Here is a 57,671-nt window from a genome sequence, read left to right on the forward strand (position 1 = left end):
TTAGCAATTAGCAATTAGCAATTAGCAATTAGCAATTAGCAATTAGCAATTAGCAATTAGCAATTAGCAATTAGCAAAAATTAAAAAACTAAATATCTCATAAACTTTTAAACACCTAAACTTATAAACAAAACTACATTGCTACTTTGGAACTTTGCTACTTTGAAACTTTGAAACTTTGAAACTAGAATATAGATTATGGATTATGGATTATGGACGGAACGCTAATGAAACAAATTAACTCCACAACAATAAACAATAAACAATACTAAAAACTGTAAACTGCTACTGAGCACTGCTCACTTAAAAGGTAGCATCCTTACGTAACTGCGCCATTTTAATTGCAGCAATAGCTGCCTCAGTGCCTTTGTTACCATGGGCGCCTCCACTTCTATCGATAGCTTGCTGCATGTTATTGTCTGTCAATACACAAAAGATAACAGGAATATCACCTTGTATGTTTAAGTCTTTAATTCCTTGAGCAACGCCTTCACACACAAAATCGAAATGTTTTGTTTCTCCTTGAATCACACTTCCAATGGCGATGACAGCATCTAGCATGTCATAACTTTGGGTCATTTTTTTGCACCCGTAAATAAGTTCGTAACTACCAGGTACATTCCAACGCACAATGTTTTCTTTAATACCTCCGCAATCTAAAATAGCGTCGAAAGCACCTTGAAACATTCCATTCGTGATGTCTGGATTCCATTCTGAAACAACAATCCCAAACCGAAAATCTTTCGCGTTTGGGATTGTAGCTTTATCGTATGCCGATAAATTTGTATTTTTTGTAGCCATACTTCGATTACACTCAGTAATCTTACTAAGTGACTTTTTTAGTTTAGTTCATAGCTTCTGCCTGACTCAAATAAGCTTTCGCTTTTGAAGCCTCGGCAGCACTTCCGTACTTTTCTGTTAGTGTTTTGAAGTGTGTAGCTGCCTTTGTAGCATTTCCTAACTTCATAGCAACGATACCCGCTTTTAATAAAAAACGTGGTGTTGTAAATTCGTTGTCTTGCATTGCAACCGCAGCCTCATAATACTCTAGCGCTTTGTCGTTTTGATCTAACTGAACAAATGCATCACCAATAGCTCCTTTAGCTAAAGGACCTAACATAGCGTCATCACTCTTAAAGTTATCTAAGTAGCTAATTGCATTTTTGTAGTCATTGATATTTAAATATGCCATACCAGCGTAATAGTTCGACAAATTAGCTGCCTTTGTACTACCATACGTATCAATAATGTCTAAGAAACCATACTTACTGTTTCCACCGTTTAAAGCAAGATTGTATAATGAATCCTTAGCCGTTACGTTGGTTAAAGCCTCATCGAAATATTGTTGCGCTTGAAACATTTCGCTCATCGCTTCTTTCTCTTTTGGCTCTTGAATAAAGTTTACAAATGCCAAATATGCCAAAACACCAATCGCAATAGCTCCTACTGCAATAAGGATTGCTTTTTGGTTTTTCTCAACCCATTCTTCTGTTTTGTTAGCAGTTTCATCTAAGGTATTAAATACCTCAGCTGTTGTACTGTCACCTTCCAAAACTTCAAGATCTTTCTCTACTTCTGGTTTCGATTTTATTTTTCCGCCTCGTTTCTTGTACGTTGCCATAGTTCTATTTTGTTGAACCGCAAAAATAAAATTTTTATCAGAATATAAAAGCGAAAAGATTTGTTATTTTTCAATAATTTGCAAGAGGAAAAATATGCCAAAATGAGCGCCCTTTTTTCTTCGGAAATATGAGCCAAACTACTGACGTTAATGCAACTAGAACAACTTTCTTTACTCAACTACAAAAACTTCGAATCGGAAACATTTAGCTTCGATGCAAAGATTAACTGCTTTGTGGGTCATAATGGGGTAGGAAAAACCAACGTTTTAGACGCTATTTATCACTTATCGTTTGGAAAGAGCTATTTTAATCCTATTACAGGACAAAATATGCGGCATGGCACCGACTTTTTTGTGGTCGAAGGCACCTACAAAAAACAAGACAAACCCGAAAAAATTATTGTAAGTGCCAAGCGCGGAAATAAAAAAGTATTAAAGCGCAACGGAAAAGTCTACGAGAAATTTAGTGAACACATTGGCTTCTTGCCGCTAGTCATGATTTCTCCAGCAGATAGAGATTTAATTATTGAAGGAAGTGATACCCGTAGAAAGTTTATTGACGGTGTCATTTCTCAGGGAGACACAGAGTATTTACAGAACCTCATCAATTACAATAAAGTGTTATCACAACGTAATTCTCTATTAAAATACTTTGCTGCCAACCAAACGAACAATCAAGACACGCTTGATATTTATGACGAGCAACTAACACAATACGGAACGCTCATATTTCAGAAGAGAGCAGCCTTTTTAGAAGCCTTTCTTCCTATCTTTTTGGAGCGTCACAAAGCCATAAGCAATGGTGCCGAAGCAGTTTCATTGGTGTATAAAAGTCAGTTAGAAGATGCCACACTATTAAGCTTGTTGAAGAATAATATTTCTAAAGATAAAATGATGCAATACACCGGCTTTGGGATTCATAAAGACGACTTAGTGTTTGAAATTGACGGACACCCAATTAAAAAGTTTGGCTCGCAAGGACAGCAAAAATCATTTTTAATAGCTCTTAAATTGGCGCAATTCGATTTTATCAAGCAATTAAAAGGCGTCACTCCTATTTTATTATTAGATGATATTTTTGATAAACTGGATGAGCAACGCGTATCACAAATTATCAAGTTGGTACACGATGATGCCTTCGGACAAATATTTATCAGCGACACCCACGCAGACAGGACCGAAGCCGTGGTGAAGGAGATTCATAAGAGTTATACGTTGTTTAAATTGTAATAAATATATTCCCTTCGACTCCCGAAATTTCGGGACAGGGTGACAATAGCACTTTTAATTGTCATGCTGAGCCTGTCGAATCACAGTTCCGAAATTATAAATTTTGACCCTTTTGAACCAGGAACCAAGAGACAAGACTCAATTAACAATTAACAATTAACAATTAACAATTAACAATTAACAAAAATAGAAACCTTCTAACTAAACAACTCAACACATCGACTTATTAACTTATCAACACAAAAAACTATTAACGGCACCAAACTTTTAAACCCATAAACACCTAAACTCATAAACTACTTTTTTAACTTTGCTTCTTTGCTTCTTTGCTTCTTTGCTTCTTTGCTTCTTTGCTCCTCTGTAACTTTGTAACTTTGCTACTTTACATTCACTACTATGAAAAAATATATCTTTCTAATCGTAACAACGACACTATTTATAAGCTGCCGCCAAAACCCAACAGAACTAAAACAAAACCTTTCTGGTTATTGGGAGATTGAAAAAGTAGTTAATCTTGAAGGTGACGTAAAAGAGTTTAAGATTAGCACTATTGTAGATTATATTCACATAGAAGGCGATACTGGAACCCGCACCAAGGTGAGTCCGCAACTTGATGGAACCTTTAAAAATAATGGTAGTGTAGAAACATTTACTATAGATGTAAGTTCTGGTGAGCTTGTGTTGCGTTACAAAACCCCACAACACACCTGGAACGAAAAAGTAAAAAAGGCCACCCAAGAAAAATTACTAGTAGTAAATAACGAAGGAAAAGAATATTACTACAAACGTTTTAGTAAATTTACCATAGAATAAAATTATAGAAGCAACCCAATCACTATTCACCAATCACAGTTCACCAAAAAATGGCAAAAAGAAACACAGAAGAATCCAGCATAGGTGATGTTTTAAAAGCATTTATCGGCAATGGCAAATTAGCCAAAGGCCTAGATAAAGTGGACGCTAAAAATGCCTGGTTAAAAGTCATGGGAACTGGAGTAGCAAACTACACGAACGAGGTGATTTTAGAAAGAGATGTGCTCTATGTGCAATTGAGTTCGTCGGTACTAAGAGAAGAGTTAAGTTATGGAAAAGAAAAGATTGTTCGTTTATTAAACGAAGAGCTGGGTAAGGCACTTATAGATAAAGTGGTATTGCGGTAACTTAGATGACAGACCGCTTCGCTGCTAGAAGCTAGACCGCTGACGCTGTTAGATGTTGAGTAAAATTTAAAAAATAGTACAACACCTAAACTCATAAACATTTAAACATATAAACTCTCTCCAACAGTGAGCAACGCGAACGATCTATCAGTGAACGAAGTGAACGGTCTAACCTCTAGCAGCGCAGTGGTCTAAATAAAAAAGCCGCTCATCAAGAAGACAAGCGGCTTTTCTAATTTTATAAGGATATTACTAGAACATCTCTCTTCCAGAAAAATGGAAAGCACCTTCAATAGCAGCATTCTCGTCGCTATCACTTCCGTGAACTGCATTTTCTCCAATAGAAGCAGCATATAACTTACGGATTGTTCCTTCTGCAGCATCTGCAGGGTTGGTAGCACCAATAAGGGTTCTAAAATCTTCTACAGCATTATCTTTTTCTAAGATAGCAGCAACGATAGGTCCACGCGTCATGTACTCCACCAACTCTCCGTAAAACGGACGCTTGCTGTGTACTGCGTAAAATTCCTTCGCATCTTGCGTAGTCATGTGGGTTAATTTCATTGCAACGATTCTAAAACCTGCTGCGTTTATTTTTTCAAGAATAGCACCAATGTGTCCTTTTTCAACACTATCAGGCTTTAACATTGTAAACGTTCTGTCTGTTCTCATGATTTTTTTAAATTTTGTGCAAAAATAACCTTTTATGTTACATTTCTAAGCAGAATATAGAAAAAACAATACATGGTAACAATTATTTAAAGGAATGCTGTGTTTTTCTTCGGAAATAGTAGCACTCGGGACGCATTAGATGACGAATAACGAATGTTGAATGTTGAATGACTATAATTGAAACAAGAACCAAGAGACAAGACTCAATTAGCAATTAGCAATTAGCAATTAGCAATTAGCAATTAGCAATTAGCAATTAGCAATTAGCAAAATTTAAAAAATCTCAAATACATCTAAACTCTTAAACACATAAACTTATAAACTTTTGTTTGATGACCGATGACGGGTGACGGGTGACGGGTGACGGAAAATAAGTATTCAGTGTTCAGTAGCAGTTGGCAGAATTTTTTGATTTGAAAATGTGGCAATTTGAAAATTGAGTTACTAATAAAAAGCTTTGCTCCCTTTTTGTTCCGAAGCCTCGGGAGGGGTAAACAAAGCTTTTGCAGGATGATTTTTGATACTGAAAACTAACCCTTCGACTAGCTTAGGGTGACAAGTATGATTTTTCAAAAATTAGATACATATCAACTAAACAACTCAACGCATCGACTCCTAAACCATAAATTTATAAACTTTTTGTCTTTAAAACTTTGTCACATTGAACCTTTGCCACTTTGGAACTTTTAAACCCATAAACACTTAAACTCATAAACTTCTTAAATAGTGAGCAAAGCGAATGGTCTAACTTCTATCTACCGTAGACGGCCTAACTCCATAAAAAACCCTCTAAAATTTCCGAAGCAAATACTTCTAATAATCGTATCTTCGCAGTTATATGAATAAGACGCTTACCTCTCAACTAAAAGAACTCCTTACTACTTCAAAAAAATGTGTGATTATAGGGCACAAAAACCCCGATGGAGATGCCGTTGGGTCTACTTTAGCGCTTGATTTATTTCTAAAAGCCATAGGCCAAAACAGTCAAGTAGTACTCCCAAACGATTTTCCAGATTTCTTGAAGTGGTTACCAGCTACAAACACCATTTATAATTTCGAAAAGCAAAATCAACAAGCCGTTAGAGCTATTGAGGAAGCGGAAGTGATTTTCACCTTAGACTTTAACTCACTATCACGTGTAGGAGATGTCCAAGGTTTTCTTGAGAAAAGCTCAGCAAAATTTGTGATGATAGACCATCATCAACAACCAGATGACTATGCGTTTATTACCTATTCTGATGCAAAAATGGGTTCTACTTGCGAAATGGTCTACCATGTTATTGATGCTTTAGACGGTGAACAATATATTACACCAGAAATCGCAACACTTTTGTACACAGGAATTATGACAGATACTGGATCTTTTCGTTTTCCATCTACAACAGCTACAACACATCGCGTGATTGCTTCTTTAATAGAACATGGCGCTCAAAATGCACAAATTCATCAAAATATATACGATACAAATTCTCCTTCAAGGATAAAATTGCTAGGAATTGCACTAGACAATCTAGTAGTACTAAAAGAATTTAATACGGCTTACATCACCATATCACAACAAGAACTAGACGATAATCACTTTAAAAAAGGAGATACCGAAGGTTTTGTAAATTATGCTTTATCTGTTTTTGGAATTGTTTTCGCAGTGATTTTCATTGAAAACAAGCAAGAAAACATTGTAAAAATATCATTACGTAGTAAAGGTACTTTCTCAGTAAACGAATTTGCGAGAACACATTATAACGGCGGAGGGCATACCAATGCTGCTGGTGGTAGAAGTGAATTAACATTAGCAGAAACGGTCACACAATTTATTAGTATATTGCCTGCTTATAAAGATACCCTTTAAAATGACCCGAATCCTCATTCTTTGTTCCCTACTCTTTGGTTTATGGAGCTGCCAAAGCCCAGAAGCCAGAAAACCTGTAAAATCTTCTTCCGGAAGTTTTATTGAGGCATCTGTTGAGCGGAATAAAAAAATATATGAACAGGAAAAGGCTAGCATTCAACAACTCATTGATGCCGATACCCTAAACAATTATATTTCTTCAGAAAACGGATTCTGGTATACCATTACTAAAAAAGATAGTTTAGGAGTACAACAAAAACCTGTTTTTGGCGATATTATTAAGTTTACGTACAACGTCAAAGATTTAAATGGAAACATGATTGTAAGCGCCAAAGAAAATGGTGTACAAGATTATAAGGTAGATCAATCCAATCAAGAATTAATCTCTGGTATTAGAGATGGCATTAAATTACTCAATGTGGGTGAAAGCGCTCGATTTATTTTTCCGTCATACAAAGCGTATGGCTATTACGGCATCGAAAAGAAATTAGGCACCAACGTACCTATTATAAGCGACATAACATTATTATCAATAAATCAAACCCAAGAAAACTAGTATTATTATCATGAAAAAGTTCTCATTATTAGTATTATTAACACTGGCCGTTGCGTCATGTCAAAACAAATACCCAGATCTAGAAAATGGCGTATATGCTGAAATCATTACCAACAAAGGAACCTTTGTTGCAAAACTATATAACGAAGCTACGCCTTTAACGGTATCTAACTTTGTTTCGCTTGCAAAAGGAACCAATGATATGGTTGATGACAAATACAAAGGCAAGAAGTTTTTTGACAGTATTATTTTTCACCGTGTCATCAAAGATTTCATGATACAAGGTGGAGATCCAACAGGAACTGGAAGAGGAAATCCAGGATATAGATTCCCAGACGAAATTGTTCCATCATTAGTTCATGATAAAAAAGGTATTTTATCTATGGCTAACAGTGGACCTGGAACTAATGGGAGTCAGTTTTTTGTAACTCTTAAAGAAACACCTTGGTTAAATGGTAAGCATACTGTTTTTGGAGAAGTGGTAAAAGGTATCGAAGTAGTAGATGCTATTGGTGTTGTTGAAACAAAAAAGCCTGGCGACAAACCTGTTGAAGATGTAATGATTCAAACAGTTAACATCATCAACAAAGGTGGACAAAAAATTGCAGCGTTCACAGATGCAATGGCTAAAATTGAAGAAGAAAACAAAGCCAAAAAAGAAGGAATTGCGAAGATGGCTGAAGGTCTCAAAAATAAATTTGACACTAACAAAAAAGAAGCACAAGCATTAGATTCTGGTCTTAAGTTATTCTGGGACAACAAGGGCAATGGACAACAACCAGTAGAAGGAACCAAAGTCATGGTAAACTATGCTGGGTATTTAGCTAGTAACGGACAATTGTTCGATACAAACAGAGTACTTGTGGCAAGAGATTTTGACATGGTAGATCCACAACGTAAAGCTAGAAACATGTATGCACCTACACCTATGTCATACAGTAAAGATGCACAACTAAACCCAGGGTTTAGAGAAGCATTACTTAGCATGAAAGTTGGCGATAAAGTTACTGCCTATGTTCCTTCTCATTTAGGATACGGAGAACGCGGTGCTGGAAATGTGATACCTCCCAACTCTGATTTAATATTCGAAATGGAGATTGTTGGAATACAAGAATAGTATTTACATTTCTTTTTCGTCTGCTAAAGCTTAATACGACACGCAAGCGGAAATATTAGTAAAAAGAAAATCCCGATAGTTTGACTATCGGGATTTTTTTATGCATTAAAATATTCTAGTCCAAGGTAGGGATTCTTAATACTTGTCCTGGATAAATTTTATCTGGATGCGATAGCATAGGTTTGTTTGCTTCAAAAATTACAGGATACTTCATGGCATCTCCGTAAACCTTTTTAGCAATCTTACTTAAGGAATCACCAGAAACAACCGTATGAAAAATTGCAGCAGGCGCTTCAATCTCAACAGTCATTTCATCAGAAACCTCAGCAATACCATTTGTATTTCCAACAACAAGAATCGCTTTCTCTTTCGCCTCTTGACTGCTGGCTGCTCCGTGTATGGTAGCCCTGTCACCATCAATAGACACAAATAGATCTTCTATTCCTAATTCCATCTCATTGATGCTATTAATTAAACGTTGCGATACACGTTGATTTTCGAATTTTGCTTTCTCAGCAGCCTCCATGCGTGCTTCTGCAGCTTCTTCTTCTGTAGTTTTACCAATACCAAATACTTTGGCTCCGGCATTTTTAATAAATGAAAATAATCCCATAATGTTTAAAATGTTTTATTGTTATCCCCTAAAGGTACATTTAATTCTTACTTTTTGGGAATGTTCTTTAAAATTTCCAAAACAAAATCCCAATATTTTTGGGCACTAGAAATACTAGCACGTTCATCTGGAGAGTGTGCACCTTTTATGGTAGGCCCAAAACTTATCATGTCCATTGCTGGGTAATTTTGCCCTAAAATACCACATTCTAAGCCTGCATGACAAGCAGCTACATGGGGTTTTTCTCCATTCATTCTTGTATACAATGCTTCTAGCACTTTTAAAATAGCGCTATCCATATTAGGCGCCCATCCTGGGTATTCTCCAGAACAATCTACACTATATCCTGCCAATTCAAATACAGAAGTCAATGTGTTTGCCATATCATCTTTAGAAGACTCCACAGAAGAACGCGTTAAACATTCGATTTTTAGAGCTCCGTTTGCTACAGTAACTTTTGCAATGTTGTTTGAAGTTTCTACCAAATCTTCTATGGCTGGGCTCATTCTAAACACTCCATTATGTGCAGCATAGATCGCATTAATAAATGCCGTTTGATCTTTCATAGCCATCACTTTTGGTGGAGAAGCCACTTTTTCTGTTTCTATGGTAAGCTCTGGCTCCAATAATTTGTATTCGTCTATAATAGCAAATTGGGTTTTCTCCATTTCCAATACAAAGGCAGAAATATCTTCTATTTTTACAACAACCGTTGCTACACTTTCTCTAGGGATGGCATTACGCAAACTACCACCAGCCAAGGATGCAATATGTGCTATTCCTTTGGTAGCAGACAACAAACGATTCATCATTTTATTAGCATTTCCTAGTCCTTTAATGATGTCCATTCCGCTATGACCTCCCTGTAAACCTTTTACGGTTATGGTATAGGCTTGTCCGTTTGGAGCAGCCACTTCTTCATAACTTCCAGTGGCAGTTACATCTACTCCACCTGCGCAACCAACTCCTATTTCATCATCCTCTTCAGTATCTAGGTTTAAAAGAATTTCTCCTTGTAACACGCCGCCTTTTAATCCCATAGCACCCGTCATACCCGTTTCTTCATCGATGGTAAACAAAGCTTCAATCGCAGGATGCTCAATGGTATCACTTTCAAGAATTGCCATAATAGTTGCAACACCTAAACCATTATCGGCTCCTAGGGTTGTTCCGTTGGCACGTACCCAATCTCCATCAACATACATCTCAATACCTTGCGTGTCAAAATCGAATGTAGTATCGTTATTTTTTTGATGCACCATATCTAAATGAGATTGCATCACAATCATTTTTCTATCTTCCATACCCGGAGTCGCAGGCTTTCTAATAATTACATTCCCTACCTCATCTTCTATGGTTTCTAGATGTAGAGCAGCACCAAAATCTTTCATGAATTGAATAACACGTTCTTCTTTTTTTGAAGGTCGTGGAACTGCATTTAAATCTGCAAATTTATTCCATAGTGGTTGTGGTGATAGGTTTCTTATCGCTTCATTCATAATTGTATCGTTTTAGTATCGATTTCTTCTTGTTACAAAGTTACATCTATTTCTTTTTTGGTACTTTTAAAAGTTCATAACATTTCAGAAAATACTATTGAAAAAATTCTTCCTCACTGTACTCCTATTTTGTTCCATAACTTCTCTTAGTAAAGCACAAGCGTTAGAGAACAGTCTACAAACTGTTTTTGAAGACTACAGCTTAATGGGCATGTCCGTTTGGGTAGAGGTAGTAGGAGAAGCACAACAATTCCATTTTGGATTAAAAGATTTTGAAAGAAATTTACTCGTTGATCCACAAACTCACTATAGAATTGCCTCCATCTCAAAATCTTTTACTGCCTTAGGTTTATTAAAACTCTACAGCGATGGAAACTTCGAATTAGATGACGATATTTCTAGCTATCTAGGGTATACAGTCCGCAACCCTAACTTCCCAAATATGCCTATTACATTTAGGATGTTATTATCCCACACGAGTTCGCTGCAAGATGGAGATGGGTACAATCCATTTTTAAATGCGACGTATAATCAGATCCCAATTCCTAACATTCAAGAGTTATTAGTTCCTGGCGGAAATTTTTACACTCCAAATATGTGGCGCAGCAATACCCCTGGGACTTACTTTGCATATAGCAATATTAATTTCGGGCTCATAGGCACTTTAATTGAAGCCATTAGTCAACAACGATTTGATGTTTTTATGAAATCTGAAATTTTAGAACCCCTAGCCATTGCTGGAAGCTTTAATATTTCAGACATCAACGACATAAATGATGTCGCTGTTTTATACAGAGCCAATAACGGAATTTGGAACCCTCAATGGGACAACTACCAAGGCATCCCTCCTACAGCACCAGACTTAAGTAATTACAATCCAGGCACTAACGGACTCTACTTCGCGCCTCAAGGAGGTTTGCGTATTTCTGCAGAGGAAACAGGTAAATTTTTACAATGTATTGCAAGCAATGGAGCATTTAGCAACATAGCCATTGCAGAAGAAGTACTACAAGAAATGAAAGCCATTGCATGGAATTATACTGGGGCGAATGGAGACAACTATTTTGGACTTTTTAACCGTTGGGGATTGGGAATACACCACGCCAATGTTTTTGATGGCGATGCGATTTGTAGTACTCTAAACACAACAGCGCTTGGTCATCCTGGAGAGGCCTATGGTCTTATTAGTGATGCATATTTTTTCGAAAATCAGGATGTTGCCTTTACGTTTATTACTAACGGAAAATTAACTTCGTATCAATCTGGAAACAATAGTTCATTTTATCAAGTAGAAGAAGCCATTTTTGAAGTGCTATGCACCTATTTTGAGGCTGCTTTAGGCATCGAGGACAAATTCAATAACTCTTTTAGTATAAGTCCTAATCCAGCAGATGAGTTTATCATAATTACAAGAAATGACTCAAATCATGAGCTATCGTATCAATTATTTGATATTTTAGGGAAATCAATTCTTAAAAAACAAACCACTTCGCAAAAAGAGGTTCAAATCCCAATTGCCAGTGTTCCACAAGGAGTCTATTTTTTGAAAATTTCAGAAAACAACAAATCATTTATCCAAAAAATTAGCATTAAATAGTTATTTTCGAATATGCTCAAAAAGAAATCTACGCTTATAATTGCGCTGTTATTACCAGTGCAAATTTTATTGATACAGCTTTTAAAATACAATCCGGCCTTTGTAGAAAAATGGTATTCTCTAGGATTGTATCCATGGATTGGCAAAATTTCTAGAACCCTTTGGGGATGGGTACCTTTTTCAGTAGGAGATATTTTTTATACCGCTATCGCAGTAGTTGCTATACGTTGGATCTATAAGAATAGAAAAAACTTTAGGTACGAACCTGTGCGTTTAGTTGCTGAAATTTTAGCGCATGTCTCTGTAGTTTATTTCATGTTTCATATGTTATGGGGGTTTAATTATTATAGAGAACCTTTGAGAAAAACGCTCAACCTTGGCAATGATTATACTACCGAACAACTTATAGACATTACCAACAGACTCATTTCAAAATCGAACAGCTTACACCGCTCTTTAGGATATGCGGACAGTGTAAAGATTGATCTTCCGTTTACACACAAAGAGCTTTTTAAGCATACCGAAAACAGTTTCGACAATCTTGAAAAAACATTCCCCAGCCTTTCTTTGGAGCCGAGAAGTGTAAAAAAGAGTATTTGGAGTTTGGGTCTTACCTATATGGGCTACAGTGGCTATCTCAACCCTTTTTCAGGAGAAGCCCAAGTAAACGGACTTATAAAATCGTATAAATTTCCTGTGGTTGCTTGCCATGAACAAGCACATCAGTTAGGATATGCCAAAGAGAATGAAGCCAACTTTATTGCTACATTAGCTGCCTTGCACAACGACAATGATTATATAAAATACTCAGGCTATATTTTTGCTTTGCGTTACTGTGTAAACGAATTATCGTATCGAGATAAAGAGATGTATTACGAAACCCTTGAAACCATAAATCCTGGGATTTTAAAAAGCTACAAAGAAATGCGTGATTTCTGGGATAGTTACAATAACCCTTTCGAAGAACTATCGAAAGCTTGGTACAATCTCTTCCTAAAAGCGAACAACCAACCCAAAGGGATCAAGACCTATAGCTATATGGTAGCGCTAATGGTTAATTATTATGGTGACAGGGAGCTTTAGGTTGGTGATTGGTGATTGGTGATAAAAGTTTTAAAATAGTTCACACTTATAAACTCATAAACACCTAAACCTATAAACTATTATTTGTCCATCTTCTATCAGTGAGCATCCGCGAACGATCTAACATCTGTCAGCGTAACGGTCTATCATCCAACAGTGAACGAAGTGAACGGTATAACAGCGAAGCGGTGCATCATCTCAGCCGTCTTTAACACCAAGTTATGATTATTTTAACACCAATACGCACCGAAGTCCCATAGTTATCTTAGTATCTTTAACGACAACAATCAACTAAAAACAAATAACACGTTCTTATGAAAAAAGTAACACTTCTAGTGCTCGCTTTATGTGTGTCTTTTATTGGAATCTCGCAAGATTATTTTCCGAAAAACGATGGCGTAAAAGAGACCAATGCCAATTACACGGCATTTACAAATGCAACACTATTTGTATCCCCAACCAAAAAAATTGAGAATGCTACGCTCCTTATCAAAGAAGGAAAAGTGGTACAATCTGGAAAAAATGTAACCATACCAAACAATACTGTAGTGGTAGATCTGGATGGAAAATACATTTACCCATCCTTTATTGATCCATACACAGACTTTGGTGTAAAAAAGGCAGAACGCGCTAAAGGAAATGGCCGTTCGCCACAATATAGCGCTACTAGAGAAGGCTTTTATTGGAACGATCATATCATGCCAGAAAAAAATGCCATCGATCATTTTACATACGATAGCAAAAAAGCCGCTACCATGCGTAAAGAAGGTTTTGGTGTAGTGCAAACCTTAAGCATGGATGGAATTGCTCGTGGAACAGGCGTACTAGTAGCCCTTAATGACGATGGTAACGAAGCCACTAGAATCATTGACGACGCTTCTGCACAGCATTACTCTTTCTCTAAAAGTGTTACTAGCAGACAATCGTATCCAGGTTCGCTTATGGGAGCTATGGCATTATTGCGCCAAGTATACCAAGATGCAGATTGGTACAGTAAAGGAAATGTAGCTACCAAAGACAGATCTTTGGAGGCTTTGCTTAAAAACAAAAACAAAGTATCCATTTTTGAAGCTGGAAATAAAAGCAACAACCTGCGTGCCGATAAAATTGGAGACCAGTTTGGAATCAATTATGTTATTGTGGGTGGTGGAGATGAGTATGAAATGATACAGCAAACCAAGGCAAGTAATGCTAGTTATATCATTCCATTAAACTTCCCAGATGCCTATGATGTTAGCAATCCGTATATGGCAAATTATATCTCTTTGTCAGATATGCGTGCCTGGAACCAAGCGCCTACCAATCCAAAGGCATTACAAGACAACGGAGTCCCTTTTGCGCTTACGACCTACAAATCTGAAAAGCCAAAAGACTTTACAAAAGATCTTCATACAGCTATCACCTATGGCTTAGACAAAACCAAAGCTTTAGAAGCACTTACTACACAACCAGCACGTATGCTTCAAATTAGTGATAAAGTAGGTACGCTTGAAAATGGAAAGTATGCTAACTTTTTAATTACCTCTGGAGCTCTTTTCGAAAAAGAAACCACACTTTATGAAAACTGGGTACAGGGAACACGAAGTGTCATTAATAGTATGGACCAAACCGATATTAGAGGCGAATACAATTTAGAAGTAGCTGGAAAAAGTTATGCCTTAGAAATTAGTGGAGAAGCAGCAAAACCTAAAGCTAAAATAACGATTGGAGAAATAGAGTATCCAGCAAAGTTAAAGTATGTAGATAATTGGATGACACTTTCTTTTACAGACAAAGAAGCCAATGAGGTATATCGTACTACTGCTATCATTCCTAAAAACAACATAAATATTTCAGGAAAAGCGGTATTGCCCAATGGTCTAGAAACTTCTTTTTATGCCAATAGAAATATGGGAATTGCCAAGGAAATTTCCGAAGAAGAAAAAGACAAAAAAGACAAGAAAACAAAAGAGCCACGTGAAATCGTTCCTATGACCTACCCTAATGTGGGCTACGGAAATATTACACAACCACAACAGCAAAATATGTTGTTTAAAAATGCTACGGTTTGGACAGGTGAAGCAGACGGGATTTTAAAAGACACCGATGTACTTATTAAAAACGGTAAGATTAGTAAGATTGGTAAAAACCTTTCGGCAGGTGGTGCTGTGGTGATTGATGCTACTGGAAAACACCTTACGGCTGGTGTCATAGACGAACACAGCCATATAGCAGCACTTTCTATTAACGAAGGCGGACAAAACTCATCAGCAGAGGTAACCATAGAAGATGTGGTTGATCCAGAAGATGTTGATATCTACCGTAACTTAGCGGGTGGTGTTACTTCTATTCAAATATTGCATGGTTCTGCCAATCCAATTGGTGGACGCTCGGCCATTTTAAAACTGAAATGGGGAGAAGATGCAGATGGTTTGATTTATGACAACAGTCCGAAATTCATCAAGTTTGCTTTAGGTGAAAACGTAAAACAATCGAACTGGGAAAGCTATAGTCGTTTTCCACAGACGCGTATGGGTGTAGAACAATTGTACGTAAACTACTTTAACCGAGCAAAGGCTTATGACGCAAAAAAGAAAAATGGGAAACCCTATCGTAAAGATGATGAGATGGAGACCTTAGCTGAAATATTAAACGGCGAACGCTTTATTAGTTGCCATAGTTATGTGCAAAGTGAAATTAACATGCTCATGAAGGTGGCCGAAAAGTTTGGCTTTACCGTAAACACCTTTACACACATTCTTGAAGGCTATAAAGTAGCCGATAAAATGGCAGCACATGGCGTGGGAGGTTCTACCTTTAGCGATTGGTGGGCCTACAAATACGAGGTAAATGATGCCATTCCTTATAATGCAGCTATCATGGCAAGCCAAGGAGTTACTGTTGCCATTAATAGTGATGACGGTGAAATGTCTAGACGTCTCAACCAGGAAGCTGCAAAAACAATCAAATATGGAGGAATGAGCGAAGAAGAAGCATGGAAAACTGTAACCCTCAATCCTGCAAAACTACTGCATATCGATAATCGCGTTGGAAGTATAAAGGTAGGTAAAGATGCAGATTTGGTATTGTGGAACAACCACCCTATGTCTGTCTATGCTAAAGCAGAGAAAACAATTATAGAAGGGCGTACCTATTTCGATCTAGCTGAAGACCAACAAAAAAGAGCAGCTATCAAAGCCGAACGCAATAAGTTAATGGCCATGATGCTCGATGAAAAAGAAAATGGTGGAAAAACAAAACCTCCTACCAAAAAAGGAAACAAGCATTTTCATTGCGACACAGAATTTTAATCTATAACACGTATTATTATGAAAACTTTAAAACAACTATTTTTAATACTTACGGTTATAATTGGAACCACTGTAACCGCACAACAGACCCCTGCTCCTACTCAAAAAGGAGCGATTAGTATCACAGGTGCCACTGCTCATATTGGTAACGGAACTGTGATAGAGAATGCTACCATAGTTTTTGAAAATGGAGTTATTACTGGTATTGGAGCCAAAGGCGTTATTCCTAAAGGAACCATTATAGATGCTACTGGAAAACATGTATATCCAGGGTTTATTGCTCCAGCAAAATCACTCGGACTCATAGAAGTAAATGCCGTAAGAGCAAGTGATGATCAAGATGAGTTAGGAGATATGATTCCTCACATTCGAAGTATTATTGCTTACAATGCAGAAAGTAAGGTGGTAGAATCTATGAGACCTAATGGTGTTTTATTAGGGCAAATAGCACCACAAGGAGGTACTATTTCTGGAACCTCATCTATTGTACAATTTGATGCTTGGAACTGGGAGGATGCTGCCATTAAAACAGACGATGGCATTCACTTACACTGGCCAAGCACCTTTAGAAGAGGTCGTTGGTGGATGGGAGAACCTAGAGGATATCAGCCTAATAAAAAGTACACAGAAGACGTTCAAGAAATTACTGCATACTTAAAAACAGCCAAAGCATTTGGAACTGGAACAAACCAAGAGGCCAATGAAGCCATGAAAGCGATGCAAGGTGTTTATAATGGAACTAAAAAGCTATATGTATATGCAGATGGCGAAAAGGAAATCATAGATGCAATAACCCTTAGCAAAGAAGCTGGTGTAAAAGAGGTGGTACTTATTGGTGGGTATGAAGCCTATAAGATCATCCCTTTTTTAAAGCAGCAAAATATTTCTGTATTGGTGCAACAAACACATGCTTTGCCTAAAACGGCAGACGACGATTATGACTTACCATACAAACTACCAAAACTATTAGTTGATGGCGGTTTAACGGTAGGGATTCAAAACAGTAATATGTCAAATTTCCAAACGAGGAATCTACCGTTCTATGCTGGGCAATTGGTAGGACAAGGTTTAGACAAAGAAACTGCAGTGCAGCTTATCTCCGGTAATACTGCCAAAATTTTAGGTTTAGACAAGTACGGCACTTTAGAAGAAGGTAAAAGTGCAACCCTATTTATTAGTGAAGGTGATGCACTTGATATGATAGGTAATAACCTTTCAAAAGCCTTTATTGATGGACGTGATATTTCTTTAGAAACCCACCAAACCGAACTTTGGAAGCGCTATATGGGGAAATATAATAGTCAGAAATAAAATAATTTTTTTAGGCTTTAAATATAAAAAACGGCTCACAAAATTATCTGTGAGCCGTTTTTCATTGGTATCATCTACTATTTATTCCTCAACACTCATTGCAGCAGCTGGTTTTTGAAACACGCTATTATCTAATACTGTTTCAGTAACAGTTACCTTATCAAATGTTCTATCTGCTTTTGGCGTTGTTGGTTTGTTTTCTTCGACGGTATACCATGTTAACTTTTTAGGCAATTGCAAACCGTTTACTTCTTGCCATTCTGCATATTTAATATAGCTCCAACGGTCACTTTTCTTTCCAGTATTTCCTGTTACAGTATATCCTAACCATGTCATTTGATTTGTAGCAGGGTTACTATAAATAATGTACTCATCGGTAGATGAATAGCCTATACCGTCTTCAAAACTAATTTTGGTAGCATTATGCATCACCCCTTCTAATGCTGTTTGTGGCATCTCAGTGTAGATTACTCCGTCATCTCCTACAGCAAAAGGCATGGCATAGAAATAAAACATCAGGTTTTTGTAGAATATTGCATTGCCTTTATAAGCTTCTGGCTCATTTTGTAGCACCCAGCTTTTTGAATCATAGCTACCAACGCTCCAGTTTTTATGTTCAATTTTTTCATTTCTATTCTTTAAATCTATAGTGTGTACTTCTTGGCTTCCATTGCTGTTCATGGTAAAACAAAGATTGTTCATAGCATTCCATTGCGAGATGCTTCCATGCGCTTTAAAGATACTAGCTATCGCTGCTGGATATGCTTTGGCGCTCACCACTTCTTCTACAATCTCTTTTTCTTGTTTTTTTTCATTTCCGCAGGCCGCTAGTAGTAAAAAAGCACCAAGCGCTACTATTATTTTTTTCATGGTTATGATGGTTTTATTTGTAAATATAAAAAGCTTCCGATTTAGTCGGAAGCTTTTGCAAACCTTTCTATTTTAATAAGCTTTTATTGTTTCACAATTCGCTTTACTAGCGTTTCATTATCTGCTGAAATTTTAACAAAATACACTCCGTTAGCTACTTCTGAAATATCCATTGTAATGGTATTTTCATTTTCAAAAGATGAAGCAATCTTTATTTGTTTCCCTTCAATAGTGTATAATGAAACTAACATTTCCGAAGTGATAAAAGGTCCAGAAATGCGAAACATATCGCTAGTAGGGTTTGGAGATATTTGTAAAGAAATCAAACTGTTTTCTGTAATACTTAATTTTGCATCTGTCTCAATCATAAAGTTGCTACAAACGTAGCATCCCGTACTAATATCTTCTAAGCGAACAAATATGATTTGTGGGTTTGTTATATTCTGAAAAGCAGCAGGATTTGCAATTGGATTAGTCCCAGAATCACAATCAATCTGACTCGCATAATAGGTAAAAACAAATTGAGCAGGATCTTGACCTCCTAACATTTGATTTTCATTAACAGTTAAATCAAATACCGCAATTCCATCGTTATCGCCTTCATCAATAAAAATAGCACTTGGCTGAGTCACAACTTCTGGAATAGGTTGTATGGTCACATTTATTTGATCGGTTAAGACGACACTTCCATTTGTCGCTTCTACAGCATACAATCCAGACTCTGTAGCTACAAGGTTTGCACTAGACTCATCTGGAATTAACGATCCGTTTAAAAACCAAGCATACACAAAACTATCATCTTCAACATCATAAGATAAGGTTACTGCTGTCTCGCAAGTGACTATATCATCCCCTAAATCAACATTAAAGGTATCACCAAATAACCAAGCTTCATTATTGCCCACCCACGGATTATCAAGGCCATTTCTTCCTTGTGGACTTGTAGCTAAAGTTGCATCTGCATTTTGAACACCTATAATAGCTCTACCATTATTCCATGCAGTACAAACTGGTTTCGAAGCAACATGTACTTCGATGTTATGGCTGCTTTCAAATAAAAATATTTGACTCGAACTATTTAGTGTATTACAGCTAAATTGAGTAATCATATCAAAATTAATGTATGCAATTCTATTGGGTGCAACACCAACGACACCTGTTCTAATATCACCTGGTCCCATGATGGAAGTATCCATATCATGGAATACACCAAAAATAGAATTTGTAGGAATATTAGTAGAGGGAATATCATCATTTATTTGCCAAGGTGTAAAACCGTTTGCATTGGTAAGATCAAAAGTTATAGAACCATTGGCTCCAACAACAAAAGAATCGTATGTGTTCCCATAAAAATCGAAATCAAAACCTAAGGAAATAACATTAGAATATACATCATCTAATACATTACCTACAGATGTCCCTTGATCTATGGCAACAGGCGGATTAAAAGGGATACTTTGAACTTCATAGCCTTGCGCATTGGTTTGAAAACAAATAAGTGATGCGCATAGCACAAGTAATAGATTTTTCATAGCTGTATTTTTTAAGTAAAGATATTGGTTTTAATATTTAGGCATCTTAAATTAGATACAAAATACTTGGCCATACTACCATATAACATTCTAAACTTCAAAATCCTACTTATCTCCATAAATTTGTATCCATAAAAACACTAAACAACTATCTTTGCAACATGATTAAAAAAATAGAGAGTCCGCAAAATAGTTTGATAAAAAAATGCCTGATTTTGCTTGAAAAATCAAGAGAACGTCGCAAACAAGGGCGCTTTATTATTGAAGGACAGCGAGAGATTCATCTAGCTGTTCAAGGTGGATACACCTTAGAGACCCTATTTTTTTGCAAAGATATTTTCTTCGGAAATGTTAAAGATCTATACACATTAGCTGCCGAAATCATAGAAGTCTCCTTAGAAGTGTATCAAAAACTAGCGTATCGCAACACTACTGAAGGGCTAATAGCGATTGCTAAGACAAAAGAACTTGCTTTAGAGAAACTAACATTTCAGAACAAAACACCCCTAGTACTTATCGCTGAAGCTCCAGAAAAACCTGGTAATATTGGTGCACTATTACGTACAGCAGATGCTGCCAATGTAGATGCCTTTATCATTGCAAATCCTAAGACAGATGTGTACAACCCTAACATCATACGAAGTAGTGTGGGCTGTTTATTTACGAATCAATTAGCTACCGGAACCACAGAAGAGATCATTTCATTTCTAAAAAAAAATGATATCGCTCTTTACAGCGCCATTCTTCAAGAATCTGAACCCTATCACCAACAAGATTTCACCAAAGCAACAGCCATTGCTTTAGGTACAGAAGCTACAGGACTTTCTGAAAATTGGAGAAACCAAAGCAAACAAAACATCCACATCCCCATGCAAGGCGCTATTGATAGCATGAATGTGTCGGTTGCTGCAGGTATTTTAGTATTTGAAGCGAAAAGACAGCGCGGGTTTTAGGTTCAAAGTTGCAAAGAGACAAAGATTCAAAGTTGATGCGTTTAAGAGTTTAGAGGTATTACATTTTAATTTAAATCAGCTTCAAAAGAATAAGATTACAAAGACCTTTTACTCCTTTCTCAGGGAGATTTCTCAGTTAGTAGCAAAAATCTAAGCAAAAAAATTTCCCTCCCGAAGCATCGGGACTAAAGGGTGGTTTTTTCTTAATTTAGTGAATTTTCACACCCTTTGCGCCTCCGCTAAAGCTTTTGCGACACGTGGAAGGGCGGGGAAAATGAAAATTCACGACGAAAAATTTGTTATAACCACATTATAAGAAATCGCCCTTCTCAGCGGGAGAGGTGTTGGGGGTGAGGATTTCAATAGCTAACTTTCCATACCATCCCATTCACGATTCACTGCTCACAAGTCACTAAAAATTTGAAATCAAATTTTTCAATAAAAAAATCCCAACAAACTGCTTTGTTTAAGAAATTGGAATTTGTATTTTTAATCTATGACAGAAGCTGCTATAGAAGAAGAAAATAAAGCCATTGCCAAAGAGTATAAAGAGCTGCTAAAAATTAGCTACCGTATTCTTTCTACGGCCGATAAAAAACTCATTCGTTCTGCCTTTGATGTGGCTGTAGACGCCCATAAAGAACAACGCAGAAAGAGTGGCGAGGCTTATATTTTTCATCCCATTGCTGTAGCAAAAATTGTTGCTAGCGAAATTGGCCTAGATGCTACTTCTATCGCTGCCGCCTTATTACACGATGTCGTTGAAGACACCAATTACACACTTGCCGATATCGAACAAATGTTTGGAGAGGTAGTGGCACGAATTGTTGACGGACTCACAAAAATTTCGAAAATGCCTTATGAAGGTGATGTATCACTGCAGGCAGAGAATTTTAGAAAAATGCTGCTCACACTCAATGAGGACATCCGTGTGATCATTATCAAAATAGCAGATCGTTTGCACAACATGCAAACCATGGATTCCATGCCGCAGTACAAACAAGTAAAAATTGCTAGTGAGACCTTATATATCTATGCTCCTATGGCGCATCGTATTGGTTTGTATAAAATTAAAACAGAGCTCGAAGACCTAAGTTTAAAGTACACAGAACCGGAAGTATACAATGATATACTAAGCAAAATAAAAGAAAGTAAAGAAGAACAAGACGAGTACATAAAAGCTTTTTCAAAAACCATTGAGGATTCTCTTTCTGCTGAAAAATTAAACTACGAAATAAAAGGAAGACCAAAATCTATTTATAGTATTCGAAGAAAAATTGTAGCTCAAAACGTTAGCTTCGATGAAGTATACGACAAGTTTGCGGTGCGTATTATCTACAAGAGTGACATTGCCAATGAAAAGTTCTTAGCTTGGAAAATTTATAGCATCGTAACAGACCACTTCCGTCCTAACCCTGTGAGACTTAGAGATTGGATATCTTCTCCAAAATCGACTGGCTATGAAGCCTTACATATCACTGTCATGGGCCCAAAAGGAAAATGGGTAGAAGTACAAATACGTAGCGAACGTATGAACGAAATTGCAGAAAAAGGGTTTGCCGCACACTACAAATACAAAAACAAAGACAGTGATGATGGCGGACTCGATGTATGGCTAAACAAATTACAAGATACTTTAGAAAACAATGACATTAGTGCCGTAGATTTTGTTGAAGAATTTAAGCTCAATTTATATTCTAAAGAAATTTTTGTCTTTACGCCTAAAGGAGATTTGTATTCGTTACCCAAAGGAGCTTCTGCGCTAGATTTTGCATTTCATATCCACACAGAAATTGGTTTACATACACGCGGTACTAAGGTAAATGGTAAACTGGTGCCTTTAAGTCATCCACTCAATAGTGGAGACCAAGTAGAAATCATCACGTCAAATAGTGCAAAACCTTCTGCAAACTGGTTGGATTATGTTGCAACTGGTAGAGCTCGATCTAAAATTAAATCGTCGCTCAAAGAAGAACAAAAGCTCATTGCCAATGAAGGTAAAGAAGTATTACGACGTAAGTTAAAATCACTCAAAATAAACCTTGACGAAAAGTCCATCAACCAAATGGTGATTTTCTTCAAACTAAAAACAAGTCTCGATTTATTTTACCGTGTAGGTGCTGGCATAATTGACAACAAACAACTCAAAGATTTTGCAGCCTCAAGAAGCAACGCATTGGTTAGTTTTATTAAAAATAAAATTAGAAAACCCACCAATCCAGAAGAGGTCAACAAGGATGAAATCACCGAAAAATTTGATCAATTAGTTTTTGGAAAAGACGAGCAAAAGCTCGATTATAAAATGGCGAGTTGCTGTAATGCCATCCCTGGAGATGACGTATTTGGTTTTTTAACAGTAAATGAAGGTATTAAAGTACACAAGCAAAATTGCCCAAATGCAGTTCAATTACAAGGAAACTATAATTACAGAGTACAGCAAGCCAAATGGATAGACTCTTCTCAAAGAGACTTCAAAGCAGAACTATTACTTTCTGGAATAGATGCTTTAGGCCTGGTAAACAACGTAACAAAAGAAGTATCCAACAATTTACACATCGACATGAAAAGTGTCCATTTCGATACCGAAGGGGGTGTTTTTACAGGTAGAATTGTTGTGGTTGTTAAAAACAAGAATATTCTTGATAACTTGGTTCAAAACATTAAAAAAATAAACGGAATTGATAAAGTAACTCGAATCTAAATTTGCTATTTTTGACCTTTCATTCTAAGTGTACTTTGGTCTGAAATTTTAATGATTCATACTATTTCAGAATAAAAACAAAAATGACTTCTGAAATATAACTAATATAGCAAAGCGATTCGTCGTTATACCTATGAGTTCAAAAACTGAAGCAAGCAACCAAGCTATTGTAAAAAATGTGTTCACCACTTTTTTAGAAGAAAAAGGACACCGTAAAACGCCCGAACGCTACGCTATACTCCAAGAAATTTATGATCAAAAAGAACATTTTGATATAGAGTCGCTCTACATCAACATGAAAAATAAAAATTACCGCGTTAGTCGTGCTACCCTTTATAATACAATCGAGTTATTATTAGAATGTGCCCTCGTACGCAAACATCAATTTGGGCAAAATCAGGCCCACTACGAAAAATCTTATTTTGATAAACAACATGACCACGTGATCCTTGATGATGGCGAGGTGATAGAATTTTGCGACCCTAGAATACAGAGCATCAAAAAAACAATTGAAGAAGTTTTTGATATCTCTATTTCTAAACACTCGCTTTATTTTTATGGAACAAAAAACAAAACCAACCCAAATACATAGGGAAATACATTACAATTATGGCAGTAGACTTACTACTTGGATTACAATGGGGAGACGAAGGAAAAGGTAAAATCGTCGATGTACTCACAGCAGATTATGACATCATTGCGCGCTTTCAAGGAGGTCCAAACGCAGGACACACCTTAGAGTTTGATGGTATCAAGCATGTTTTAAGAACCATTCCTTCTGGAATTTTTCATAAAACTGCCATGAACGTTATTGGCAACGGTGTGGTCATAGACCCCGTTGTTTTTGTAAAAGAACTAGAAGGATTGGATCAATTTGATATTGACTACAAAGCCAAGTTAATAATCTCAAGAAAAGCACATTTAATTCTACCAACCCACAGATTGCTAGATGCTGCTAGTGAAGCCAGTAAAGGAAAAGCCAAAATTGGATCTACCTTAAAAGGTATTGGACCAACCTACATGGATAAAACGGGTAGAAATGGTATTCGTGTTGGAGATTTAGAATTAGCAGACTGGAAAACAAAATATCGCCATTTAGCAAACAAGCATGAGGCAATGATTTCGTTTTATAATGTAGATATCCAATACGATCTAGAAGAAATGGAAGCCGAGTTTTTTGAAGCAGTAATACGCCTTAAAGAATTAACATTTATTGATAGTGAACAATACTTCCACCAAGCCATGAAAGCTGGTAAAACAATTCTAGCAGAAGGTGCACAAGGATCACTACTAGATATCGATTTTGGAACCTACCCTTTTGTAACTTCTTCAAATACTACCGCAGCAGGTGCTTGTACTGGATTAGGAGTTGCTCCCAATAAAGTAAAAGATGTCTTTGGAATTTTTAAAGCCTACACAACACGTGTTGGTTCCGGACCTTTCCCAACCGAACTTTTTGATGAAGTAGGTGCAGAAATGGCAAAAGTAGGACACGAATTTGGTGCCGTAACTGGACGCCCAAGACGTTGTGGATGGTTAGACCTAGTAGCACTTAAATATACCTGTGAAGTAAATGGTGTAACGCAGCTAAACATGATGAAAGGCGATGTTCTTTCTGGATTTAGCAGCTTAAAAGTATGTACAGCGTACAAATACAAAGGAGAAACAATCACACATTTACCTTACAACATAGAGCCGGAAAATGTAACTCCTATTTACACTGAGTTTCCATGTTGGAGAGAGGATCTAACCAAAATGAGAGATGCGTCTCAATTCCCAAAAGAATTGAATGACTATATCGCCTTCCTAGAAAAAGAATTAGAAATTCCAATTAAGATTGTCTCTGTAGGACCCGATAGAACGCAAACAATTCATAGATAGACTATTTTAAAAACAATAAACTAATAAAATTGTCTGGTTGAGCGCTCCCGAAGCTTCGGGACGAAACCTAAAGGTTAAGAATGGATTAAAATTTATTTGGTTCAGAATTTGATATCACTTGGAAAAGTTTACAATAGTGCAAGTAAAATTTAAATACATACTCCCTTTCCTCCTATTCCTTTTTACAGGAGTGCTATTAGCACAAACCAACCAAGAAAAAGAAAAGACAAAAGTTGATATTCAATCTGGGTATTTAGAGCGTAAGCCAGAATTACCCGATGCCTTTATTTACACCAAAGACACAGATGGTCAAGTGTATATTGTACATGAAGGTATCGAAATGTGGTGCGACCAAGCTTATGTATATCTTAAAGACAATTTTGTAAAAGCCTATGGCGAAGTAAAAATCAAACAGGCAGACACTATTACAATGAATAGCAATTATGCAGAATACAATGGGAATACCCAGTTTGCATTTGCTAGTGGTAAAGTTGTTTTTAAAGAACCTAAAACAACCTTAAAAACAGATACCCTTTATTTTGACAGACTAAAACAACAGGCCTATTACAGAAGCGGTGGAACCGTAATTGATACTGCTAGTACCTTAACAAGTAGAATTGGACGTTATTATGCTGAAAGCAAAAAATACCAATTTATAAGTGCTGTAAAGATCGTTAATCCAAAGTACACTGTCAATTCACAACAATTAGATTTTTACTCAGAAACTGGTGGAGCATACTTGTATGGCCCATCTACCATTGTAAGTGACGCTAGTACTGTATATTGCGAAAGAGGCTACTATGATACTCGCGGAGACACAGGATATTTTGTAAAAAATTCTAGGGTAGACTATGAGAGTAGAACGCTTTATGGAGATAGCATCTACTTCGATAGAAATAAAAGCTTTGCCTCTGCTACTAATAACATAAAAGTACTTGACACTACTAACCAAAGTATTATAAGAGGACATTATGCAGAAGTATTTAGAAAAAAAGATTCGGTTTTTATTACCAAAAGAGCGGTAGCCGTAACGCTACAAGAACGCGACTCTGTATATGTGCATGCAGACACCTTGCAAATAACAGGAAAGCCAGAAAATAGAATTTTAAAAGGTTTTTATAGGGCACGCTTTTTTAAAGAGTCTAACAATCCCAAAGAAGAACCTACCAGCGGAAAATGTGATTCAATTTTTGTAAACCAAAAAAAAGGAATTACCAAATTATTGCGTCGTCCTATACTTTGGACAGGTGAAAACCAAATGACAGGCGATACCATCCACCTCATTAACAACACCAAAACTGAAGAACTCGATACGCTAAAAGTATTTAATAATGCTTTTTTAGCCCAACGAGATAGCATGGGATACAACCAAGTAAAAGGAGAACGCCTTACCGGCTTATTTACAAAAAACGAACTCGATACTGTAAATATTGACAAAAATGCACAAGTAATCTACTTCGCCCGCAATGACAAAAACGAACTCATTGGTATTAATAATACCGTTTCTAGTTCTATACAAATGTATCTAGAGAATCAAGAAATTCAGGGAATTCGTTTTATCAAAAAAGGGTCTGGAAAAATCTACCCATTGTCAAAACTCCCCGAGGAAGCAAGGATTCTCCCGGGATTTGAATGGAGAGGTGAAGAACGCTTGCTTAATAAAGAAGCACTCTTTAAAGGAAAACCTGCTCCTATCCTACCCAAAATCAAAGGCATTCCCCTACCCAAAGACGAAGGTGAATTCTTTGAAGAAAAAACAGAAGATGAACTCAACCTCCCCGAAGCATCCAAGCTAGATCCAAGTGTTTTTAAAAATAGACCCGAAGACACAGTCCCTCAAAAAGATGATGCTGATAAAGAAGGTGATAATTAATTTCTGCTGAAATTTTAGTGGCTTACTATTTGTTGCCTATTTTTGTGGACTAGCTCGTATATCTTGAAAAAAGACTTTTACAAACACCAAACACAAACAACCCCACATCCGCTAGCGATGGAAATATCGCATGCACAAGGAAGTTATATTTACGACACTCATGGCAATGCGCATCTCGATTTTGTAGCTGGTGTTTCGGCCTGTAGTTTAGGGCATAGTCATCCAAGAGTAGTAAAAGCAATACAAGAACAAACCGAACGCTACATGCACGTCATGGTGTATGGAGAATACATTCAACAACCCGCCGTTGCACTTACCAAACTATTAGCGCAACACCTACCTGCCCCTCTAGAAACAACCTATTTGGTGAATAGCGGTACAGAAGCTATTGAAGGGGCCTTAAAATTAGCACGAAGAGCTACTGGCAGAGCCGAAATTTTATATGCCCACCAAGCATATCATGGAAATACCATGGGAGCACTTAGTGTCATGGGCTATGAAGAACGCAAAGAAGTATTTAAACCACTTATTCCAGAATGCAAACCCATTCTCTTTAATTGCGAAAGCTGTCTAAAAAATATTACCACTCAAACTGCTGCCGTAATTTTAGAAACCATTCAAGGAGGTGCTGGCTTTATTGAACCTACTCAAAACTATTTGGCAAAAGTAAAAGCCCGCTGTAAAGCAATGGGTGCATTGCTAATTCTAGATGAAATTCAACCTGGTTTTGGTCGCACAGGAAAACTGTTTGGTTTTATGAACTATAATGTGATACCCGACATCCTTGTCATGGGAAAAGGCATGGGAGGCGGATTGCCTATTGGAGCGTTTACTGCTTCAAAAAAACTAATGGACTTACTTCAAGACAAACCAAAGCTAGGGCACATTACTACTTTTGGTGGGAATCCAGTCATTGCATCAGCAGCACTTGCAACCCTTCAAGAAATTAATGAGACTTCATTACAAGCACAGACCCTAGAAAAGGAGCAACTCTTTCGTTCTTTGTTAACACATCCTCTCATAAAAGAAATAAGAGGCAAAGGACTCATGTTAGCACTCATCTTTGAAAATTCGGAAATCGCAACAGAAGTCATACTTCGCTGCAAAGATCAGAAACTCATCCTTTTTTGGTTATTATTTGAACCTCGAGCAGCGAGAATTACCCCACCCCTTACTATTTCAGAAGAAGAAATAAAAGAAGGCTGCGCCATATTGACACAAGTACTTTCTGAAATACAAAACAAACAACCCAACAATAATTAACTGTTTTTAAAGGACTTACACTCAAGTCAGCGCTGTTAATATCTCGTTAACAACAATAACGGCACAACTCTTGAACTGTCAATATCATTACTATCTTTAATTGTGTAGAAACCTTTAAATCACTGCGTATGCAATTGCCTCCACCTAACGAGCATAACAATGTATCACTCACCAGATTTGAATCTATGCTTAAGACAAACAGTGTACTATTCTTTGATGCAGATCAATTTGAAGAAATTATACACCACTATCTTGAGAATGGAAAAATAGCACTTGCAAAAAAAGCAACGAAGCTTGGTTTGCAACAGCATCCTAGTTCTACCAATCTAAAATTATTTCAAGTTGAAATGTTCATCTTTGAAAATGAGTTAGATACCGCAGATATTTTATTAGACGAACTATACCAAATTGAACAGTCTAATGAAGAAATATACATCCAAAAAGCAAATATTCTCTCAAGAAGAGACCAGCATAAAGATGCTATCCTCCTACTTGAAAAGGCATTAGAAATCACATTAGACCCTTCAGACGTACTTTCATTAATTGGGATGGAATATTTATTCTTAGAAGATTACGAAAATGCGAAGTATAATTTTATGAAATGCCTAGAAGATGACGATACCGACTATTCTGCATTGTACAACGTCATTTATTGTTTCGAATATTTAGAACAAACAGAAGACGCCATAGATTACTTAAATATGTTCTTAAACAAGAACCCTTATTCTGAAGTAGCTTGGCACCAAGTTGGAAAACAATACATCATTTTAAAAGACTATAAAAAAGCTTTAGCTTCTTTTGACTTTGCAATTATTAGTGATGATCGTTTTATTGGGGCCTACCTTGAAAAAGGAAAAGTTCTTGAAAAAATGAAACGCTATGAAGAAGCCATAGAAAGCTATACCATCACATTAGGTCTGGACGATCCAACTTCTTTTGCCTTATTGCGTATTGGAAAATGCTATGAACAGCTAGGCAATGATGAAATGGCATTACAATACTATACAAAATGTGTTGAAGAAGATGGACTTCTTGACAAAGGTTGGATTGCTATTACTGATTATTACTACAAGAAAAAAGACTTCAAAAAAGCATTGTACTATATAGACAAAGCGATCAACATAGATTCTGAAAATGTACTTTACTGGAAACGTTATGCTAAAATCAACAAAAAACTTCAATGGTTTGAAGAAGCTGAAGTTGGCTATAGAAAAGCATTAGAGCTAGGAAACTACGAACAAGAAACTTGGTTAACACGTTGCGATATTCTTGTAAAATTAGGAGAATACGAAGCAGCTATTAATAACCTTACTCAGGCAGCAGAGTTTTATCCAGGTTCTGCAGAAATAGAATTTCGTTTGGCGGGATTATTTTACAACACTTCGCAAAATAATACGGGAGCATTTCACCTCAAAAATGCACTTGATATAGAACCTGATTTTCTGCTTATATTAGAAGAGATTTTTCCAGATGTTTTGAATATCTCTGCAGTAAAAGAAATTATAAAAAATCATAATAAAGCTACTCTTTAAATATGTATTTTTGAGCATATAATAACTACTATATGCCCAACCGTAATTTCAAACAATCACTAAGTATCACTGCAAAAGGTCTTGCTATGGGTGCTGCAGATGTAGTTCCTGGAGTAAGTGGAGGAACCATTGCATTTATCTCCGGCATTTATGAAGAACTCATAGCAACCATTCATGGATTAGATCTTGGCTTCTTTAAAATCTGGAAAAAAGAAGGTGTGAAAAAAGCATGGGAAACCTATAACCTTGGTTTTCTATTTTCCCTATTTGTAGGTATAGCCATTAGTATTTTATCCTTAGCAAAACTCATTACTTGGTTATTAAAAGAGCAACCTATTTTTGTTTGGTCTTTTTTCTTTGGCCTCGTGATCGCAAGTATTATATATGTTGGGAAACAAATTACCTCCTTTAATACCAAGGCAATTATTGCACTTATAGTTGCTGCAGGAATATCATTTGCCATTACCTTGGCAGAACCAATAGGAGATACAGATAGTATCTGGTTTTTATTTTTAGCTGGGTTTATTGCCATCATTGCAATGATACTTCCAGGCTTATCGGGAGCATTCATTTTGTTACTTATTGGCGCTTACACAACTGTAATTGGAGCTATCAATCAATTTATTGAAGGAATTACGAGCTTAGATACAACCGTTATTGGAAATGCATTTTTAAAAATCTGCGTGTTTGCTATTGGTGCCATCACAGGCTTAAAGGTGTTTTCTGGGGTATTAAATTGGATGTTTGCACATCACAAAAACACCACCCTTGCGGTGCTTACAGGATTTATGATAGGAGCACTCAATAAAATTTGGCCCTGGAAAGAAGTAGTACAATACAGAATCAATAGCCACGGCGAGGAAGTGCCTTTTATTGAAAATAGTATTCTCCCAAATGCATATGATGGGGACGCAAAAATACTTTTCGGAATCCTTTTTATGATTTTAGGTTTTGCCCTTATTTTTCTATTAGAATTTCTAGCCAACAAAAAGACGCCGCAAACAACACCTTGAGTACTCAAAGAACCACAACAGACAAATTATGGCTGGTCCTAAAAGGACTTGCAATGGGAGCTGCCAATAAAGTTCCTGGAGTTTCTGGAGGTCTTGTTGCTTTTGTTGCTGGTTTTTATGAAGAATTTATCTATTCACTTCAAAAAATAAATAGAAAAGCATTTAAGCTTCTCATAAATGGTCGCTTTAAAAGCTTTGCACGCTACATCAATGGCGGATTTCTTGGCTTACTTATACTTGGAATGGTGATAAGCTACTTCAGTATATCAAAAATTCTAGACTATTTACTACTAGAATACGAACTCTATGTCTGGAGCGCCTTTTTTGGAATGATTATCGGTTCTATTTATTACATTGCCAAAGACTTTGGCGACTGGAACAAAAAATATATTGGCTATTTAATTTGTGGAATAGCGGCAGGAATTGCTATTAGTTTTTTAGAACCAGCTCGAGAAAATGACAACCTTATTTTTGTCTTTATTTGTGGCATTATTGGTGTTTCAGGAATGACACTTCCAGGACTTTCAGGTTCCTTTATATTAATACTTTTAGGGAATTATGTGTTGCTATTAGTAGATTCTGTAAATGCACTGTTTGATACACTTTCTGAAATTTTAACGGGTGACTTTTCGTTTACAAATAATATAGAACGTATTCAATTATTGAAAGTATTGGTTGTTTTTTCTGTAGGATCTCTTGTAGGACTGGTTTCCTTATCGCATCTATTAGCATATGTTTTGAAAAAATACAAAAAAGCGACCTATGCAGTAATCATAGGATTTACAACCGGCTCATTAGGTGTTGTTTGGCCTTGGAAAAACACAGTGTACAGTCGTGATATAGCTGGAGAAATTATGCTAGATGCTAACGGCAGAGAAATAATCATAGACTATAACAGATATTTCCCATCAGAATTTTCTGCAAACACTTTATTAGCCATTTTTTTTGTTATTTTTGGTATAGTAACTGTACTTAGTTTAGATTGGTATCATAATTTCAAAAAAAGCACTAATGGCTAAATTTGGCTTAATAGGCAAAGACATACAATACTCTTTCTCCAAAACATTTTTTACTATCAAATTTGATCTTGAAAAACTAGAGCACACTTATCAAAACTTTGACATGGGGTGCTTAGGTATGTTAGAAAAAATGCTTAAAGACAATAGTGATCTCAAAGGACTCAATGTTACGATACCATTCAAGGAAACGATATTACCCTATCTAGACCGTATAGATAAAGAAGCAAAAACAATTGGCGCAGTTAATACTATTAAAATTTTAAAAGACGGGAGATTGGCTGGGTATAATACAGACCACTACGGATTTGCAAAAGCATTAGGAACCTTTCCTCCACTAAAAGAAAAAACAGCACTTATTCTAGGAAATGGAGGGGCTTCAAAAGCAGTGAAATATGTTTTAGAAGCTATGGGTTTTGATTATAAAGTAGTGTCCAGAACAAAAGAAGCAAACACCATTACCTACAATGAACTCTCCAAAGAAACTATGGAGTACCACAAGCTTATTGTAAATACAACACCATTAGGTACTACACCTAATATTTCAGAATGCCCAAACATTCCTTATGAGCATTTAGGTAAAGAGCACTTCTTATTTGACCTCATCTACAACCCTCGCGAAACTGAATTTTTAAAACGAGGCTTTGCTAAAGGCGCTACCATTTCTAATGGTATGAAAATGCTAGAACATCAAGCAAAAAAAGCCTGGAGTATCTGGAATAGCTAATTTTATTTGATCTCTTCAAAAAACAGCTAGAATCTTGTCAATCTTAAGGGGAGTTAGTATCTTGAGCCCTCATAATTAAGAACCTTAACATTGCAAGATATGTCTGACGAGAACCTCCCTACTGAAGAAGGAAATGTAGAAAACAAACAAGATTCCGCACCACAACAACCGCAAGATGCTAGTCCAGAAATTCCAGAAGAAGCTGCTGTCGAAGAAAAAGCTGCCAAACCTGAAACTCCAAAAACCAATGAGTTAGAAGCATCCAAAACTTCAGACACAGAAATAGAGGTTGAAGAAGAAGATGAGATTGAAAGCTCAGACACCCTAGAAGAAACAGCTACTATTTCTGAAGAAAAAGAAAGTGTTGATTACAGCACCCTTTCTAAAACCGAATTAATTACTGCCTTAAACAGCTTGGTTGCCAACAACAACATTCAAGATATAAAAGGAGCTGCCGAAGAAATTAAAACAGAGTTTAACAATCAGTTTCAGGAAGAACTCGCAGAAAAGAAGGAAGCTTTCTTAGCCGAAGGCGGAAATATTATTGATTTTCATTACACCTCTAACGACAAAAAAGCATTTAACGATGCGTTTAATGACTACAGAAATAAACGCAACGCGCATTTCAAAAAACTAAAACAAGACCTTGAGAGTAATCTTGCCGTTAGAAATAGTTTGATTGAAGAGATTAAAGAATTGCTTAATTCTGAAGAGAGTGTGAATAGCAATTACAAAAAAATTAAAGACATTCAAGATCGTTGGAAAGAAGCGGGTGCCATACCAAGAGATAAATACAATACGGTATGGAATAATTACCATCATTATATGGAAACCTATTATGATGCATTACACCTAGATAGAGAGTTTAGAGATCTTGATTTTAAACACAACTTAGAAGAAAAGCAAAAGTTAATCAAGCGCACCGAAGAACTTGCCGAAGAAAGTGATATTAATAAGGCATTTAGAGAACTTCAATTAATTCATAAGCGCTGGAAAGAAGAAATTGGACCTGTTGCGAGAGAGATTCGAGAAGAAATTTGGGAGACTTTTAGTGCTGCTACAAAAATTATTCACGACAAAAAAATGGAAGCTGAAGCTGCTTTAGAAGAAACCTTTCATGAAAACTTCTCTATCAAAAAAGAACTCATTGGCCTTATAGATAAAGTGAAGGAAGAAGCAAAACCTTCTCATAATGGGTGGCAAAATGCCATGAAGCAAGTGCAAGAAATAAGAGATGTGTTTTTTAGCGCTGGTCGTGTACCAAGAGACAAAAACAAAGAAATTTGGGCTAGTTTTAAAGACGCCACACGTAGCTTTAATAAAGCCAAAAACGATTTCTATAAGCATCAGAAAAATGCCCAGTACGAAAACCTAGAAAAAAAACGTGCTTTAATTCAAATTGCTGAAGACAATAAAGACACCGAAGATTTCGATACAGCAACACCCTTGTATAAAAAAATACAACACGAATGGAGGGAGATTGGCCATGTACCCAGAAAAGATAGTGATGTTATTTGGAAACAGTTTAAAACTGCGTGTAACTATTATTTTGACAGATTACATGCACTTAAAGACGAAGAGAATAAAGAAGAACTTGTTAATTTAGAGAAGAAAGAAGCTGTCTTAACTTCTATGGAAGAAATAGCCCTTACAGGAAGTCGTAAAGAAGACCTAGAGACTATTAAATCTAAAATTTCAGAATGGAAAACCATTGGACGTGTTCCATTCAAGAAAAAGAACATAGACCAAAAGTTTAATAAAGCCTTAGATGCTTTATTTAGCAAGTTAGACCTAGATAAAAAAGAAGCAGAACTTATCAAGTTTGAAAACAAACTGAATGCTATGGCCTCTCAACAAGACGATCGTCAATTACAAAACGAACAGTTTTTTATTGGTAAAAAGATTGATGAGACCAAAGCTGAAATTTTACAACTCGAAAATAATTTAGAGTTCTTTAAGCATGTCGAAAAAGACAATCCATTGGTGAAAGACGTATACAAAAACATAGAAAAGCATAAAGAGCAATTAGCAGTTTGGAAAGAAAAACTTGCCAAAGTAAAAGCAATGAGAAATGCCTAATATTTATGGAAGTCTGTCTGCTTTGCCATAGCAATCAAACAACACTATATTACCAAGACAAAAACCGCAGCTTTTATGATTGTAAAAGCTGCGGCTCTGTTTTTGTACCAAGCACGCAACTACCCCATCAAAATGCAGAGAAAGAACGCTATGAAAGTCATCAAAATGATATTGAAGACATAGGGTTTCAAAATTTTGTGAGCCCCATTGTAACGGCTGTTCAAAACAAATATCCAAAAGAAGCGATAGGATTAGATTTTGGTGCAGGAACGGGTCCTGTCATTACCAAACTCCTTTCTGAAAAAGGATATAAGCTATCATTATACGATCCGTTTTTTCACCCCAACAAAGAGGTTCTAGATACTACAAACGATTTTATTGTATGCTGCGAAGTCATAGAACATTTACACGCTCCATTAAAGGAATTCATGCTACTTAAACAACTTCTAAAACAAGGTGGAACACTCTACTGCATGACAGATTTAGCACCAGAGAAAGAAGCTTTTGCCAGCTGGTATTACAAAAATGATTTTACCCATGTTATTTTCTATACCCCACAGTCTTTAGCATGGATACAAGAGAGAGTTGGATTTAGTGAGGTAAGGATTGATGGGAGGCTTATTACTTTTCGCTAACGTTATCATGAATCTCAGTTAAATAACTCTTCAAGGAACAATAGATATATTTAGTTCTCGACTGCGTTCGAACAGACAAAAAATTAATCTAACAATGCCTCATAAATAGCTTCTTGAATATTGCTACGCAAGTTTGTTTTAATAAGCTTTCTGTTCTCTGCACTAGGATAGGTTCTATTAGACATAAATACATAGACAATCTCTTCTTCAGGATCTGCCCAGGTAAAGGTCCCAGTAAAGCCGCTATGTCCAAAACTTGTCATTGATATACAGCCACAGGTAGGACCACTATCTCCTAACTGTGGTTTATCAAAACCAACACCGCGACGCACATTGTCATCACAATAATAACAGGTATTAAAGTCGTTCATGACATCTTGTGTAAAGTATTGTTGTCCGCCATAGACCCCTCCATTTAAAAACAACTGCATCATTTTGGCTACATCATTTGCATTGCTAAACAAGCCTGCATGACCACTTACACCACCTAACATGGCGGCTCCTTGATCGTGTACATAACCATGTATTTTTTGCATTCTAAAATAAGTGTCTTGCTCTGTAGGAACTATATCTGCCTTACTAAATTTGGCAAGTGGTTTGTAAGTCATAGTATGTGCCCCCATTGGCTCGTAAAAATTACGCTGTACTAATTTGTCCAAAGAACTGCCATAAAACTCTTCTAGATATTTCATCAACAAATAATAAGGTAGATCACTATACTTATACCCTGCTCTTTCGCGTAGGTCGCTTTCTTTAATAAAACGGTAAATACTGTCTTTGTATTCCCGTTTCATATACATTTCACTCGCTACTTTATATGGGAAATCTTTACTATACTTTGATTTAAACCATTTTGATTTAGGTTTATTAGTCACCGTGTCCATAGTTTTCAAATAATACGGAATCCAAGCTTTAAGCCTTGCTGTGTGGGTAAGCATTCTACGTAGCGTAATATTTGCTTTATCGGTACCCTTATATTCTGGTAGCATTTGAGATAACTTGGTATCCATAGAGAGAACTCCTCTGTCTACTAACTGCATGATCATAGGCACTGTAGCCATGATCTTGGTCAAAGAGGCAACATCGTATACATCATTTTCTTTGACACTGTTTTTTTTACTTGGTGTGTGATAACCAAAGTTCTTATTGTAGATTACCTTTCCTTTTCTGGCAACTAAAATTTGCGCTCCGGGCATCATACCACCCCAAAGGCCACTATTGGCTATAGAGTCTATTTTCTTTAATCTATAGCTACTCATCCCTACACTTTCTGGTGTGCCATACGTTAGCCTCCCTACTGCTTGAGTTTGTATTTGCGTGTGAATTGGGAAATCGTCACCTAATGAAACCGGCAAACGTCCTTTTGCTCCGCGAGCCCCAAAAATAAGCTGTGCAGAAAGGTCTTGAGATACTTCACTATTTTGATACGACATAATAATGCCTTCAAAATTTGTGGTGGTTTTTAGATCTAATAAGGCATAAGGCCTTGCAAAGACATCTAGGATAAGGGTATTTGTTCTGGCAATTTCATACAACCAAACCAATTCTTTATCGGTGAACTTATAACCCTTCCAAGGGTTTTCATTAGACTTATGAAATCCAGCAATTACATAATCATAAGCTTCCAATTTTTTGACATAGCTATCAAGTGAATTCGCTTTAATATAGTCCACCCTAGCATATTTCCGAAGTGATTTAAAAAAGGTAGAACCCTTTGCATCTCCAAAATTAACATAGGCAATTTTCTTTTTTTGTAAATCCTTTATCGGTAAGACATCAGCTTCATTCTTTAACACCGTTAATGCGTTCTCCATGGCTTGCTCATACAAAACATCATCCACCACACTATTTAAATCTTGCACGATATTAAAATCACTTACAGGAGTATAGTTATGCAATCCTACTTTGTATTTCGCATTTAATATCTTCTTCACCGATAACGCCAAACGCTCCTCTGATACTACCTCTTCTCGGTAAGCGTTTACAAGCAACTGATGTGCTTTTGGAATATTTTCTGAAATAAGCAACACATCATTACCAGCCAAGAATGCCGCCAAATCAATTTCACCAGGTTTCTGAAAATTTGAAGCTCCTTTCATGTTTAGTGCATCCGTGAAAATAAGCCCATTGAACCCTAAACGTCCTTTCAGCAAATCTCCCACAATGGTTTTGGATAATGAAGAAGGCAGTCCAGGTTGAGATTCTAATGAAGGCACATTTAAGTGCGCTACCATGACACTGCTGAGTCCTTCACTAATTAACCGTTTGTATGGATACAACTCTATGCTGTCTATTCTTTCTTCGGAAAAATTAATGGTCGGTAATGTTTTATGTGAATCTGAATCTGTATCGCCGTGTCCTGGGAAGTGCTTGGCATTTGCCAATACTCCGGCACTTTCCATACCGCGCATAAAGGCTATAGATTTCTCTGTAACATTATCTCTGTCTTCTCCAAAAGAGCGATTACCAATAATTGGGTTTTTGGGATTTGTATTGATATCTACAACGGGTGCAAAATTAATATGAACACCCATGCGTTTGCTGTGCTCCCCTATTCTACGTCCAACTTGTTCAACAATACGGTTGTCGGTAATAGCTCCTAGGGTCATGTTCCAGGGATACGCAAAGGTAGAATCTAAGCGCATCGCTAAACCCCATTCTGCATCCATACCAATCATGAGTTTGGTTTTAGCCAAAGCTTGAAACTCATTATTTATTTTTGCCTGCCTTTTTGGGCCTCCTTTGGAAAAAATAACCCCACCAATATGATACTCGCTGATGAGCTTTTTAATTTTATCTGTTTTTGTTTTTGGATCGCTAGAAAATACATCGACCATAAACAACTGCCCCACTTTTTCTTGTATCGACATATTATTGTATACACTATCTACCCACGCCTTTTGATTGGCAAGGTCGTTGGTCACTAACAAAGGATCAAGTTCTTGTGAAATTGCTGATACACAGCTTAGTAATAATAGGACGAGGGCGAAGGTTTTTTGCATAGATTAAAATTACCAAAAACTATGCTAAAAATCGACTGTGCCAACTATCTTTTGCTGGGACCTCCCATTTTTCTTTGTATTCGGCTTTGGTATTCACTAAATTGTTAAAGACAACTGTGTTAGGTGACACCGATTTATTTTTAGCCATCTTCCTAAAATCGATAAGAGGCTTGTGTGCGATATACTTTCCGTTATAATAGGTCACATTCATTTTATCTAACAAATCTACTCCCATTTTTTCTTGTAGTTCTTGAATAAAATGCACCGAGGCATCGATACTACATCCAGAGGCAGAAGCATTTTCTTGGTTAAGCCCAATCACAATAAAACGATCATGTTTTATTTCAAAACCAGCTTCAAGATCTGCACCATGCGCTGTCCATTGCGTTAAGAAATAACGAGTCTTGGCATCAATAAATTCGAGTTCTTCTTCTGTGAATTTACGATTGGATGGGTAGATCCATATTCTAGAAGTGTCTGGTAGGTTTTCGAAATCTGTGAGCATGGTTTCAATAAAAGTTGTTAATTTTTAAATGTTAATCGGAGTTGTTTTAAATAAATACAAAAAAACTAATCAATTTTTTTTGCTTTTTTTAAATAGTTAATATATCCATTTAATAAAGCCAAATTTCCAATAACATCTTTTCTAAATTTTTTATACTCTTTGTCTGTGATATATTCTTCATCAAGAGCAGTGATGAATTGGTCTAATAATTCTTGCAAAGAACCTCTAGCGATTCTACAAAACTGAATATTTTCTTGATAATGGAATCTTCCATAACCTCCTGCAATATTGTGTGTTACAGACCTGGAAGCTCTTCGCATTTGCGATGCTAATTCATACTTTTCGAAATCAGGAAAAGTTTTGACTAATTTTTTTACCTCGTTACGCAATTCACGACCACGCTTCCAGCAATTTAAATCCTCAAATCCATTTATAGTGTCCATATCTTAAAAGCATGCTTGACACACGATTAACGTTTAACAAATAACATCTTAACGTTAAAGCTCCCCTGCATTGGCGATCATTTCGGCAACGTCTAAGACTTCTACTTGGCCTTCTTTTTCTTCGTGTTTTACGCCATCTGTCATCATGGTATTACAAAATGGGCAGCCAGCAGCAATAATTTGAGCACCTGTATCGATAGCTTCCTCTGTGCGTTCTATGTTAATGTCTTTTGCACCTTCTTCTGGTTCTTTAAACATTTGAGCTCCACCTGCACCACAGCAAAGACCGTTGGTTTTGCAACGTTTCATTTCTACCAACTCTACTTCTAGTTTACGAAGTAAATCTCTTGGTGCTTCATATTCTCCATTGGCACGTCCTAAATAACAAGGGTCATGGAAGGTAATTTTCTTTCCTTTAAACTTTCCGCCTTCCACTTTTAAGCGGCCTTCGTTTAACAAAGACTTTAAAAACTGAGTGTGATGCATCACCTCGTAATTTCCACCTAACTGTGGATATTCATTATTAATGGTGTTAAAACAGTGCGGACACGCCGTTACAATTTTTTGAACTTCGTAGGCATTTAACACTTCAATATTGGTTACTGCTTGCATTTGAAACAAAAATTCATTTCCAGCTCTCTTTGCAGGATCTCCAGTACAACTTTCTTCGGTTCCCAATACTGCAAACTCAACGCCAGCATTGTTCAACAATTTCACAAAAGCCTTGGTGATTTTCTTTGCTCTATCATCAAAACTACCGGCACAGCCTACCCAAAATAAAACTTCAGGTTGTTTTCCTTGTGCCATAAAATCGGCCATTGTTGGTACTTTAAGTGCTTCACTCATAGTTGTATTTTTATAATGTTTGAAATGCTAACATTTCAGAAATAAGTATTAATCTTCAAAAACTTGAATGGTGACATCTTTTTTCACCAATTCAGTAAATTTTCCTTTGTATCTAGTGGCTTTCACTAAATGATTATCGATCCAATGATAATTTCCTCCCCTAGGTTTCCCCATTAATAAGGAATGAAATTTAAATCCGTGTTCGTTCAACCATGTGGTTGTCACTTCTCTATGCTCTTCAGTTCTAGAAGTGAAAAAACAAATAATATGGCCTTCATCATACCAACCATTTAAAGTTTTTAAAGCATCTGGAAATGGTTTGCAGGTTGCCATGCGTTCTGGTTCTTCATTAGGAACATCTTCTGTGATGGTACCATCAATATCGATAAGGTAGTTCTTCACATGATCTGGCAAAACTGGGCTCGCATTTTCACCTTGTGCATCTTTTATAGTATGTAATTTATCGTTGCTCATCTTTATTTAAACTTCTAAAGTACGCTTTAGGCACTCGTATATATATTGCTAGTTTTGATGTTCCGTTTTCAATTAAATATTCTTTAGATTTTCTTAGCCTGTAAGATTCATCCCAAGCTTGTCTTTTTATAAACTGTATTTGGGCCTCGTTACAATAGTCGCAAAAAACCTTTAGAATATTTATTTTCTTTGGAGTGTATGCTTTATAATCTATGGTGCTGTACACTTTAATTTGAAGTGAATCCTTTTTATAATCATGAGTTTGCGACTGCATGACAGTAACAAAGACCATGAAAAATAAAATTGTTTTCATCTTACTTCCTTATTCTTTTGTCCAATTTAATCGGTCCATTTGGTTGAAAGGCCAAGGGGCTCCGTTGTTTTCTATGTTTGTCATGGTTACATTTAATTCGTTAGGTGCTGCAGACTGTTCCATCACAAGGTACTGACGCATTTCCATAATAATAGACAAAGGATCAATACTCACCGGACAAGCCTCAACACAAGCATTGCAAGTAGTACAAGCCCATAATTCTTCTGTGCTTATATAATCACCAAGTAACTGCTTACCATCTGGTTTGAATTCGCCGCCATTTGTATCTATATTTTTACTCACCTCTTGCAATCGATCACGCGTATCCATCATAATTTTACGAGGCGATAGTTTCTTACCCGTTTGGTTGGCTGGACATTCGCTGGTACAACGACCACATTCTGTACAGGTGTAGGCATTCAATAACTGAACCTGTGTTAGATCCATAACGTCACTCGCACCAAACTTAGCAGGTGCTGGCGCATCTGCCGGAGGTGCTGCAAAAGGATCTACATTAGGATCCATCATCATTTTCACCTCATTGGTAACTGCTTCATTATTTTTAAACTGTCCGTTAGGTGTAACGCGTCCAAAATACACATTTGGAAATGCTAATAGTATGTGCAAGTGTTTCGAAAAGTATAGGTAGTTTAAGAAAATTAGAATACCAATGATATGCAACCACCATGCTGTTCTTTCCATAATAATGAGCGTACTTTGACTCATCCCCTCAAAGAAACCTGATAGTAAAGAACTAATTGGATACGAACCTGCTTGCACATAATGATCGGCTCCTAATTGTTGTAATTGGTAGTCTGCTCCATTCATAAATAAGAACAAACACATCAATACTACTTCAAAATATAAAATAACATTTCCATCTTGTTTAGGCCATCCTTTCATTTCGGGAGAAAGGAAGCGCTTGATTTTTATCACATTTCGGCGTATCCAAAAAACAACTACGGCAACCAATACTAAGACTGCTAAAATTTCAAAAGACCCAATTAAAAAATCATAAAATCCACCCAAAAAGGCAAAAATTCTATGTGTACCAAAAAGACCATCAATAATAATTTCTAGCACTTCAATGTTGATGATGATAAACCCAAGATATACCACTCCGTGTAGCAAACCAGAAATAGGACGCTTCACTAGCTTAGATTGCCCAAGTGCAATACGCGCTACATTTCCATAACGCTCTTTTTTATGATTACTGGCATCTACAGCAATTCCTAATTTAATGTTGCGAATAATTTTACGTATGTTCTTCGTAAAATAGCCAACTCCCGCCACGAGCAGGAGTAAAAACAATATGTTTGGTATGTATTGCATAGTTTATTGGTCTGGATTGTCTGGTGTCTCGTACTCTTTATTGTTCTTTCCAAATACTGAAATATGAACGTATCGCTTCGGATTTAGTTTCACGTCTTGCAGTAATTGCTCTAATTGTCTTGAGGCACCTTCTAAGTTTTCATACAATTGCTCATCTTTCAATAATTTCCCTACAGAGCCTTCTCCATTTTCTAGTCCGGTGGCAATGGCATTAAATCGAGTAATCACATTTTGAAACTCTGATACTAATTTACCTGTTTCTAATTGCGCTAACGAATCGGATAGCGTGTTAAAATTCACAGCCATTTCATCTAGGTTGGTGAAAGTTCTATCAAGTTTAGAAGTATTGTTTTTTAGTAAACCATCCAAACTACTTGAAGCCCCATTCAAGGATTTCATTGTAGTGTTTAGATTAGAGATGGCACCTTGTAAATTAACACGAGTCTCTTCGTCTAGTAAATCGGTGACCGAATATAACAGCGTATCTAAGGTTGCTAAGGTTCCATTCACTTTAGCTTCTAATGGACCTAAAGCCTTTGTTACCGCAACAAGCATGTCATCCTCGATACCGCCTTGTAGGGTATCACCTGAGACGGCCATGTTATTTGAATCGTACTCAGGAAAAACCCCTAGTGATTTACCGCCAAGCAATCCGCTACTATAGATACGTACAAAAGAACTTTTTGAAAATTCGAAATCTGGTTCTTGAATAGAAAATTCTACAACCAAGGTTCCTTTATTGTTTAAAAAATGAATGTCGTTCACCTTACCAACAATTAACCCATTAATAGTAACAGGAGCAGCTTGTGCAAGTCCTTCAACATTATCATAGGTAACATAAAAGGTTCTATTCTTATCTAGTAAGTTGGTGCCTTTGAGGTAGCTATATCCAAAAATGAACAATAAGATAGCTCCTATGGCGAGTATGGCGGTTTTAACTTCTCTAGAGAGTTTCAAAGGGTGTTGGTTTTAGAGGTACAAATTTAAGAATAATTCTTATTAATTAGGCGGGTTGGCAAGCACTTCTGAAAGTTTAACTCTTTTCCCATCTTTGAAAGCAACTACAAAAGCCGAAGTATAGCCTTTTTCTTGTGCAAAGGTTTTCATAAGTTGAATTTTCGTATAATCAGAAGTATCTCCATAATAATACTTATACAACTTCCCTGACTTCTCGCGATCTACGTTTTTAAGCCCTTTGAAATTATAGGCCTTAGGCGCAATTTTTTTTGAGCTGGCAGCTAATTGTACTTTAAACGTAATGTCTTTGTAAATTATCTCTTCGGAAACTTTAATGGCCTCGTCTATTTCGTCTTGGGTGATGACTGGATTTTGAGCGTCGCTAGTACCAAGTGCAATATTCTTCTTGTAAGAAATAATTCCATTGGCAATTTCTCTTGCCATTTCTTTACGCCCCTTTTTAGAATTTATATATTTCCCTTCATTTTTATTTGTCAAGAACCCCATCTCCACAAGAACACTTGGCATATAGCTATGGTGTAATACCCAAAAAACATCTTGTTTTACACTTCTATCTTTCCTTTTAAGGTTATTTACCATGTTGTTTTGTATGAGGCCTGCAAGCATGATACTCTGGTCTAAATATTCCTCTTGCATCAAGGTAAGCCCAATTAAAGATTCTGGGCTATTAGGATCAAAACCTGCATAACGTTCCTCATAATTTTCTTCCAAAAAGATTACTTCATTTTCTTTTTTGGCAGTGTTTAAATTATTACCAGATTTATTTAGTCCCATTATAAACGTCCCTGCTCCGTAGGCTGCACTTTTTGTAAATGCATCACAGTGTATAGAAACAAAAATATCTGCATCTACTTTGTTTGCTACTGGAGCTCTTTCGTCTAACTCAATAAACACATCTGTTTTTCTTGTGTACAATACTTTAAAACCTGGTGTATTTTCTAAAATTTTACCAATTTGTAACGTTACATCAAGAGCGATGTCTTTTTCTAAGTAACCATTTCCTGTATTACCAGAATCATGCCCTCCATGCCCAGCATCTAATACCACTACAAATGGTTTTTGGGTATCATTTTTGAAGACTGAAAAGGAAGCAAACAATGCGCTTGCTAAAAGCAAAACAATAAGGGATAACAATTTCGTTTTCATATACCTATAAACGTTGTTTTTATAAATTTGTTTTTTTACGGAGTGGGCAAAAAAATATGCTTAATTTTGACGAATCAAAATCTAAGCCAAAATACAAAATAATACGAGCAAGGAGTGCCAAACAAACAGCATTATTTAACTATTTTATTCACAGTATGGCTATGCTGTACCACTTGGGTTTCTGCACAAGAAATTCCGAATAAAGATACTCCTACCATCCCTGCAGTAGAAGCTCCTAAAGAAGAAGTTACCGATACCGTATTCAACATAAAACCTATTGTTGACGAAATCAATGAACGTGAAGCTGATACTGTAAAAATAGACACCATAAAACCCAGCCAGGAACTCCTTACAGATATTGTAGAATATTATGGAGAAGATTATGTCTACATCGACAAAAAAGCGAACAGAGTATACATGTACAACAAAGCATATGTCATTTATCAAGATGTACGTATCGATGCCGGACTTATTGTACTAGACTACAACACCAACGAAGTATACGCAAAAGGTATTGACAGCCTTGGCGAATACACCCAACGCCCCATTTTTAAACAAGGACGTAATGTGGTAGAACCAGATTCTATAAAATACAATTACAAATCTGAAAAAGCATTGGTACACAATTCTAGAGGAGAAGAACAAAACTTTAGATACATTGCAGAAACCACCAAAAAAGTAAACGACTCTGTTATTTACCTAAGTAATGTAAAGTTTACTACCTCAAAAAACATTGAAGATCCAGAGTATTATTTCTACACCAGAAGGGCCAAATTTGTTCCTAAAAAGAAAATTGTAACAGGACTAACCAATATGTACATTGCTGATGTTCCAACGCCTATTGGTTTGCCTTTTGCTTTTTTTCCACTTACAGAAGACAGACAATCTGGTTTTATTATTCCAACCATTGGTGAAAACAACAACCGTGGTTTCTTCTTCCAAAATGGAGGCTATTATTTAGCCTTAAGTGAATATTTTGATCTTACACTATTAGGAGACTATTACTCAAATGGAAGTTATGGCTTACGAGCACAATCCAGTTATGCACTAAAATATAAATTTAGAGGTAATGTAAATGTACGTTTCGAAAGTCTTATTAATAGTGAACGTGGTTTCCCAGATTTTAGTCAGAGTTCTTCGTATAATATCCAGTGGAGTCATTCTCAAGATCAAAAATCGAGTCCGAATTCACGTTTTTCTGCCTCTGTAAACTTTGGTAGTAGTCGTTTCTTTAGAGAATCTATCAACCAATTTAACAATGCAAGTACCCTCGTTAATAACTTAAACTCTTCTGTAAGTTATTCCAAAACATTTGAAGGAGAACCTCAAGTAAACACTACGGTTGCGCTTAACTTACAACAAAACACCCAGACTGAAGAAATTAATCTTTCGTTGCCAAATGTTACTGCAAGTGTCGCTAGAGTATTTCCTTTTGCACCAAAAAATGGTTCCAAGAAAGGTATCTTACAAAACATAAATTTTCAGTATGATGTCGCTGCACAAAACAGGATTAGAACTACAGACTCTCTGTTCTTAAAATCTGAAATGTTTGATGGTGCCTTAGCTGGTATACAGCATAGAATTCCTATTAGTACCAACTTTAAAATCCTAGAACATTTAAGTGCCTCTGCAAGTACTACCTATACAGAAACTTGGACCTTCACTACATTTGACCAACGATTTGACCAAGATCTTAACGAAGGCAATGGCGGCGTTGTTCGTGATACCGTAAGTGGTTTTGACAGTTACAGGACCTATAACTTTAGCACCAGTTTAGGAACAACGTTGTATGGAATTTTTAATGTAGGTGATGATGATGCTAAAATCCAGAAAATTCGGCATGTCATGCGCCCATCTTTGAGTTATAACATCAATCCTGGGTTTGAACAATTCTATGACGAATACACCATTCCTGCTACAGCAGATCCCGAGGTAGATGAAGAAATTGTGCAATACTCTAGGTTCGAAAACACACTTTTTGGAGCGCCCGGACAAACCTTTTCGAGTACCGTAGGAATTGGATTAAGCAACACGCTTGAAGCAAAAGTAAGAGACAAGGACACCACAGCGGTAGCGCCCAAAAAAGTTATTTTATTGAATAACTTAAACTTTTCTACTGGATATAATATTGCTGGAGATTCTTTACAATGGAGCCCTGTGAGTGTTACAGGATCTATTCCTATTATTCCAAAACTAGAGGTCAATTTTGGTGGTTCACTAGATCCTTATGCTCTTGATAACAACAACCGACGCATTGACGTGTTTAACGTAGATAATGGAGGTAGTCTTTTTAGACTCACCAGAGGAAATGTAAGTATCAATTACTCGTTCTCCAGCAAAGATTTTGAAGGAAGTAATGATGATAGAAATCAAGACAATCAAACCTTTAGAAATGGAGGGCGTCAAGATGACCTATTTGGAGACAACACCACACGATTTGGAGATAACACCTTTGATGATGATACAGATGATGTAGAAACTGTTACCAACAAAGATTGGTACAACTTTAAAATACCATGGGATCTACGATTGGCATATACCATTACCTACGGAAACCAAAGACGTGAAAACGAAATATCGTCACAATCGCTTATGTTTAGTTCAAATCTAGAGCTAAGTCCGCGATGGAAAGTAGGAATGTCATCTGGTTACGATTTTAAAAACAAAGGCGTTACTACCACACAATTACGTTTTCAACGAGATCTTGAAAGTTGGAAAATGAGCTTTAACTGGACGCCTATTGGAAATGTAAACACCTCTTGGTATTTCTTTATTGGCATCAAATCTAGTGTCCTTAGCGACATTAAATACGATAAGCGTAGAGAAGCAGATCAACGTTTGTAATTCTTTTTAGCTTTCGCGGAAATGTTAGTTGGTCGATGTGTTAATTTGAAGGTTTGACAATTTGAAGATTAGTGTTTATTAAGACATTTTCAGAATAACATTCATTTTAAGTATTTTTAATACCATAAAAACGAACCATGAAAAAAATAATACATACCGACAAAGCTCCTGCTCCAATTGGACCCTACAATCAAGCGGTTCAATTTGGAAACATGTTATACACCTCAGGACAAATAGCAATTAACCCTGCTACCGGAGCTCTTGAGATTGACGACATCAAAGCTGAAACCACCCTTGTTATGGAGAATCTAAAAGCAGTTTTGGACGCAGCAAACATGACTTTCGAACATGTGATTAAGGCGAGTATTTTTGTTAGTGACATGCATAACTTTTCGGCAATTAATGAAGTGTATGGTTCTTATTTCAATGAAGCTACAGCACCAGCCAGAGAAACTGTTGAAGTTGCGAATCTTCCGAAGTTTGTGAATGTTGAGATTTCTGTGATTGCTAGTTTATAATTAAAACCAGCAGTAGGCTTCTAATATTTCCGAAGGTGTGTCGCAAAAATTTTAGCGAATATAGAAGTACTACTCCTTCTCCTCTATTCCGTTGTCATTAAAGTCGGTAGGATAATTATTATCGTCTGGTACGATAGGAGTTTCTGATTCATTAGATTGAGATGCTCTTGTTACCTTTTTATTGAAAAGTTTGTCCATAAGTTCTGCAATGGTATCAAAATCTACAGAGTAAGACATTCCAAGTCCCTGCTCAAAAATTTGGTCTTCACCAATAAACTGGATGTCCGCCTGACGGTTAAAGAAATTCATGCGCAGGGTACCGTCTTCGTTAATAAGCCACTGCACTTCTATATCTCCTGCAATAGCTGTTTCTGTGGCACCACCAACAGGAATACCAACTTTACCATTAATCAAAATACGCTCATTAATCTGACTCTGAAGTGAAATACCCACTCGATCTGCCGTTTCTTGGTTGGGCAATCTACTTCCTTGCGAATAGTCTAAACCAACATTAAATTTACCGTCTTCGTCGGCAAATAATTCATTTACTAAATTACTTACTCTATCTGCTAAGGTTCCTGCAAAATTTGCGCCTCCCAAATCATCATTTACAAAACTACCGGTGGTTAGTAAGAAAATAGCTTGCTTCTCTCGATCTTCTTTGTTTTGAAGTTTGAAATCTAATTCACTCCTTACTGTAGAGCCTGTTCTTGGAAAATCGATTCTAAAGTTTAATTCAGGTTGAATAATTTCTCCTGTTAAATCCACCAAAACATCTACTGGTATTTTCCTGTTAAATGATGGATTATCAAGCAACACGGCAGGATTTGCATCGGTTACGTATTTTGCGCTTATGTTTAATCGGGCACGATCAGGTTCTCCATCCCAGTTAATATTTCCGCCAGGTACTACAGCAATTTTCTTTTGAATAATACCACTGTATCTAAAATCGTATAAACCTTCAATCACCGTAAATTCTCCCCACATATTAAACTTTCCTTTGGTATCAAGTCGTATTAGTAAGGTTCCTGCTCCACGGCCTTTAAGTGTAGAATTATTTACTTTATCTACTACCACTTCTACTTCGGCTTTATCATTAATATCTAAGTCAAAATCTACCGATAATCCTTTAATTTCTTTACTTACTATTTGCTCACCACTAATACGCGCTTGCTTCTCTTCTGGAGACAAGAACTTAATAAAACTATCATCTCCAATAGACTCTGTATCACTTAACGGAATTTTAAAAGTTGTCCCTTCTTCGGTAGTTGCAAACACCGCTATATCAAGCTCATCTATAGGACCTTGAATGACTGCATTACCACTAATAAAAGCGGTACCGTAGTACAACTCATCATCATCTGGAGGGGTATCTAACACCAATAATTTTTCTGGGGCTTGTATGTCTAAATCAAGGTTCCAATCTCCAAAATTATCGTGGGTTGCTTTACCTTTAAAAACACCTTTGGTATCAAATTTAGTATCGGTAATATCTGTGGCTGTGACTTCTAACTCATTTTTGGAAACCAGTACTTGGGTACTATTTGCTAAATCGAAATCTGTATTAAGGTACGGGATTTTGAGTCCGCTATTTTTTAAATTAATACGCCCTTGAATATCGGGTTCCTTATAATTACCAAATACTTGAATAGCACCAGATGCCTCTCCCCTCATATTGGTAATAACATCTGCCCCAAAAGGACTAAACGCCTGTAAATTAAAATCATTTAATCTTACATCGACATCAATTTGTGGTTCTTTAGGAGCAACGTCTATCGTACCAACCGCATTAATAGATTTGAAATTGTTGTTTATGAGTGTTGAATTGATATTGTATTTTGTAAGATCTTCGTTACCATCTACCGCCAAGGTTAGATCTCCAAAAGCGACATCATTAATAACTACATTGTCTATGGTTACATTAGAGTTTGGATAATAGGCGCCTCTTTCTTGTTTTAGAGATAGTGTTCCATTGGTTTTTCCAGAGAGCTTAAGACTATCAACTGGAGGAACAATATTACCAATGTTTACCTCTTTAAAACGCACTTTCAAATCTTTATACGTAGAGTCTCGAATGACACCCGCAAAAGCAATTTGCTCTTCATTATGGTTGAGTTGTAAAGAATCTATTCTAACAGTGTTAAAATTATCATCAAACACAACTTTGTTTTGTTTGTTATTACTCTCATTTACATACCAAATATTATCCTTGTACTCAATAGTAGATTTCTTGATTCCTACCACCGACTTTCCCTGCGGATTAATAGTATGATAGAGCGCAAAATCAAACAAATCTTCTTTTTTGGCACCTCCCTTAAATTCAGATTGGATATACAACGTATCATTATACGTTTTGTTTATAAAACTAAAGTCAATGATATCATATACCCCAGTATAGACAGAGTCTACTTGCATGTACGTATTAAAAAGTGGATTATCGTTATCTACTTGTACGTTAACTTTTCCTAGATAATTTTTAAATAGGAGTATTTCTGGAGATTTAAAATCTAGCTTAAATTTAGACTCATCTGAAGACACCGAGCCTTTTATTCTTGAGTTTTCTCCTAACTGAATTTGAGGAACAAATACTTCGACAATTTTATTATAGACTGTTAGTTCGTAATCTATGTACTGATTGGTGGTAACTTCTTGCGGAATGTAATTTGCATAAATACTTCCAACACCATTTCTGAATAAATTTGGAATATCTTTTATTAAAAATTTCCCAGAGATTTTTCCATTGACTATGTCAGGTGAATTAATATCTATCACTCTTTCTTCATTTTTAAAAGAAGAGTTTACCGTAAAATCATCAAAATAAAAATCATCTGCTTCACTTTGATAAAATGTTTCTTTAAATGAAATAGACCCAACAACATCATCTATTGTAGTTCCATCCATATCTACTTTTACTTTCCCTGCAAAAACTGAAATACTATCTCGTTTAAATAGGTTTAGTTTGTTTAATTCTGCGTAGCGAACATCTGCTTCGAAATCGTATTGGTTAAAGGTTTCTGAAACATCTACTAAGCCTTTAAAATCGAGCTGTACATTTGGGTCTTCTATAGTTAGATCTCCATTAAAAACTGGATCTTTTAAGGCTCCCTTTACGGTAATATTTTTATACTCATACCCTTCAAATGTGAACGAAGAAATGGTACCTCTTAAACGCGTATCTACAGTTTTCTGCGTAAAACCACGACCATCAAAATTTACATTAGCAGACACCTTATCGAGCGAGGAAGTTTCAGCTAAAGTACCTAAGTCAAAAGATGATAACATTAAATTTCCTCGATAGGTTGCTGCATCAATATTGCTATAATCATTGATAGACAAAATGGCTTCTGCGCTACCAATATCACTAAAGAAGTTGGCATCTGTCACCAGTTTTTTACTATTAATTTGTGTGCTTCCATCATAATCAAAAACACCTAATTTTTTTAGTTCTTCTGGCAATACAGTTCCAAGTATGTTGGGTAAAAATCTACGCAAATCATAAAAGCTTGTTGTAATATTGTGACGCCTTAAATCTATAGAAAAAGCATCGGCTCCTGCAACAACATCCTTAAAATAAAAATCGCCAACAACACGCGTACTTCCGGTTCTAATACTCCCATTTGTAAAAGAAAAATCATTTAAAGTTCCTTGTACATTTCCTCTAAATTTGAGGATCTGGTTTTTTCCAAATTCATTATAAAATCCGTTTAAATCGTTGGTAGCAATTTTTGATTCTTTAAAATTCCCTGAAAGTACCACCGTATTTACAAAATCTGAAAATCCGTTGGCTTCATAATTCATAACCACATCTCCTACCAAATGTGTTTGTGCTGTTTGTAACTCTAAATTTTTTAGGGTCATCTCTTTACGTGTATACGAAAAGTCTGCTTTTAAATCTTTGATATCAAATCCTCTTGCAGCAGATAAATTGATAGATTTTACATCTGCAAATACTTCTGGCCCCACTACTCTAAAATTCTCTGCGATAGCATTTACTTTAGTAAAATCAAACAATATAGGACTGGAAAGGTTTTCGTCAATTATTCTGATATGGCTGTTTACGATTTCAACATCATTTCCATACAGCAGGAACGTAGATGCGCCTTGAGTAGCAGAGTCAAATTTATCTGCAAAAATCGTTAAGTTATCTGTATCTTCTCCTTTGTATGTTTTTACATAGAATTTTGCTTCGGAAAGTTTAATATTTCCGAAGCCAACATCACCTTTTATAAGTTTTGCAAAACTTAAGATATTGGTTTGCAATTGATTTCCATAGATAAGTGTGTCTTGATGATGGTCGGCAATAAAGACACCACGGGCATCTACCTCTGCGCGCCAATTTAAACCAATTTTATCTATTGTAATGTCTGTATCGTAGGTTTCTTGGAGGTAGTCTGTAAGCCTAGATGCTAACTTTGTTTGTACCGAGGGAAGGGATAAAACAATAATCAATAGCAGTAGTAGTAACACAAGTATTACCGCAACACGGACTATTATTTTTCTTAATTTTTTGATACGCTTATAAAGTTATAATTTTACAACCAATAAATATGCCTTAATCCCGTGATAGAAAAAAATTGTTATATTTTAGGTATTGAATCATCTTGTGATGACACTGCTGCTGCTGTTATTAACAACGGGGTAATCTTAAGCAATGTTGTTGCTACACAAAAAATTCATGAAGCCTATGGAGGTGTTGTTCCAGAACTTGCTTCTAGAGCGCACCAACAAAACATTGTACCCGTTGTTGACCAAGCGTTGCGACAAGCAAATATCGATAAAAAACAACTAAGCGCAATAGCGTTTACAAGAGGTCCTGGTTTAATGGGATCGCTATTAGTAGGTACTTCATTTTCAAAGTCTTTGGCTTATGGATTAGACATTCCTTTATTGGATGTAAATCATATGCAAGCACATATTTTAGCTCATTTTATAAAGGCTGAAGGACAAGAGGCGCCAAATTTTCCTTTTATAGCGTTAACAATTAGCGGTGGTCATACCCAAATTGTAAAAGTAACCAGCTATTTTGAGATGGAAATTCTTGGAGAAACTATAGACGATGCCGTAGGTGAAGCTTTTGACAAGAGTGCTAAAATTTTAGGACTTCCCTACCCTGGTGGCCCTTTAATTGACAAATACGCACAACAAGGAGATCCTAATAAGTTCCATTTTCCGAAACCAAAAGTAAGTCCGTTAGATTTCAGTTTTAGCGGCTTAAAAACTTCGGTCTTATATTTTGTACAAAAAAATGTAGCCAAGGATCCTGACTTTATTGAAACAAATATGAATGATATCTGTGCGAGTTTACAGTATACTATTGTTTCCTATTTAATGGACAAACTCAAAAACGCTGTAAAGCAAACAGGGATTAAAGAAATAGCCATTGGTGGTGGTGTGTCTGCTAATAGTGGCATTAGACAAGCACTAAAAGATGCAGAACAAAAGTTTGGTTGGAAAACCCATATCCCAAAATTTGAGTTTTGTACAGACAATGCAGGGATGATAGCCATGGTAGGCGCATTAAAATACGAGCACAAGCAATTTGCAGAAGACAATGTAATTGCTAACGCTAGAATGAAATTTTAGTATGGAACGCTCTGTAGAAATTGTAAAACGGTTGCAGGCAGCGCTTTGCTTTTGGGAGAAAGACATTACTCAAAAGAGAATGTTTGGAGGCGATTGTTTTTTGTACAAAGGAAAAATGTGTGTAGGAGAAATTCGAGAAAAAATGATGGTACGTGTTAAGTCTAGTAAGATGGATGCTGTTTTAGAAATGCCCTATGTTAGCCTTATGGATTTTACAGGAAAACCCATGAAAGAATTTATTTATGTCCATCCTGAAGGATTCGACACCGAAGAAAAACTTCAATTTTTTGTCGAATTAGGTATAGAACATGCTCAAAGTAAAACAGAACGCTAATGCAATTATTTTATAGTCCAAGCCTCACGGTAAATGACACTCAGCTTGTTTTCAACAAAGAAGAAAGCAGGCATATAGGGAAAGTGCTTAGAAAAGACATGGGCGCTACACTATATCTCACAGATGGAAAGGGAAATGCATATACAGCCATTTTAGAAAGCAATAACCCGAAACAGTGCATTGCAACAATTACTAACATTTCAGAAAAAAAACCACTGCCCTATAGATTACATATGGCGGTTGCCCCTACCAAACTAAACGATCGGTTTGAATGGTTCCTTGAAAAAGCAACAGAAATAGGAATTCATGAAATAACTCCCATTCTTTGCAACCATAGCGAACGTAAAGTAATTAAACTAGAGCGTTACGAGAAGATTATTCAAAGTGCTGCAAAACAGTCTTTAAAGTATCACTTCCCTGTTCTCAATCCGTTATGTTCATTTAAAGACTTTATTACAACATACAAAGACACTTCTTCTCAAAAATTAATTGCCCACTGCGAAGAAACCGAAAAGAGATTATTAAAATCACAAATCAAAGCAAAAGGAGATCATATTATCATGATTGGTCCGGAGGGAGATTTCTCTAAGCAAGAAATTACTGTAGCTTGTGCAAATGGTTTTTCTGCAACAAGCTTAGGAACCAGCAGATTACGTACAGAAACTGCTGCAATTGTTGCTTGTCATAGCGTAGCTTATAGCAATGAATTGTGATTTTTTTAAAATAAAAGTGAGATTTTACTTAAAAAAAAACATAATCGAACCATTTGTAAGAAAAAACTGTATTTCATCGAAAGTATTTGATAATATTATATTAAAGAGAAAGCATTACATATATTGCAAAACACTAACGTATATAATATAATTTGGAAACACTTTTACGCAAAAGAAAAACCATCTCCTCTAAAAGTACTTTACAAGAAAATTTTTCAGAAGAAATTAACCTTGATGAAGTAGCCAATTATTTAAAAGATTTTACAAAAAAAGAAAGTATTGTAACACCACTTTCTTTAAAAGATGACTGGATGGAATTCATAGACATTACCATGACTATGATGCATTCAAAAATTTCTATGTAGTTCATAAACCATACCCGCCTATTTTTGTACTTTTACATCATATGATGTATCGCTTATCTTTTTTACTTTTTTTGTGCATACACGTGTGTAATTCACAGGACATTGCTGTACTTCAATATGGAGGTGGAGGCGATTGGTATAGTAACCCTACAGCCATTGGTAATCTAGCCATATTTTGCAATAGAGAACTAAATACGACCCTTAGTGAGAAACCAAAAACCGTTACTCCTAACAGTATCGATATTTTTGACTACCCCTTTTTACATATGACGGGGCATGGAAATGTTTTTTTCTCTGATGAAGATGTTGAAAACCTAAGAAACTATTTAAATAGCGGTGGATTTCTGCACATAGATGATAATTACGGAATGGATCAATATGTTAGAAAAGAAATTACAAAACTATTCCCAAATGAAACACTAAGAGAACTTCCTGCCAATCATGAACTGTTTTCGTACCATTATAAATTTCCTGATGGTTTGCCTAAAATTCATGAACATGATAATGCAAGACCACAAGCTTTGGTCATTGAAAAAGAAGGAAGAATTGTATTACTATACACTTTTGAGAGTGATCTAGGCGATGGCTGGGAAAATGAAGAAGTACACAACGACCCTCCTGCTGTGCGTCTAAAAGCCTTTAGAATGGGTGCAAATATTATTAAATACGCTTTTGAACATTAAAAGCTATCATCGTTTTGCCAGAACAACTCACTCATACAAATACCCATTTCGAATCTAATCAAAGCCAAATCGTATTAATTTGTGATAACGTAAGTAGTCCGGCAAATATAGGTGCCCTTTTTAGATTGTGTGATGCCCTTGGTGTAAAAGAAATTTTTTTCTGCGGAAATATTATAAATACAACATCTGTTCGTTTAAAGAGAACTTCGAGAAATACACATAACAACATTCCCTTTCAAGATGGAATTGACATTATTAGCACCCTTACAAAACTTTCAGAAAATGGATACACTCCAGTTGTATTAGAATTAACAAATAAAAGTAAAGCGCTTCATACTTTTAATATTTCAGAAAAAAAACCTTTGGCAATTATCATTGGAAATGAAAAAGAAGGTGTTTCAAAACCAGTGTTAAAAAAAGTAGACATGCATTTACATATTGAAATGCTTGGAAACAATAGTAGTATGAATGTTACACAAGCTGCTGCTATTGGATTGTATACGCTCATGAAGAAAAATTACTACTAGTAAAACAAATGCATCTTGTTTAAACATTTACTACATACCGAAGTACAAGCTTTTATCAAAAACTTTCAAGGGGCTATTTCGCAACTTGCCTTTTCTGGTAGTCCATTTAAAGAGGTAAGCATTCAAGAACTTTTGGTACAAATAGAGAGTAGAAAAAAGGCAAAAACAAAACTGCCAACATGGTATCAAACCAACGGCATTGTATTTCCACCAAAATTAAATCTTGAGCAAACATCTTCTGAAACGACCGCAGCATACAAAAGTACCCTCGTTTCTGGAGATTCTATAGCCGACATTACTGGTGGTTTTGGAGTAGACTGTCATTATTTTTCTAAATCATTTAAAGAAGTACAACATTTTGAGTTGCAAGAATCTCTATCCAATATGGTAGCTCATAATGCAAAATGCCTAAAAAATGATAACATAACATGTATTAATGGTGATGGTTTAGAAGGAATCAAAGAGCAAATATTTGATGTTATTTATATAGATCCATCCAGGCGTCATGATCAAAAAGGGAAAGTGTTTTTATTAAATGATTGCGAACCTAACGTTCCAATTCATTTAGATTTTTTGTTAGATCGTTGTAAGACATTGCTGGTAAAAACATCACCTATGCTTGATATTTCAACAGGGATGGAAGAATTATCGTATGTACATGATATTCATATTGTTGCAGTACAAAATGAGGTGAAAGAATTGCTGTGGTTGCTGTCAAAAAAAGAGACCAAAACTACAGAGATACAGACGACCAATTTTACAAATCAACATGTTCAAAATTTTAAATGCACATGGGGAGATATACATTCTGAAATAGTAGACGTTCCCCAAAAATATCTGTATGAACCAAATGCTGCCATTTTAAAAAGTGGTGCTTTTAATGCTCTTTGTCATCAATACAATGTTGCAAAACTTCATAAACACTCACATTTATATACAAGTAATACATTAATAGACTTTCCTGGAAGAACGTTTGTTATTGACACAATAATACCTTACTCTAAAAAAGATATGAGAGCTGGTATTACTTTTGATAAAGCAAACATAACCACTAGAAATTTTCCAGAATCTGTAGCAACGTTGCGAAAAAAATGGCGTCTTAAAGAAGGTGGTGAACGCTATCTATTTTTTACAACAATAGAAAATAATAAAAAAATACTTTTAATTTGTTCAAAAATACCCCATGAAATATAACGTACTACTTTGCATCCTATTTTTTACACTTAGTATAACTGCCCAAGAAACCTGCGATTATAAAATAAATGTAGATACCGATGAAGAGGTATTTCAATTAACACAGGAGTCCTTAATCGATTTTACCGTTGGAAAGAAAAAAACAGTTTTTGTCTACTTATCCTTAATGAAAGAAGAAAATGTAAAATCTGTTGTATT

The 57,671-nt window shown here is 36.2% G+C and carries 49 protein-coding genes (1 of these 49 running past the window's edge); 32 read left to right on the forward strand and 17 right to left on the reverse strand.

Features of this window, described 5'->3' with window-relative positions; genetic code table 11:
• Positions 1-303: 303 nt before the first annotated feature.
• Together ribH and ACY2RS_RS14600 are read right to left on the reverse strand one after the other, a co-directional pair.
• Complete coding sequence (gene ribH, locus ACY2RS_RS14595; protein ID WP_490099404.1) at positions 304-801, reverse strand: 6,7-dimethyl-8-ribityllumazine synthase; 498 nt, start codon at positions 799-801, stop codon at positions 304-306.
• Between the two features lie 43 nt (positions 802-844).
• A complete protein-coding gene (locus tag ACY2RS_RS14600; protein WP_490099405.1) occupies positions 845-1,621 on the reverse strand; it encodes a tetratricopeptide repeat protein in 777 nt (258 codons plus the stop codon).
• 150 nt (positions 1,622-1,771) lie between these two features.
• Between ACY2RS_RS14600 and recF the strand changes: the two genes are divergently transcribed.
• The 3 genes from recF (at position 1,772) to ACY2RS_RS14615 (ending at position 4,011) form a co-directional block, all read left to right on the forward strand.
• On the forward strand, positions 1,772-2,851 hold the full coding sequence (recF, locus tag ACY2RS_RS14605; protein WP_490099406.1) for a DNA replication/repair protein RecF: 1,080 nt from the start codon (positions 1,772-1,774) through the stop codon (positions 2,849-2,851).
• A 396-nt stretch (positions 2,852-3,247) separates the two neighbouring features.
• Positions 3,248-3,664, forward strand: coding sequence for a lipocalin family protein (locus ACY2RS_RS14610; RefSeq protein ID WP_490099407.1), 417 nt, complete (start codon positions 3,248-3,250; stop codon positions 3,662-3,664).
• Positions 3,665-3,714: 50 nt separating this feature from the next.
• On the forward strand, positions 3,715-4,011 hold the full coding sequence (locus ACY2RS_RS14615; protein WP_490099408.1) for a DciA family protein: 297 nt from the start codon (positions 3,715-3,717) through the stop codon (positions 4,009-4,011).
• Positions 4,012-4,263: 252 nt separating this feature from the next.
• On the opposite strand, the gene ACY2RS_RS14620 is transcribed toward ACY2RS_RS14615, so the two are convergent.
• Entirely contained in the window at positions 4,264-4,683 is a 420-nt protein-coding gene (locus ACY2RS_RS14620; RefSeq protein ID WP_490099409.1) for a nucleoside-diphosphate kinase, read from the reverse strand.
• 838 nt (positions 4,684-5,521) lie between these two features.
• Here ACY2RS_RS14620 and ACY2RS_RS14625 point away from each other — a divergent pair.
• The 3 genes from ACY2RS_RS14625 to ACY2RS_RS14635 are packed head-to-tail and all read left to right on the forward strand — an operon-like array spanning position 5,522 to position 8,205.
• Entirely contained in the window at positions 5,522-6,532 is a 1,011-nt protein-coding gene (locus ACY2RS_RS14625; protein WP_490099410.1) for a DHH family phosphoesterase, read from the forward strand.
• Position 6,533: 1 nt separating this feature from the next.
• On the forward strand, positions 6,534-7,088 hold the full coding sequence (gene gldI, locus ACY2RS_RS14630) for a gliding motility-associated peptidyl-prolyl isomerase GldI (protein WP_490099411.1): 555 nt from the start codon (positions 6,534-6,536) through the stop codon (positions 7,086-7,088).
• 10 nt (positions 7,089-7,098) lie between these two features.
• The gene (locus ACY2RS_RS14635; RefSeq protein WP_490099412.1) at positions 7,099-8,205 is read left to right on the forward strand and encodes a peptidylprolyl isomerase; all 1,107 of its coding nucleotides are present in this window, start codon (positions 7,099-7,101) and stop codon (positions 8,203-8,205) included.
• Positions 8,206-8,320: 115 nt separating this feature from the next.
• Here ACY2RS_RS14635 and lysM read toward each other — a convergent pair whose 3' ends face one another.
• Positions 8,321-8,818 carry a peptidoglycan-binding protein LysM gene (gene lysM, locus ACY2RS_RS14640; RefSeq protein ID WP_490099413.1) on the reverse strand — a complete coding sequence of 166 codons (498 nt, stop codon included), beginning with the start codon at positions 8,816-8,818 and terminating at the stop codon, positions 8,321-8,323.
• A gap of 47 nt (positions 8,819-8,865) precedes the next feature.
• Entirely contained in the window at positions 8,866-10,317 is a 1,452-nt protein-coding gene (locus ACY2RS_RS14645; protein ID WP_490099414.1) for an aminoacyl-histidine dipeptidase, read from the reverse strand.
• 97 nt (positions 10,318-10,414) lie between these two features.
• On the opposite strand from ACY2RS_RS14645, the gene ACY2RS_RS14650 reads away from it, so the two are divergent.
• From ACY2RS_RS14650 to ACY2RS_RS14665, 4 genes are all read left to right on the forward strand, one after another.
• Positions 10,415-11,914 (forward strand): serine hydrolase domain-containing protein, encoded by a 1,500-nt coding sequence (locus tag ACY2RS_RS14650; RefSeq protein ID WP_490099415.1) that lies wholly within the window; start codon positions 10,415-10,417, stop codon positions 11,912-11,914.
• A gap of 12 nt (positions 11,915-11,926) precedes the next feature.
• Positions 11,927-12,997, forward strand: a complete 1,071-nt coding sequence (locus tag ACY2RS_RS14655; RefSeq protein ID WP_490099416.1) for a DUF3810 domain-containing protein — start codon at positions 11,927-11,929, stop codon at positions 12,995-12,997.
• Between the two features lie 314 nt (positions 12,998-13,311).
• Positions 13,312-16,287, forward strand: coding sequence for an amidohydrolase family protein (locus tag ACY2RS_RS14660; RefSeq protein ID WP_490099417.1), 2,976 nt, complete (start codon positions 13,312-13,314; stop codon positions 16,285-16,287).
• A gap of 18 nt (positions 16,288-16,305) precedes the next feature.
• A complete protein-coding gene (locus ACY2RS_RS14665; protein WP_490099418.1) occupies positions 16,306-17,598 on the forward strand; it encodes an amidohydrolase family protein in 1,293 nt (430 codons plus the stop codon).
• Positions 17,599-17,679: 81 nt separating this feature from the next.
• On the opposite strand, the gene ACY2RS_RS14670 is transcribed toward ACY2RS_RS14665, so the two are convergent.
• Together ACY2RS_RS14670 and ACY2RS_RS14675 are read right to left on the reverse strand one after the other, a co-directional pair.
• The gene (locus ACY2RS_RS14670; RefSeq protein ID WP_490099419.1) at positions 17,680-18,468 is read right to left on the reverse strand and encodes a hypothetical protein; all 789 of its coding nucleotides are present in this window, start codon (positions 18,466-18,468) and stop codon (positions 17,680-17,682) included.
• A gap of 83 nt (positions 18,469-18,551) precedes the next feature.
• Positions 18,552-20,000: a T9SS type A sorting domain-containing protein gene (locus ACY2RS_RS14675; RefSeq protein ID WP_490099420.1), complete on the reverse strand. Its 1,449-nt coding sequence runs from the start codon at positions 19,998-20,000 to the stop codon at positions 18,552-18,554.
• 161 nt (positions 20,001-20,161) lie between these two features.
• Between ACY2RS_RS14675 and ACY2RS_RS14680 the strand changes: the two genes are divergently transcribed.
• The 12 genes from ACY2RS_RS14680 (at position 20,162) to ACY2RS_RS14735 (ending at position 35,673) form a co-directional block, all read left to right on the forward strand.
• Positions 20,162-20,953 (forward strand): TrmH family RNA methyltransferase, encoded by a 792-nt coding sequence (locus ACY2RS_RS14680; RefSeq protein WP_490099421.1) that lies wholly within the window; start codon positions 20,162-20,164, stop codon positions 20,951-20,953.
• A 496-nt stretch (positions 20,954-21,449) separates the two neighbouring features.
• Complete coding sequence (locus ACY2RS_RS14685) at positions 21,450-23,654, forward strand: RelA/SpoT family protein (RefSeq protein WP_490099422.1); 2,205 nt, start codon at positions 21,450-21,452, stop codon at positions 23,652-23,654.
• A 133-nt stretch (positions 23,655-23,787) separates the two neighbouring features.
• The gene (locus tag ACY2RS_RS14690; protein WP_490099423.1) at positions 23,788-24,246 is read left to right on the forward strand and encodes a Fur family transcriptional regulator; all 459 of its coding nucleotides are present in this window, start codon (positions 23,788-23,790) and stop codon (positions 24,244-24,246) included.
• Positions 24,247-24,263: 17 nt separating this feature from the next.
• Positions 24,264-25,535 (forward strand): adenylosuccinate synthase, encoded by a 1,272-nt coding sequence (locus ACY2RS_RS14695; protein WP_490099424.1) that lies wholly within the window; start codon positions 24,264-24,266, stop codon positions 25,533-25,535.
• A gap of 118 nt (positions 25,536-25,653) precedes the next feature.
• A complete protein-coding gene (locus ACY2RS_RS14700; RefSeq protein WP_490099425.1) occupies positions 25,654-27,408 on the forward strand; it encodes an OstA-like protein in 1,755 nt (584 codons plus the stop codon).
• A gap of 63 nt (positions 27,409-27,471) precedes the next feature.
• Entirely contained in the window at positions 27,472-28,671 is a 1,200-nt protein-coding gene (locus tag ACY2RS_RS14705) for an aspartate aminotransferase family protein (protein ID WP_490099426.1), read from the forward strand.
• A gap of 128 nt (positions 28,672-28,799) precedes the next feature.
• Positions 28,800-30,203: a tetratricopeptide repeat protein gene (locus ACY2RS_RS14710; protein WP_490099427.1), complete on the forward strand. Its 1,404-nt coding sequence runs from the start codon at positions 28,800-28,802 to the stop codon at positions 30,201-30,203.
• Positions 30,204-30,235: 32 nt separating this feature from the next.
• Positions 30,236-31,216 carry a DUF368 domain-containing protein gene (locus ACY2RS_RS14715; RefSeq protein ID WP_490099428.1) on the forward strand — a complete coding sequence of 327 codons (981 nt, stop codon included), beginning with the start codon at positions 30,236-30,238 and terminating at the stop codon, positions 31,214-31,216.
• A complete protein-coding gene (locus ACY2RS_RS14720; protein ID WP_490099429.1) occupies positions 31,213-32,235 on the forward strand; it encodes a DUF368 domain-containing protein in 1,023 nt (340 codons plus the stop codon). Before ACY2RS_RS14715 ends, ACY2RS_RS14720 begins: the two co-directional genes overlap by 4 nt.
• Positions 32,228-32,959 (forward strand): shikimate dehydrogenase family protein, encoded by a 732-nt coding sequence (locus ACY2RS_RS14725; RefSeq protein WP_490099430.1) that lies wholly within the window; start codon positions 32,228-32,230, stop codon positions 32,957-32,959. The genes ACY2RS_RS14720 and ACY2RS_RS14725 overlap by 8 nt, the downstream gene beginning before the upstream one ends.
• A gap of 99 nt (positions 32,960-33,058) precedes the next feature.
• On the forward strand, positions 33,059-35,038 hold the full coding sequence (locus ACY2RS_RS14730) for a DUF349 domain-containing protein (RefSeq protein WP_490099431.1): 1,980 nt from the start codon (positions 33,059-33,061) through the stop codon (positions 35,036-35,038).
• A gap of 5 nt (positions 35,039-35,043) precedes the next feature.
• Positions 35,044-35,673: a class I SAM-dependent methyltransferase gene (locus ACY2RS_RS14735; RefSeq protein WP_490099432.1), complete on the forward strand. Its 630-nt coding sequence runs from the start codon at positions 35,044-35,046 to the stop codon at positions 35,671-35,673.
• Positions 35,674-35,756: 83 nt separating this feature from the next.
• On the opposite strand, the gene ACY2RS_RS14740 is transcribed toward ACY2RS_RS14735, so the two are convergent.
• The 9 genes from ACY2RS_RS14740 to ACY2RS_RS14780 form a co-directional block, all read right to left on the reverse strand.
• A complete protein-coding gene (locus ACY2RS_RS14740; protein WP_490099433.1) occupies positions 35,757-38,675 on the reverse strand; it encodes a serine hydrolase domain-containing protein in 2,919 nt (972 codons plus the stop codon).
• A gap of 19 nt (positions 38,676-38,694) precedes the next feature.
• On the reverse strand, positions 38,695-39,180 hold the full coding sequence (locus ACY2RS_RS14745) for an ABC transporter ATPase (protein ID WP_490099434.1): 486 nt from the start codon (positions 39,178-39,180) through the stop codon (positions 38,695-38,697).
• A 65-nt stretch (positions 39,181-39,245) separates the two neighbouring features.
• A complete protein-coding gene (locus ACY2RS_RS14750; protein WP_490099435.1) occupies positions 39,246-39,623 on the reverse strand; it encodes a four helix bundle protein in 378 nt (125 codons plus the stop codon).
• A gap of 54 nt (positions 39,624-39,677) precedes the next feature.
• Complete coding sequence (locus ACY2RS_RS14755) at positions 39,678-40,469, reverse strand: (Fe-S)-binding protein (RefSeq protein WP_490099436.1); 792 nt, start codon at positions 40,467-40,469, stop codon at positions 39,678-39,680.
• Positions 40,470-40,517: 48 nt separating this feature from the next.
• On the reverse strand, positions 40,518-40,943 hold the full coding sequence (locus ACY2RS_RS14760; RefSeq protein WP_490099437.1) for an LNS2 domain-containing protein: 426 nt from the start codon (positions 40,941-40,943) through the stop codon (positions 40,518-40,520).
• Positions 40,930-41,256 carry a hypothetical protein gene (locus ACY2RS_RS14765; RefSeq protein WP_490099438.1) on the reverse strand — a complete coding sequence of 109 codons (327 nt, stop codon included), beginning with the start codon at positions 41,254-41,256 and terminating at the stop codon, positions 40,930-40,932. Before ACY2RS_RS14765 ends, ACY2RS_RS14760 begins: the two co-directional genes overlap by 14 nt.
• A gap of 9 nt (positions 41,257-41,265) precedes the next feature.
• The gene (locus ACY2RS_RS14770) at positions 41,266-42,588 is read right to left on the reverse strand and encodes a 4Fe-4S dicluster domain-containing protein (protein ID WP_490099439.1); all 1,323 of its coding nucleotides are present in this window, start codon (positions 42,586-42,588) and stop codon (positions 41,266-41,268) included.
• A 3-nt stretch (positions 42,589-42,591) separates the two neighbouring features.
• A complete protein-coding gene (locus tag ACY2RS_RS14775; protein ID WP_490099440.1) occupies positions 42,592-43,545 on the reverse strand; it encodes an MlaD family protein in 954 nt (317 codons plus the stop codon).
• Between the two features lie 42 nt (positions 43,546-43,587).
• A complete protein-coding gene (locus ACY2RS_RS14780) occupies positions 43,588-44,712 on the reverse strand; it encodes an N-acetylmuramoyl-L-alanine amidase family protein (protein ID WP_490099441.1) in 1,125 nt (374 codons plus the stop codon).
• A 114-nt stretch (positions 44,713-44,826) separates the two neighbouring features.
• Here ACY2RS_RS14780 and ACY2RS_RS14785 point away from each other — a divergent pair, with 114 nt between their 5' ends.
• The gene (locus tag ACY2RS_RS14785) at positions 44,827-47,556 is read left to right on the forward strand and encodes a putative LPS assembly protein LptD (protein ID WP_490099442.1); all 2,730 of its coding nucleotides are present in this window, start codon (positions 44,827-44,829) and stop codon (positions 47,554-47,556) included.
• A 137-nt stretch (positions 47,557-47,693) separates the two neighbouring features.
• On the forward strand, positions 47,694-48,074 hold the full coding sequence (locus tag ACY2RS_RS14790) for a Rid family detoxifying hydrolase (RefSeq protein ID WP_490099443.1): 381 nt from the start codon (positions 47,694-47,696) through the stop codon (positions 48,072-48,074).
• Positions 48,075-48,143: 69 nt separating this feature from the next.
• On the opposite strand, the gene ACY2RS_RS14795 is transcribed toward ACY2RS_RS14790, so the two are convergent.
• Complete coding sequence (locus ACY2RS_RS14795; protein ID WP_490099444.1) at positions 48,144-52,541, reverse strand: translocation/assembly module TamB domain-containing protein; 4,398 nt, start codon at positions 52,539-52,541, stop codon at positions 48,144-48,146.
• Positions 52,542-52,634: 93 nt separating this feature from the next.
• Between ACY2RS_RS14795 and tsaD the strand changes: the two genes are divergently transcribed.
• The 8 genes from tsaD to ACY2RS_RS14835 all read left to right on the forward strand — a co-directional run.
• A complete protein-coding gene (gene tsaD, locus ACY2RS_RS14800; protein WP_490099445.1) occupies positions 52,635-53,657 on the forward strand; it encodes a tRNA (adenosine(37)-N6)-threonylcarbamoyltransferase complex transferase subunit TsaD in 1,023 nt (340 codons plus the stop codon).
• 1 nt (position 53,658) lies between these two features.
• Positions 53,659-53,991, forward strand: a complete 333-nt coding sequence (locus ACY2RS_RS14805) for a TfoX/Sxy family protein (protein WP_490099446.1) — start codon at positions 53,659-53,661, stop codon at positions 53,989-53,991.
• Positions 53,991-54,704 (forward strand): 16S rRNA (uracil(1498)-N(3))-methyltransferase, encoded by a 714-nt coding sequence (locus ACY2RS_RS14810; protein ID WP_490099447.1) that lies wholly within the window; start codon positions 53,991-53,993, stop codon positions 54,702-54,704. Before ACY2RS_RS14805 ends, ACY2RS_RS14810 begins: the two co-directional genes overlap by 1 nt.
• A gap of 152 nt (positions 54,705-54,856) precedes the next feature.
• Complete coding sequence (locus tag ACY2RS_RS14815; protein ID WP_490099448.1) at positions 54,857-55,069, forward strand: hypothetical protein; 213 nt, start codon at positions 54,857-54,859, stop codon at positions 55,067-55,069.
• Between the two features lie 41 nt (positions 55,070-55,110).
• A complete protein-coding gene (locus ACY2RS_RS14820; protein WP_490099449.1) occupies positions 55,111-55,752 on the forward strand; it encodes a DUF4159 domain-containing protein in 642 nt (213 codons plus the stop codon).
• 14 nt (positions 55,753-55,766) lie between these two features.
• Positions 55,767-56,279, forward strand: coding sequence for a TrmH family RNA methyltransferase (locus tag ACY2RS_RS14825; protein ID WP_490099450.1), 513 nt, complete (start codon positions 55,767-55,769; stop codon positions 56,277-56,279).
• Positions 56,280-56,294: 15 nt separating this feature from the next.
• A complete protein-coding gene (locus tag ACY2RS_RS14830; RefSeq protein ID WP_490099451.1) occupies positions 56,295-57,473 on the forward strand; it encodes a THUMP-like domain-containing protein in 1,179 nt (392 codons plus the stop codon).
• Positions 57,463-57,671: the beginning of a hypothetical protein gene (locus ACY2RS_RS14835; RefSeq protein WP_490099452.1), read on the forward strand. It continues 358 nt past the right edge of the window; 209 of the gene's 567 nt are visible here — the first part of the coding sequence; the start codon lies at positions 57,463-57,465; its stop codon lies beyond the right edge, outside the window. Before ACY2RS_RS14830 ends, ACY2RS_RS14835 begins: the two co-directional genes overlap by 11 nt.

It is taken from the genome of Patiriisocius sp. 208BN25-11 (assembly GCF_058147145.1).

Coding starts and splice junctions, on each gene's coding strand:
- ribH (WP_490099404.1), bottom strand. CDS start 801: ATGGCTACAAAAAATACAAATTTATCGGCATACGATAAAGCTACAATC.
- ACY2RS_RS14600 (WP_490099405.1), bottom strand. CDS start 1,621: ATGGCAACGTACAAGAAACGAGGCGGAAAAATAAAATCGAAACCAGAA.
- recF (WP_490099406.1), top strand. CDS start 1,772: ATGCAACTAGAACAACTTTCTTTACTCAACTACAAAAACTTCGAATCG.
- ACY2RS_RS14610 (WP_490099407.1), top strand. CDS start 3,248: ATGAAAAAATATATCTTTCTAATCGTAACAACGACACTATTTATAAGC.
- ACY2RS_RS14615 (WP_490099408.1), top strand. CDS start 3,715: ATGGCAAAAAGAAACACAGAAGAATCCAGCATAGGTGATGTTTTAAAA.
- ACY2RS_RS14620 (WP_490099409.1), bottom strand. CDS start 4,683: ATGAGAACAGACAGAACGTTTACAATGTTAAAGCCTGATAGTGTTGAA.
- ACY2RS_RS14625 (WP_490099410.1), top strand. CDS start 5,522: ATGAATAAGACGCTTACCTCTCAACTAAAAGAACTCCTTACTACTTCA.
- gldI (WP_490099411.1), top strand. CDS start 6,534: ATGACCCGAATCCTCATTCTTTGTTCCCTACTCTTTGGTTTATGGAGC.
- ACY2RS_RS14635 (WP_490099412.1), top strand. CDS start 7,099: ATGAAAAAGTTCTCATTATTAGTATTATTAACACTGGCCGTTGCGTCA.
- lysM (WP_490099413.1), bottom strand. CDS start 8,818: ATGGGATTATTTTCATTTATTAAAAATGCCGGAGCCAAAGTATTTGGT.
- ACY2RS_RS14645 (WP_490099414.1), bottom strand. CDS start 10,317: ATGAATGAAGCGATAAGAAACCTATCACCACAACCACTATGGAATAAA.
- ACY2RS_RS14655 (WP_490099416.1), top strand. CDS start 11,927: ATGCTCAAAAAGAAATCTACGCTTATAATTGCGCTGTTATTACCAGTG.
- ACY2RS_RS14660 (WP_490099417.1), top strand. CDS start 13,312: ATGAAAAAAGTAACACTTCTAGTGCTCGCTTTATGTGTGTCTTTTATT.
- ACY2RS_RS14665 (WP_490099418.1), top strand. CDS start 16,306: ATGAAAACTTTAAAACAACTATTTTTAATACTTACGGTTATAATTGGA.
- ACY2RS_RS14670 (WP_490099419.1), bottom strand. CDS start 18,468: ATGAAAAAAATAATAGTAGCGCTTGGTGCTTTTTTACTACTAGCGGCC.
- ACY2RS_RS14675 (WP_490099420.1), bottom strand. CDS start 20,000: ATGAAAAATCTATTACTTGTGCTATGCGCATCACTTATTTGTTTTCAA.
- ACY2RS_RS14680 (WP_490099421.1), top strand. CDS start 20,162: ATGATTAAAAAAATAGAGAGTCCGCAAAATAGTTTGATAAAAAAATGC.
- ACY2RS_RS14685 (WP_490099422.1), top strand. CDS start 21,450: ATGACAGAAGCTGCTATAGAAGAAGAAAATAAAGCCATTGCCAAAGAG.
- ACY2RS_RS14690 (WP_490099423.1), top strand. CDS start 23,788: ATGAGTTCAAAAACTGAAGCAAGCAACCAAGCTATTGTAAAAAATGTG.
- ACY2RS_RS14695 (WP_490099424.1), top strand. CDS start 24,264: ATGGCAGTAGACTTACTACTTGGATTACAATGGGGAGACGAAGGAAAA.
- ACY2RS_RS14710 (WP_490099427.1), top strand. CDS start 28,800: ATGCAATTGCCTCCACCTAACGAGCATAACAATGTATCACTCACCAGA.
- ACY2RS_RS14715 (WP_490099428.1), top strand. CDS start 30,236: ATGCCCAACCGTAATTTCAAACAATCACTAAGTATCACTGCAAAAGGT.
- ACY2RS_RS14725 (WP_490099430.1), top strand. CDS start 32,228: ATGGCTAAATTTGGCTTAATAGGCAAAGACATACAATACTCTTTCTCC.
- ACY2RS_RS14730 (WP_490099431.1), top strand. CDS start 33,059: ATGTCTGACGAGAACCTCCCTACTGAAGAAGGAAATGTAGAAAACAAA.
- ACY2RS_RS14735 (WP_490099432.1), top strand. CDS start 35,044: ATGGAAGTCTGTCTGCTTTGCCATAGCAATCAAACAACACTATATTAC.
- ACY2RS_RS14740 (WP_490099433.1), bottom strand. CDS start 38,675: ATGCAAAAAACCTTCGCCCTCGTCCTATTATTACTAAGCTGTGTATCA.
- ACY2RS_RS14745 (WP_490099434.1), bottom strand. CDS start 39,180: ATGCTCACAGATTTCGAAAACCTACCAGACACTTCTAGAATATGGATC.
- ACY2RS_RS14750 (WP_490099435.1), bottom strand. CDS start 39,623: ATGGACACTATAAATGGATTTGAGGATTTAAATTGCTGGAAGCGTGGT.
- ACY2RS_RS14755 (WP_490099436.1), bottom strand. CDS start 40,469: ATGAGTGAAGCACTTAAAGTACCAACAATGGCCGATTTTATGGCACAA.
- ACY2RS_RS14760 (WP_490099437.1), bottom strand. CDS start 40,943: ATGAGCAACGATAAATTACATACTATAAAAGATGCACAAGGTGAAAAT.
- ACY2RS_RS14765 (WP_490099438.1), bottom strand. CDS start 41,256: ATGAAAACAATTTTATTTTTCATGGTCTTTGTTACTGTCATGCAGTCG.
- ACY2RS_RS14770 (WP_490099439.1), bottom strand. CDS start 42,588: ATGCAATACATACCAAACATATTGTTTTTACTCCTGCTCGTGGCGGGA.
- ACY2RS_RS14780 (WP_490099441.1), bottom strand. CDS start 44,712: ATGAAAACGAAATTGTTATCCCTTATTGTTTTGCTTTTAGCAAGCGCA.
- ACY2RS_RS14790 (WP_490099443.1), top strand. CDS start 47,694: ATGAAAAAAATAATACATACCGACAAAGCTCCTGCTCCAATTGGACCC.
- ACY2RS_RS14805 (WP_490099446.1), top strand. CDS start 53,659: ATGGAACGCTCTGTAGAAATTGTAAAACGGTTGCAGGCAGCGCTTTGC.
- ACY2RS_RS14810 (WP_490099447.1), top strand. CDS start 53,991: ATGCAATTATTTTATAGTCCAAGCCTCACGGTAAATGACACTCAGCTT.
- ACY2RS_RS14820 (WP_490099449.1), top strand. CDS start 55,111: ATGATGTATCGCTTATCTTTTTTACTTTTTTTGTGCATACACGTGTGT.